We start from the raw sequence: 56,818 nt of genomic DNA, 5'->3' as shown, positions 1-56,818 counted from the left end.
CGGCGCCGGTCGAGTGCGAGGCTCGCGATGCCGGCGCGTCCGGCGGCTTGCGCTGATACGCGAAGCCGTTCGCTCGCGCGGCGCAACGCGCGGTGCGTACAATGCGGGATTACTTATCTGGCAGAGGCCTGACGTATGGCGATGAAAAAGACCGACCTTGAGAAGAACAAGGCACTCAAGCTGAACAATGCAATGAAGCAGTCCACCGCCGAGCGTTTCGGCAAGGCTTCGGCGGCCGAGCCGAAACTGGATCGCCGGGAGCAGCGCAAGCTGGATCAGGCGCAAGGTCTTGTCGCGTTTGCATGCAAGCTGAACGGCGAACTGGTTGCCGAGCTCAAGGAGCGCGCCGCCACGCATCCGGAAGGCATGACGGGGCTGCTGAACGAAGTGATCAAACGCGGACTGGCGGGCTGAGCGCAGCCGGCGCGCCAGGCAATGTTGCTGAAGTGGTGCCGGGACGTCGCCTCAAATGTCGCTGAAACGCGGTGAGGAACGCGGCCGGAATACAAAAAGGCCAGAGCACGCGCTCTGGCCTTTTTGCTTGCGACGCCTGCATCGAATCCGCATCACATGCGCCGTACCGGCAAGCGCATGCAACGGCGAAGCGACTCGCCTGACAAGCACCTGCTTAGTTCTGAGCGCCCTTGTCGTTCGTGCCGGATGCCGACGCTGCCGCAGCAACCGGAGCGCGCTTGCCGTGCGACTTCAGCTTCTTCACGTGATGCTTCTTCGGCGCGCTAGCTGCAGCGGCCGGAGCGGCTGCGTCCGATGCTTGTGCGAAAGCTTGAACCGAGACCAGCGCGATGGATGCAGCTGCGAGCGAGACGATAACTTTTTTCATGTGTTGTTCCCCAAACCTCAACGACTGAGTCAGTGTGAATGAAATAGCTGCACGGTGAAGCAGGCACGGTCGCAGGAGCCTTACCGCGCCCGCCGAAGAGTATTACCTGGCGTCAGCGGTTTGTCATGCGCAAAACAGGATATGTATTTTCCGGGAGACAGCTTGCTTTCGAGACGCTTTCACTCATAAACGCCTGATGCCGGGGACATGGCCTGGCCCGCGTCAAATCAGGTTGCGCAGCAGGCTCGCGGTTTCGAGCAGCGTCGGCAGAACGCGGTGCAGCGCGGCGTTCGCAGACTCCTGGCCGATCGGCATGCTCACGCTAATCGCCGCGACAACTGTTCCATGCCGGTCGCGCAATGGCACCGCGACGCCGCGCACACCGAGTTCGAGTTGCTGGTCAGTGACGACATAACCGTTGCGTCGAATTTCACCGAGCACTTCGCGCAGCCGTTCGACTGTGGAGTAGGTGTGCGGTGTGAACACTTTGATCGGATACGACGCGAGCCATTGCTCGATATTGTCCGGAGCCTGGAACGCCAGCAAAACCAATCCCGCCGACGATAAAGGCGCCGGCGCGCGCGAACCGAGCACGAAGCCAACCGCCATAGCGCGGTTCACACCGTTGCGGGCCACGTAGACCACATCGTGTTCGTCGAGAATCGCGACGAGCGCCGTTTCCTGAAGCGTCGCCGTAATGCGTTGCAGGAACGGCTGCACCGTGCGCGGCAAGCGCGCCGAGTCGAGATAGGACTGCCCTAGCCGCAACACGCGCGGCGCGAGCCAGAAGAGCTTGCCATCTGTATCCACGTAGCCGAGCTCACGCAGCGTCAGCAGATAGCGGCGCGCCGCCGTGCGCGACAGACCGGCGCGTCCGGCCACTGCGGTCGGCGTCATGCGCGCGTGCTCTTCGTCGAATGCCTCGATGATCGCCAACGCCTTCGCGGCGCCGGCGATCCAGTCTTTGTCGTCCATCGGGTTGCCTGGGATTGGGCCGGCGAATGCAGGCGCTGTTGCGCACCCTAGCGCCGGCTCTGCCGGCTCTGCCGAAGCTGCCGAAGCTGCTAGCGGGCCATGCGCGATTGTGCACGAAGCGGCCCGGGTTTCGCGCGATTGGCGCGATTGGCGCGATTGGCGCGATTGGCGCGCGTGGAGGCAGCGTTTCAGGCGCGGGTTCGGTTGGCAGTCGCTGAAAATCGGCTAACTTCTTCGCCCGGAAACGCGCTCGGTAAGGTGCTGTCGATGCGCGGAGCGGCCGCCGTCAAGCGGCTCGTGGATGCACATACAAGTGCCGCGCGTCCGCAGTGGGCGGGAACACACACCAGCAGCCGTCGTCGTGACGGAAGAAGAAAAGCGCGCGCGAACCGGATTCAGCCGATGTCTCTACGCGCACGTAACGCCGGCCGCCGATCCGCGTACGGCTGAATTCGGTCACGTGGACAGCCGCCGAAGACGCCGGCGCCAGCCACTTCTCGACGAGGAAACGCAACGACTGTTCGCTTGCGGCCCTCATGATCCACTCCGCACCGGCTTGTTGTCGCGCACTTCGCGCGTCGTATCAGTGTCCTGGTCGTTTTCGTGACTTTCGTCCGGGCCTGCGCCGCGCTCGGCCGACGCAAGCGCCATTTCCCGATTGGTGGCTGACGCTCGCAACGTGCTGCAATGGGCAGCATGCCTGATATCGGAGAGAAGACGAACCAACTGTCGTGCTGTTCTGCGTTTCATTCCATACCCCCGCACTGCACCAATAACTTCAGAAAACCCTTTAACTCTATGCCTGGATCGGGCATCGCCGAACCTGTTTTGACTAAATAGCAACGGTTGCGCTTGCAAAAAGAGACACGCAATCTTCGTACCGTCCGCCCCCTTAACTTGCGCCCGACGCCCTACACGGTCTGTACGCTTGCGAGCCATGACCGACCGAAAAACGCTGCCACGCGGGGCGGGCAAGGGGCGCGCCGGTTCAATGCCAGTTATCCACACTGGCCTTTGCATAACGTTGGGATAGCGCATGGAACAGCCTGTGCGCCAAAACTTGATAAGACGAGGCGAGCGTCGTAGTTGGGGAAAGTTATCCCAAGCTCGTCGTTTCTCTGCAGCCCTGTCCCGCACGGTTATCGGATTCCCACTACCTTGAAGTAACGGAAGAATCGGTGGTTATCCACAGACCGGGCTTACCCTTGTTAACTACTACTACGTATGTATACGTGTGAAGTAAACAACATAGGACAGGTCCGCCTGCACGCTGATTTTGCGGGCTCGGCGCGCGTCGATTAGCTACACGCCTCAAAGCGTCGCCAACGCTCAGCGCAAGGTGCCGCCTTCGCTCGCGGGTTGCACGGAAGCGGCCTTGCCGATCAAGTCCGGCATTTCGGGTGCAGGAACAGGCGCTGTGGTCTCGACGGGCACCGGCAGCAAGCGCGTCTCGATGCGGTCGTTGACGACCGGCTGAGTGCGCACAACGGTTTGCAAGTAGTGATCGACGAGACCAAAGAAGCGGTCGTAGAACTTGCCCGACGGAATTGTCTCACTGGAAATCTTCACCATTGCGTCGCTGTTCGAGCGGATCGGCAGCGACAGCGAACCGAGCACGCTCAGTCCGACACTCGCCGACGTATCGCTCTTCTTCAACGCGAAGCCGTTCTGCACGGCGTTCACATAGACGATGCTGCTACTGCTTGCCTCTTCGCCCGGCGTACACACCACATGAAATTCGACAACCACATGGGTATCGCCGGTGGGCTGGAAATTCTTGGTTCCGTCGACCGTATCGTTGCGGGTCATCGTCGTCAGATAGCCTTGACTCAGCAAGGCGCGACGCGCGGCCTCGCAACTGTCGGTCACGCTCGAGTTGAAATTGCGTGCATAAGGGCTCGCGCCCGTTTCGAACAACTCCTGCTGGAATTTGGGCTTCGGCGCGCTGCTGCAAGCGGCGAGCATGATCAGGCCGCACAGCGAGGCCGCGGTGGTCTTGAAAAACGAGGTGGACATGGTCAATCTGGAACGCTGCGTAAATGCGAATGAAACCGCGAAGGAAATGCATTGTAGAGCGGTTGTCGCAAGTGCGTAAAAAAGGTGCAGCGAAGCGCACGCGCGCGACTTTCACCGTCTTTCACGATGGACTTAGGGAAATTGCAGGCCGTGCCTCGCTCGACGGGGCTGCGGCACGGAAAGGCAGAGAGAGCCGGCGTTCAGTTCGACGTCGCAGGAAGCCCTGCCGACGCTATCGCGCGGTTTGGGCCGCGCCGACGGTATTCGTCGAAGGCACAGTGAACGCGTTGCTCCAGTTGCCGGACGGCGCGCATCGGACGGCCGCGCCAGCACTGCACGAACCGGTTTGCGCGTTGACATCTTGGGCCGAGTCTTGCGGTGTGGCCACGTCGGCAAAATCGCCCGCGCGCAAGCTGACCTTCTGCGCGTATGCTTGCGAGCCGCCGTAGCTTTTGAGCGCCGCATTCATATCGCCGTTGGCCGAGCGCATGTAGCCATACAGAATTGCGGAGCCAACCTCGATATTGGCGGTCGGTTCGGTGAGATCCTTCACGTTTCTCAACAGCCCGCGATGGGCGCTCGGCACCACTTGCATCAGGCCCGTCGCGCCATTGGCACCCTTGGCTTTTTCCTTGAAGCGCGATTCGATCGAGATAATGGCCAGGAGCAGCGCTGGCGGCAGCGAATATTTAGATGCGGCGGATTGAACTGCGTCCGATATTTTTTCCGCCTTCTCTTTCGCGAGGCCGAATTTCTTCGTCAGATACACCGACATGCGGTCACCGTTTTCCTCAGCCATCGCCGATTGGGCGAGGCCGAGGGAAAGCAGGATCAAGCAAAGTAACCGGCTCATGGCATAAGTCTGAGGAAAAAGTCTGCGCATTATAACGCTGCCTTAAAAACAGGCATTTGAATCGGTCTAGCATGGATCAGGGAGTGGAAGCCTTGGCGGAGCCTTAACCTGCGGGGGCCGCAGCCATGCCGAGCTAGTTGAACGCCGATTTTCGTTGCGCAGGCATTGATCCGTTAGTCGCGAACACGCGGCTATGCGCCGCTCGCCGCAATCGGTGTCGCGCGCGACCACCCAGCTTCCGGGGATTTGAGACAATGACGGTCACCGGCGAACATCCGTCCGCGACAATCGCAGGTTTATCGAACACGAGATGTCCTCAGCATGAGCAAGACCGCATTCATTCCCAGCGTCCCCGCAGCGTCAGAGGACGATTTCGAAATCTCGACGACGTCCAGGCTCGCCGGCTATCGACGATTCTTCGGCGTATTGAAGGTGGTCCGAACCACCGACGGCCGTGTGCTGTTCCCGTTCGATGGCGCCCCTGAGCTTGGTCCGTATCCCACGAAACTGGAGGCGGTCGCAGCGGCGCAGGTCTATGGCGAGCACATCGCGACGTGCGACCTAGCCCGACCGGAGTTGTGAGCGCGAGCGGTATGAGTGAGGAGTCTGGCAGGCGACCATCAACGGCTGAGTCGGCATAAACAAAAAAGCGCCGGCTAGAGAACCGGCGCTTTCGTTTGATGCACTAGGTGAATCGGCAACAGCAGCAGCAAAGCCCAACAACGCCCTCCTCACTCCACCGTCACCGACTTCGCCAGATTGCGCGGCTTATCCACGTCCGTACCCCGCGCGCACGCCGTGTGATACGCCAGCAACTGCAGCGGCACCACGTGCAGAATCGGCGACAACAGACCGTAGTGCTCCGGCATCCGGATCACGTGCAGACCTTCGTCGTTGACAATCTTCGTGTCCGCATCGGCGAAAACATACAACTGGCCGCCGCGCGCACGCACCTCCTGGATGTTCGACTTGAGCTTCTCCAGCAATGCGTCGTTCGGCGCAACCGTCACGACCGGCATTGCCTCGGTGACCAGCGCAAGCGGCCCGTGCTTCAGTTCGCCAGCAGGGTAGGCCTCGGCGTGAATGTAGGAAATTTCCTTCAGCTTCAACGCACCTTCAAGCGCAATCGGATAATGCATGCCGCGGCCCAGGAACAACGCATGTTCCTTTCGCGAGAACTCTTCCGACCACGCGATGATCTGCGGCTCCAGCGCCAGCACGCTGTTCAACGCGGCGGGCAGATGGCGGAGTTGCCGCAGGTATTCGGCTTCCTGCTCCGCGCTCACACGCCCGCGCAGTTTCGCGAGCGTCACGGCCAGTACGAACAGCGCAACGAGCTGCGTCGTGAACGCCTTCGTCGACGCAACGCCGATCTCGCGGCCCGCGTGCGTGAGGAACGCCAATTCTGTCTGCCGCACCATCGCGCTCGTGCCGACGTTGCACACAGCGAGCGTATGCCGATGCCCAAGCGCCTGCGCATGTTTGAGCGCCGCAAGCGTGTCCGCCGTTTCACCCGACTGCGAAATCACCACGACGAGCGACCTGGGATTCGGCACCGACTCGCGATAGCGATACTCGCTAGCAATTTCCACCTGCGTCGGAATCTTTGCAATGGACTCGAGCCAGTACTTCGCGGTGAGCCCCGAGTAGTAGCTCGTGCCGCACGCGAGGATCAGCAGATTGTCGATATCCGCGAATACGCCGTCGGCGCCCTCGCCGAACAGCGAGGCATCGAACGAATCCGCTTGAGGAATCGTGTCGGAGATCGCGCGCGGCTGCTCGAAAATTTCCTTCTGCATGAAATGGCGATACGGACCGAGCTCCACCGCGCCACCGTATGCCGCCACCTGACGCACTTCGCGCTTCGCTTCCTCGCCGTCGCGGTCGGCAATACGCACGCCCTCGAGCGTGAGCTCGCACACGTCGCCTTCTTCCAGAAAGATGAAGCGCTCGGTACTGCCCGCGAGCGCAAGCGCGTCGGACGCAAGGAAGTTCTCGCCGTCGCCAAGCCCCACGACGAGCGGCGAACCCTGCCGCGCGCCGACGACCGTATGCGGCTGGTCTTTATGGAGCACAGCGATCGCATAGGCGCCGTGCAGTTGCGCGACCGCCTCGCGCACAGTCGCAAACAGATCGCCGCGATACAGGCTGTGGATCAAATGAGCGATAACCTCCGTGTCGGTCTGCGAGACGAACGTGTATCCCTTGCCACGCAACATCTCGCGCAGCGTTTCGTAGTTTTCGATGATTCCGTTGTGTACCAACGCGAGCGCATCTTTCGAAAAGATCGGGTGAGCGTTGTCGGTGACTGGCGCGCCATGCGTGGCCCAGCGTGTATGCGCAATACCGGTGATGCCGCCGAGGTGGCTGTCGCGCACCTGATCGTCGAGATCGGCGACGCGCGCCACGCTCCGCGCACGCGCCGGACCGCCCTCGCCTAGCACGGCGACGCCGCACGAGTCGTAGCCGCGATATTCGAGGCGCCGCAGTCCTTCGATCAGGACGGGGACGATATTACGTTGCGCTGCCGCGCCAACAATGCCGCACATGGTCTGTTCCTTTGTCAGTTCTGGAGTATTGCGGGCGCATTGGGGCGCCCGCAGCTTTCCATCAACTCTTCTTTTTGGCCGGGCGTACGTAGCCCGTCTTGCTCGTTTGCGTTTTGTCGTTCAGGACCAGCGCGTCTGCTTCGACGTCCTTCCAGACGGTCGTGCCCGCCGCGATCGTCGCGCCCCGCTTAACGCGCACGGGCGCAACCAGTTGCGTGTCGGAACCGACGAACACATCGTCTTCAATGATGGTGCGGAATTTGTTCGCGCCGTCGTAATTGCACGTGATGGTGCCTGCGCCGATGTTCACGCGTGCGCCGATATCCGAGTCGCCGATATACGTGAGGTGGTTCGCTTTCGAGCCGCGGCCCAGCACCGCATTCTTCACCTCGACGAAGTTGCCGACATGCGATTCGTCGTGCAACGACGCGCCCGTACGCAACCGCGCATAAGGCCCGAGCACGACATTCGCGCCGACTTCCGCGCCTTCGATATGCGTGAACGCATCGACCCGCGTACCCGCGCCGATGGTCGCGTTGCGGATCACGCAGTTCGGACCGATCGTCACGTTATCGGCCAGTGTGACGCGGCCCTCGAACACACAATTCACGTCGATCGACACGTCGCGGCCGCATTCGAGCGTGCCGCGCACGTCCACGCGCGCCGGATCGGCAAGCGTCACGCCGGAAACCAGCAGCACGTCAGCCACATTGCGCTGATGAATCCGCTCGAGCTCGGCAAGCTGTTGCTTGCTGTTGACGCCGAGCGTTTCCCATTCATCTTGCGGCTGCGTGGTGACGACTTCGAGGCCCGCTTCGATCGCCATTTCGACTGCGTCGGTCAGATAGAACTCACCTTGCGCATTGTCGTTCTTCAGCGCGGCGAGCCAGCCCGAAAGCCGCTCGGTGGGCGCAACGATAATGCCGGTGTTGATCTCGGCAATCTTGAGCTGCTCGGCGTTGGCGTCCTTCTGTTCGACGATGCGCGACACCTTGCCTTGCGGATCGCGCACGATGCGCCCATAGCCGCTCGGGTCCGCAAGCGTCACGGTCAGCACGCCATAACCGCCTTGACCGGCGCGCTCGACGAGCGCCTGCAATGTGCTTGCGCGCGTGAGCGGCACGTCGCCATAAAGCACGAGCGTGGGCGCAGACGGATCGAGAAGCGGCAGAGCCTGCTGCACCGCGTGGCCCGTGCCGAGCTGTTGTTGCTGGACAGCGAACTGCACGTCGGGCGCGGCGACGGCTTCGCGGACCGCTTCCGCGCCGTGACCGATCACCACGACGAGCCGCGTTGGCTTCAACGTGCGGGCAGTGTCGATGACATGAGCGAGAAGCGGCCGGCCAGCCAGGGGATGGAGCACCTTGGGAAGCGCGGACCGCATGCGCTTACCGGTGCCTGCCGCCAAAATCACAATGTTCATGGCGTCGGCAAATAGACGAGTTTGGAGCCGACGATTCTATCACGCACCCTCTTGCGAAAATGGCCGCGAAAGCGGCCACATTGCAAGGGAAAGTAAGACGTGAGGCGCCTTTTTCGCAGACTTTCCCGTCACAGGTCGTCGAACTGGACGATTGAGATCGGCCGCGCTGCGCCAAGCGGCGCGCCGACATCGGCATCGGTCGAACACGGTTCTTCGTCAAATGCGATGTCGCCTTGCGGGTCGGCCTCGCCGGTGGCGCGCAGACCGGCGAACGGAAACAGCTTGTGATCCATCAGGTGCGACGGGACCACGTTCGACAACGCGTTGAACATATTCTCGATGCGACCCGGGAAGCGCTTCTCCCAGTCGCGAATCAACGCCTTCATTTCGGCACGCTTCAGATTCGGTTGGCTGCCGCACAGATTGCACGGAATGATCGGGAATTCACGCAACTCCGCGTACTTTTCCAGATCGGTTTCCTTCACGTAGGCGAGCGGGCGGATCACGATGTTCTTGCCATCGTCCGATTGCAGCTTGGGCGGCATGCCCTTCAGCTTGCCGCCGTAGAACATGTTGAGCAGCAGCGTTTGCAGAATGTCGTCGCGATGATGGCCGAGCGCAATCTTGGTCGCGCCGAGTTCGCCCGCCACGCGGTACAGAATGCCGCGCCGCAACCGTGAGCACAGCGAGCAGGTCGTCTTGCCCTCCGGCACCAGCCGCTTGACGATGCTGTACGTATCCTGATTCTCGATGTGAAACGGAATGTCCAGTTGCTTCAGATACTCGGGCAGCACGTGCTCGGGGAAACCGGGCTGCTTCTGATCGAGATTCACTGCCACGATGTCGAAGTTGATCGGCGCGCGCTCGCGCAGCCGCATCAACACGTCGAGCATTGCGTAACTATCTTTGCCGCCCGACAGGCACACCATCACCTTGTCGCCGTCCTCGATCATGTTGAAGTCGCCGATCGCCTCGCCAACCTGGCGCGCAAGCCGCTTGAACAGCTTGTTGTTCTCGTACGCTTCCTTCTGCTCGCGGCGCGTGAGCGGCGACTTCTGGCGGGCGGCGGTTGTGCTGTCGTTCAGGATTTCCGGAGCGTTCATGGCTCAATCCTCTTTGATACGGAAAACTTCGACGCCCACCGCGTCGCAGTCGGGATAAACATCCGGCTTTTCGGTCGACACGCGTGCGGCCCGCACGTGCGGGTGCTCGAGCATCGTCTTCACGAGATCGTCGCACAGCGTTTCCTGCAAGTGAATATGGCCTTGCTCGACGCGACGCGAAATGGTCGAACGCATGAAGTCGTAGTCGACCACTTCATTCAACCTGTCCTGCACCGGAGTGGAAAGCGCGAGCGGCACGAACAGTTCGACGTTGATCACCACGCGCTGTTCGCCGCGCTTTTCGAAGTCGTGCACGCCGATGTTGATGTGCACTTCGTAATTGCGCAGAAAAAGCCGGCGGCAATCGGCGAGCCGGGGATGCGAAAGAGCGGCAAACATGTTCGTTCCAGTCGAAAAAAGCGTGCGGGGCACGCAAAGGGGCGCAAGTTGTGCTTCAAGCGTCCGTCAAAAACCCGTCAAAAACCGGTTAAAAACATTACGTCGCGCGGCAGCGGCACGAGGTGCTGTCCGCCGTCGACCACCAGCGTCGTTCCGGTGACGCCGGTTGCGTCCGCGAGATACAGCGCGGCGGCGACGATATCCTCCGGCCGCGACGCGCGGCCCAAAGGCGTAACCCGATGAGCGGCCGCGAAACTCTCCGCGGTCTGATCGGCGGATTGCATCGTAAGCCCTGGCGCGAGCCCGACCACGCGCACTTTCGGCGCCAACGCCTGCGCGAGCGCAACCGTGGCTGTCTGCAACGCGGCTTTCGACAGCGTATACGACAGGTAATCCGGGTTCATGTTGTACAGCTTCTGGTCCAGCACATTGATCACCACGCTGCGCTGCGTCTCGTCGACTAGCGCGGCTTGTGGCGTCGCCTCGTACAGCATGCGTGCGAGCACGAGCGGCGCGCCGAGGTTCACCGCGGTCAGCTTGAGCAGAAGGTCGTAGCCCACGTTGCGTGCCGTGTCTTCCTCGAAGCGCGACGCATTGTTGACGATGCACGCCGGCCGGCCGAGCGCCGCCGTACACGCCGGCAATAAGGCCGCGACTTGGGCCTCGTCGCCCAGCTCGGCGTGCAAGGCCACCGCCCGGCGGCCCATGCCGGCGATTTCCCTGACCACTTCGTCCGCTTCTTCGCGCGATGCGCCGTAGTGAACGGCCACGTCCCAGCCACGCGCGGCAAAGCCAAGCGCGAGCGAGCGTCCGATGCGGAGCGCGGCGCCGGTAATCAGCACCACACGTGGCGTTTCAGGCGCGCGGGCCGCGGCGGTGTCCAGAGAAGCGGTCATTTACAATGCGGGGATGAATCCGAAAGCTCACCAACCCGATAGTTTACCTGCTCCCGGCCCGAGCGCGCTCGCGCAGTCCGAAGCGCTTGTGGCGCTGATTCGCGCGGAGCTCGAAGACGCCGGCGGCTGGCTGCCGTTCGACCGCTACATGGAGCGCGCGCTGTACGCGCCCGGACTCGGCTATTACAGCGGCGGCGCACGCAAATTCGGGCTGCGCGGCGACGACGGCAGCGACTTCGTCACGGCGCCCGAACTATCGCCGCTATTCGCGGCGACGCTCGCGCGGCCCATCGCCGAAGCGTTGAAGGCGAGCGGCACGCGCGACGTGATGGAGTTCGGCGCCGGCACTGGCAAACTGGCGGCCGGTTTGCTCAACGCGCTGGCCGCACTCGGCGCCGAGTTCGACAGCTATTCGATCGTCGATCTGTCGGGCGAATTGCGCGAGCGTCAGCGCGAAACTGTCGAAGCGGCGGCGCCTACGCTCGCCGGCAAAGTGCGCTGGCTCGACGCATTGCCGGAGCGCTTCGAAGGCGTGGTGATCGGCAATGAAGTGCTGGACGCAATGCCCGTGCGCCTTTTTGCTTCCGTCGACGGCGCCTGGCGGGAACGCGGCGTTACATGGCGCGACGCATGGTTCGCATTCGAAGACCGTCCGCTGTCCGCATCGGCATCCGCATCCGCACTGGCCGATATGGCATTGCTGTCCGAAATCGATACGACCGGCGGCGATTACCTCGCCGAAACGCACGACGCCGCGCGCGCCTTCACGCGCACCATCTGCACGATGCTCGCACGCGGCGCGGCGTTTTTCATCGACTATGGTTTCCCGCGTCACGAGTACTACCATGCGCAGCGCGCGCAAGGCACGCTGATGTGCCATTACCGGCATCGCGCGCATGGCGATCCGTTTGCCTATCCGGGCTTGCAGGACATCACCGCGCACGTGGAATTCACCGGCATCGCTGAAGCGGGCGTCGAGACGGGCGCGGATCTGCTGGGCTTCACGTCGCAAGCCCGCTTCCTGCTGAACGCGGGCATTACCGACGCGCTATCCGAAATCGATCCCGCCGACACGGCGCGCTTTCTGCCTGCGGCAAATGCGGTGCAGAAGTTACTGTCGGAAGCCGAGATGGGCGAGCTATTCAAGGTGATCGCGTTCTCGCGCGGCCTGGAAGACACGCTCCAGGCGTTTTCCAGCGGCGACCGGTCGCACACGCTGTAATGCCGGAGTATTCGCGATGATCCGATGGCTGTTGACTACTTTCGTTGCGCTGGCGGTGCTGTCGGCTTGCTGGCCGTGGCTTCGAAAGCTCGGCATCGGACGAATGCCCGGCGACGTCAGCGTGCGTCTGTTCGGACGCGAATACCACTTTCCGTTCATGTCGACGTTGTTGCTGTCGATGCTGCTGTCGTTTATCGCAAGGCTTCTGTAGAGGCCGCCTTGCGGTTCACGGCGACGGTGGCAGTTTCAGAAAGGCTACGCGCGCACCGCCGCCCTACCCCTGCTTCACCGATTCGAGCGCTGCGGCCACGGCCCGCACGCGCTCTTCATGCACGGCTTCCTTGATGCCGGCCGGCGCATCGGCGAGCCGCTTCGCGACGGCGCCCGCATCCACGCCTCGCGCCGCGACGAGCGCGACTCTCAAGCGCTCCGCCTGCCGATACTCTCGCGCTTCAAAGCCGAGCCGGCCGCGCGCGTCCGCTTCGCACGCCTGCAACGCTTCCGCAAAACGCGACGGCTTGCGAATCGCGTCGCTGCGCTCCAGCAGCCTCACGAGCGCAGCCGCACCCATTTCCATCACGCGATGAATGTTGCCGTGCTCGCGCGCCACCAGCACCGCGAGGTCGCGACACTCGTTCGGCACGCGCAGCCTCTCGCACAAGGGCTTGAGCAAGTCCACGCTACGTCCTTCGTGGCCGATATGCCGCGGCAGAATGTGTTCGGGCGTGGTGGCTTTGCCGAGGTCGTGCGTCAGCGCGGCGAAGCGCACCGGTAGTGCGTAGCCCTGCTGCGCCGCGTGGTCGAGCACCATCATTACGTGCACGCCGGTATCGACCTCGGGGTGATAATCGGCGCGTTGTGGCACGCCGAACAACGCGTCGATTTCCGGCAGAATCCGCGCCAATGCGCCGCAATCGCGCAGTACCTCGAACATGCGCGACGGCTTCTTCTCCATCAGCCCGCGCGATACCTCCTGCCACACGCGCTCGGCAACCAGCGCATCCACTTCGCCTTCGGCCACCATCTTGCGCATCAACGCGAGCGTCTCAGGCGCGACCGTGAAATCGGCGAAACGCGCGGCGAAGCGTGCGATGCGCAAGATGCGCACCGGATCTTCGAGAAACGCGTCGCTGACATGGCAGAACAGCTTCGCCTGCAAATCGCGCTGACCGCCGAACGGATCGATAACCGGGCCGGTCAGTTCACCGTCGGGTCGCACCTCACGCGCCATTGCATTGATCGTGAGATCGCGGCGCGCGAGGTCTTCCTCCAGCGTCACGTCCGGCGCGTAGAAAAACTGGAAACCGTGATACCCCGCCGCCGTTTTCCGCTCGGTGCGCGCGAGCGCGTACTCCTCATGCGTCTGCGGATGCAGGAACACGGGGAAGTCCTTGCCCACCGGACGATAGCCCTGCGCAACCATCTGCTCGGGTGTCGCGCCGACCACCACATAATCGCGATCCTGCACCGGCACGCCCAGCAATTCGTCGCGAATCGCGCCGCCTACCGCGTAGATATTCATGGGCATTGGTCTAGATACGCAATGGCGTGCGTCTCGCCGAGCGCGGCGTCGATCCAGGCTTTCACGGCGGGCACGCCCATGACCCGGCGAACATACGCCGACGACGTCTCTGCAAGCGCCGGTTGCCACGTGTTGAAACGCATGGCCACTGGCGCGTACATGGCGTCTGCAATGCTGAACTCGCCGAACAGGAAAGGACCGCCGTATGTGTCCAGACAGTTGCGCCAGATCGCCTCGATACGCGCGATGTCGGTCAGCACGCCGGGCGTTGCGTTCTTGCCGGGGAACGACGCGCGAATGTTCATCCACATATTCGAGCGCAAGTCGCCGAAGCCCGAATGCATTTCCGCGCTCACGCTGCGCGCATGAGCACGCGCCGCCGCGTCGCGCGGCCACAGCGCGTGCTGAGGGAAGCGCTCGGCCAGCGTCTCGGCGATTGCCAGCGAATCCCAGATGGCGACGCCCGTGTCGTCGATCAGACAGGGCACCTTGCCCGGGCCGTTCGGCGCGTGAGCGAGCACGGCAGCGTTGGTGCCGGGCTGGTTGAGATGGATCAGGACTTCGTCGAACGCAATGCCGAAATGCTTGAGCAGCAGCCACGGACGCATCGACCAGGACGAATAGTTCTTGTCACCAATAAGCAGCTTCATGCGGGTTCGTATGAGGAAGAGGAAGGGAAGGGTTCAGCGCCCCGCGCTCGCGCGGAACGTATCGAAACGCGAACGTGCCGACGCCCCGGTTAGATAGACAGGCGCGATCGTTTCGATGCTGGCCGGCTCGATGCCAAGCTCGGGCGCAAGCGGCCGGCTCAACACGTTGTCGACTTTCATCGAATCCAGATTGTCGCGCGTGATGACCGGTTCGCCGGGCGCCATCTCGAAGGTCATTGCCTGCAAGCGCGCGAACGCTTCGGGCAGACGAATGATGCTCGCGTGCCGGCCGATCACATCGCCGCAATATTTGACGAGGTCTTCGAGCGTGTAGATGCTCGGCCCGCCAAGCTCGTAGGTCTTGCCGCTGGCCGCATCGAGATCGAGCACGTTGACGATCGCCTTCGCGACATCGCCGACGTAGACCGGCTGGAATTTCGCGTCCGGCATCGCAAGCGGGATCATCGGAAAAATGCGCTGCAAGAATGCGAACTTGTTAAGGAATTCGTCTTCCGGACCGAATACGACGGATGGCCGAAAAACTGTCCACGCGAGATTCGCCGCGTGCACCGCTTTCTCGCCGTCGCCCTTCGAGCGCGCGTACATGCTCGGGCCATTCGAGTCGGCGCCAAGGGCGCTCAGATGAATCAGCCGATGCACGCCCTTGCCCTCGCAAGCAGCGACGATCCGCGTTGGCAGTTCGACGTGCGCGCGTGCGAATTCCGGACCGTACGGCGTCCGGCGTTTGCCGTGCAGCGTGCCGACGAGATTGATCACGCAGTCTGTACCTTCGACAAAGCGCGCGAGTTGAACCGGATCGAACACATCGGTTTCGATCACGTCGATAGGAAGCAGTGTGAGATGGCGCGCGTTGTAGCGGCGCCGCGTGGCAATGCGCACGTCTTTGCCCATCTCAACGAGGGCGTTGACGAGATGGCTACCGATAAAACCGGAACCGCCGATGATCGCAATGGCTTTGTGTCGCATTTTCGACTCCCTGGTGGAAGCCGCGGCAACGGCTGGCGTGGCGCACCGCTGCCTCGAAGTGAGACAGCGGCGGCACGGCGCTTACGGTGCGATGTAACCCAGACGCGCCTTCAGCGATTGCGGACGGCCTTCGAACAATGCCGCGTAGTAGACCGTGTTGGACAGCACATTCTTCACGTAGTCGCGCGTTTCCTGGAAAGGAATCGCCTCGGCGAAGATCGCGCCTTCGACCGGATGCTGCAACGTCTGCCGCCAGTTGCGCGGACGGCCTGGCCCGGCGTTGTAACCCGCGGTGGCCAGCACGGCGGACCCGTCGAACTGATTGTAGATCATCGACAAGTAGTTCGTGCCGAGCAGGATGTTGGTGTTGATGTCGTTCATTTGCGCACGCGAAATCGGGCCGAGGCCAATCTTTTTGGCGACCAGTTGCGCAGTGCCCGGCATCAACTGCATCAGGCCGCTCGCGCCCACTTCCGAGCGTGCATTCATGATGAAGCGCGATTCCTGGCGAATCAGCCCGTAGGCCCATTCGACATCCAGCCCGTTCGACTGCGCATCGCGCTCGACGATGTCACGGAACGGCGACAGATAACGCAGCGAAAAATCGTGTTCCGTTTTCGTGCGGTCAGCCGTGTTGACGGCTCGGTCGTACAACTCGATACGGCGCGCGTATTCTGCGGCCGCGAGCAACTGACGGTCGCTCATGGTGCGCAGCGGCCAGTTCCATTCGCGATTGCCCTCGAGCCGCAGATTCAGCGCGTAGAAGCGCTGCGCCAGGTCGAAGCCCGGCGTATTGCCGGCCTGCTGCACTTCGGAATCGGTGACCGCGGTTTTCGGCGGCACGACGATCTTCTGCCCGAGTTCTTCAGCCGCCAGTTGGCCATAGAAGTTATAGCCCTGCGAGATGGACTCGAATTCCTGGTTGGCCGTGGTCGTGTCGCCCGCCTGCTTGAGCGCGCGCGCATGCCAATAGACCCACGACGGCTGATTGCGCAGCGCCACCGGCATCTGCTCGATCGACCAGCGCACCATGTTCCAGTCTCCCGCCAGCAGCGCGGTGCGCGTGCGCCATTCGTAGGCGGGGTTCGAGAGCGGCGCATTCGCCGACAACCTGTACCAGTCGGCGGCGCTCGGCATCTGCTTCGCGGCCGCTTGATACGCAATCGTGCCCCAGCCGATCGCGCGCTCCGGCGAATTCAGCGAAGGCGCGACGGACGCGAAAGTGGCCGCGGCCATAGCCGGATCGTTGCGGGCCATGCGTGTGATTGCGAGCAACGCGAGTTGATGCGATTGCAGATCGGGACCGACGCCGCGCGCGAGCAACAGCGGCGGCGTACTCGTGGCCTGCCCGAACAGCACCGGATCGGGCGCCTGGCTGCCGAGCGCGTCGACGAGCTTGCTGCCGGTATTCGTGTAGTTCTGTTCGTACGCGAGACGGATCTGTTGCCAGATGTCGTCGGTGCTGAACTGCTTGTTGACGCCGAGCACGGTAATCAGATCGACGCAACCGTCGCCGTACCATTTCGGATCGACGAGCAGCGCGCGCGCCGCGTCCGCGACATTCTCGCCGCGCGATGCACGCGATTCGAGCGCATAGCACTTGACCTGCGTATCGTCGTTCAACACGAAGCGCGCATATTGCTCGTCGAAGTTGCGCCAGTCGTGACGCGTGCCGAGCACCGTGAGGTAGTCGTTGCGCATGCGGTCGGCAATCGCCTGGCCGTCGTACTTCTGCAGGAACGCGAGCACCGGCGCATCAGGCGCGTCGACGCGCGCATGGCCGCTCGAATCGAAGAGTTGCGGCTTGATCTGGAAGTACTCCAGATACGAAGGCGCCGGATAACTCGGGATCATGCTCGCCAGCTGCGCTGCACGCGCAGCGTCGTTATTGCGGGCGGCCTCGCGCAACTGGACGAAGATCTGATCGTCGTTCGTAAGCTGCGAAATGGGAAGGGGCTTGACGGCTGACGCCGTGCTGCATGCGACAAGCGCTGCTGCGGCAAGCGCCAGACCGGCCGCGCGATATACTCGATAAAGACTTTTTGACATCGTTGTTTCTGGAGCGCGAATTGAACCCAAGCATAGCATGCAACCCTCAGGCGGAATCGAAAAAGGCGCTGCGTCGAATGCTATTGGAAGCGAGGCTACAAGCGGCTTCCGAGCCCACGAACAATGCCGCGCTCGGGCGCCGCATTCTCGATGCGCTCAAGCATTTCGACGCGAAAAGCGTGGGGTTCTACTGGCCGCTGGCGGGCGAATTCGATGCACGCGCAGCGATCTCGATCTGGCTCACCGGCAGTTCGCAGCGCGAAGCAAGTTTGCCCATCATCAAGGAGCGCGGGCTGCCGCTCGAGTTTCACGCATGGTCGCCGGATACGCCGATGAAGACGGGCCATCACAGGATCGCGGAGCCTACAACGGAACGCGTGGTGATTCCCGAGCTACTGCTTGTGCCCTGCGTGGGTTTCGATGCCGATGGCTACCGGCTCGGTTACGGTGGCGGCTACTACGACCGTACGCTCGCCGGCTGGCCGGGCGCGAGCAAACCGGTCACGGTGGGTATCGCGTATGAAGCCTGCCGCACGCCGGCATTGGAGCGTGAACCCCACGACATTCCGCTCGACATGATCGTCACCGAGACGGGCCTTCATGCGCGAGCTGTGGGCTAGATGCGTCTAATGCGCGATCAGCGCGGCGCCGCTTAGCGCGGCGTGCGCCGCCGGCGAGCGAGGGCTTGCATGCGCCCATTAAGCTCGTTGGATCCACGTGCGGACCCGCAACTCAGCGCCTCACATTCATAGCGACGCCGCTGCTCGCGCGGCCGTGTCGTACATCCCGGACGCATTGCGCATCAATTGGGCAGCGTCGCCGATCTGCTCGTTGGTGAGACCACTTTCCTTCAACGTCGAGATGAGGCAACTCTCGCGCACCTCGCGATACTTCAGGCACAGCGCGCGGCCCGCCTCGGTCGCCGAAAAGAACACTTCCTTGCCGGTCTTTTCGCTTTTTACATACCCTCTAGCTACGAGCTTCTTCAACGCATAGGTCGCGACGTGCGTGTCTTCGATATTGAGCACGAAGCAGATGTCGGCCAGCTTCTTGCGGCGCTCGCGATGACTCACGTGATGAAGCAAAGAGACTTCGATGGCGGTCATGTCCTTTTCCCCGGCAGCCGACATGCAGCGCACCATCCATCGGTTGAATGCGTTGCCGGCCATGATGAGCGCGTACTCGAGCTCTGATAGTTCCGCGCTCGTGTCGGATACGAGATGTTCCGACGAGACGATCTTGGTGGGATGCCGCGACATGTGAATTTCTCAGCAAACAGGAAGGAAGGTGTCGGGAGTGTACGACGAGCGGCCCCTTGCCGACGAGCCTGGCGAAAACTCTTATTGATAATTTGTCGATATTTTATTGACAATGTACGCTTCACACATCGCGTAAGCCGTCCACCGTTGTTCCGGGCGGCACGCAGTGCGGAACTCTTCGACTTCTTCGGGCCTTCAAGCCATGAGCCAACCCAAAATTTTTCCGCTCGGCGACGCCGCGCTGGTCTGCGAGGCGCCCCCGCCCGCAACGCTGGACTGCCAGCGCCGCGTGTGGGCGGCGGCCGCACTCGCGCGTGACTGGCCGCATGTGCTGGAGGTTGTGCCGGGCATGAACAATCTGACGCTCGTGTTCGACCCCGTCGAAGCCGACCGCGACGAACTGACAAGCCGCTTGCAAGAAGCCTGGCACGCGGCCAGCGAAGCGCCTGCGGCGGGCCGCGAAGTCGAAATCCCGGTTCAGTACGGCGGTGAGTTCGGCCCCGACCTGGGTGCAGTGGCGAACCACACAGGCTTGAGCGCGCGTGAGGTGATCGAGCGTCATTCGGGCGGCGAGTACGTGGTCTTTTTCCTCGGCTTTCAGCCTGGCTTCGCGTATATGGGAGGGCTTCAAGAGGCGCTCCATACACCGCGCCGCGCGTCGCCGAGGCTCGAAGTGCCGGCGGGTTCGGTCGGCATCGGCGGAGAACAGACGGGCATCTACCCGGCTACGTCGCCCGGCGGCTGGCAGCTGATCGGCCGCACGGAACTGCCGCTGTTCGATCCGACGCGCCGCCCGCCCTCCTTGTTGCAGCCGGGCGACCGCGTGCGTTTCACCATCGCGGGGATACACGCATGATCGACGTGATTCGCGCAGGTCTTTTGACCACGATTCAGGATCTCGGCCGTCACGGCCACCGGCACCTCGGCGTCGCGATGGGCGGGGCGCTCGACCGTCTGTCGCTCGAAGTCGGCAACCGGCTGGTGGGCAACCGGCCGGATGCCGCGGGTCTCGAAGTCACCTTCGGCCCCACTGTGCTGCGCTTTTTGCGCGCGACGCGGGTGGCCATCACCGGCACCGAGTTCGGCGCGACGCTCGACGGCAAGCCGGTCTACTCATGGTGGAGCCTGCCGGTGAAGGCCGGCCAGGAGCTCGTGCTGAATGCAGCGAAGCGCGGCATGCGCGGCTACGTGTGCATCGCGGGAGGCATCGACGTGTTGCCGATGCTCGGCTCGCGCAGCACCGACCTCGCCGGCCGCTTCGGCGGACTCGGCGGCCGGGCGCTGCGCGACGGCGACCGTCTGCCGGTCGGCGCGCCGCCGCAGCGCGGCCACGCCGGCTTCTCGGCCGAGGCGCCGGAATTCGGCGTGAAGGCGCCCGCGTGGTGCAAGTTCGTGCTCGTCGACGAACCACTGCGGCGCGGCCGTCATCCGAGCGGCGTGCCTTGGGCGGTGCCGATTCGCGTGCTGCGCGGCCCCGAGTACGACAGTTTCACGGAAGAAGCACACGAGTCGTTCTGGTCCGACGAGTGGCTCGTCACGCCGAACAGCAACCGCATGGGTTACCGGCTCGCCGGCAGCGAACTGAAACGCAAGGAGAAAGCCGATCTGCTGTCGCACGCGGTGCTGCCCGGCACGATTCAGGTGCCGCCGAACGGCCAGCCTATCGTGCTAATGAGCGATGCGCAGACCACCGGCGGCTACCCGAAGATCGGCGCGGTGATTCAGGCGGACTTGTGGAAGCTCGCGCAGGTACGCCTGAACGCGGCCGTGCGCTTCATCCCGACGACACCTTACGAGGCGCGCCAGGCTTTGCTGGAAGAGCGCACCTATTTGCGGCAAATCGACGCCGCCATTGCAATGCATGAAGAACGCTGCGCGCGGCAGATGGTCGCCACAGCGTTGTGACAATGGCCGCCCCCACCTAGCGCGTCGCGCCAGGCCGCGAGCGGGCAGAAAATTGGGGCGGCCCAGCGTTTTGTTGAGCGTAGAGGAACATCATGGAAATCGATTTGAACGCCGATCTGGGCGAAGGCTGCGGCTTCGACGAGGCGCTGCTCGACCTCGTCAGCTCCGCGAATATCGCGTGCGGCTGGCACGCGGGCGGCGCCAACGCGATGCGTGACTGCGTGCGTTGGGCGGTGCAGAAAGGCGTGTCGATTGGGGCGCATCCGAGCTTCAACGATCCGGAGAATTTCGGCCGCAAGGAGATGGACCTACCGGCGAACGAGATTTACGCGGGCGTGCTGTATCAGCTCGGCGCGCTGTCGGCAATCGCGCAGGCCGAGGGCGGACGCATCGCGCATGTCAAACCGCATGGCGCGCTGTACAACCAGGCCGCGCGCGATCCGAAGATCGCGGACGCGATCGTGTCGGCCGTGCACGATTTCGATCCGTCGGTGGCGGTGTTCGCGCTCGCCAATAGCGGGCTCGTGACGGCCGCGCGCAACGCGGGGCTGACCGCCATCGAAGAAGTATTCGCCGATCGCGGCTATCGCGCCGACGGCTCGCTCGTGCCGCGCAAGGAACCCGGCGCGCTGCTCGACGATGAAAACGAAGTACTCGAACGCACGCTTGCGATGGTGCGCGAGCAGCGGGTGCGCGCCGTCGACGGTCAATGGGTGCCGCTCCATGCGCAGACCATTTGCCTGCACGGCGACGGCCCGCATGCACTCGCGTTCGCGCGGCGTATCCGCAGCGCGCTGGAGCAGGCCGGCATCGACGTGCATGCGGCCGGCGCCGCAAGCGTCTGAAGGCACGCGCCGCCGCATCCCCCGTTATGCCCTGAACGCCCTGAACGCCCCGCTCGACGCGGGGCGTTCGCCAGGTGCGAGGCGCTTCACCGTACTTTGCAGTATCCGCAGTCGATTCATCGCAGTGAATGCCGTTGCAGTTTGCAGTTCGCAGTTGCAGTGCGTAGCAACGCGGCCATCAAGAGCCGCGGCAACAAGACGGCGCGCGGATCGCCACGCGCCGGCCCATGTTAGCCGTCACAAGCGGCGACGTTGAAACCTGTTTGGAGATCCAGATGCAGACAACAGTCAGTCTATGGCCGCTCATCGGCGTGGCCGTCATCATCGTTGGCTTTTTATTACGGTTCAATCCGATGCTGATCGTGGCGGTGGCCGCGATCATCACCGGCTTCGCCGCGCACTTCCCGCCCGAAAAAATCCTCGCCGAGATCGGCACCGGCTTCATCAAGACGCGCAACATCCCGTTGATCATTCTTCTGCCGCTCGCGGTAATCGGCCTGCTTGAACGGCATGGCCTGCGCGAGCGCGCGCAGACGTGGATCAGCGGCATCAGGGCCGCTACGGCCGGGCGCCTGTTGATCGTCTATCTGCTCGTGCGCGAACTCACCGCGGCCGTCGGCCTGACCGGGCTCGGCGGGCATCCGCAGATGGTGCGTCCGCTCATCGCGCCGATGGCCGAAGGCGCGACCGAAACGCGCTTCGGCAAGATCAGCGACGCGGTGCGCTTCAAGCTGCGCGCATTCTCGGCGGCAACGGATAACGTGGGCCTCTTTTTCGGCGAAGACATTTTCGTTGCATTCGGTGCGATCGTGCTGATGACCACTTTCCTGAAGGAAGCGGGCATTGTCGTCGAGCCGATTCACGTCGCCGTCTGGGGCATTCCCACTGCGATCTGCGCGTTCCTCATTCACGGCTTCCGCCTGTATCTGCTCGACCGCAAGCTCGACCGCGAATTGCGCGGCAACGCGAAAGCGGGCAACGCCGCCGTAACCCCGACGCCATCCGCCGCAGGAGACAAAGCATGACGCTCACGATTACCTATCTGTTCTGGTTGCTGGGCGTGGTGCTGCTGATCGTCGGCGGCATGATCGTCACCGATAAGAAACACCCGCGCCGTTTGACGGCCGGCGGCTTCTGGATTATCTACGCGCTGATCTTTCTGATCGGCGACAAGCTGCCGCCCGCCGTGGTCGGAGTCGCCGTGATCGTGATGGCGCTGATTGCCGGTTTCGGCGGCGTCACCGCAGGCAAGCCGAACGTGCTGTCGCTCGAAGCGCGCAAGGCGAGCGCCGCACGCCTTCGCAACAAGCTGTTCGTGCCCGCCTTGACGATTCCCGTGATCACCGTGATCGTCACGTTGTCAGCGAGCCACCTGGTATTCGGCGGCCTGCCGCTGATCGAAAAGGCCAACGTCACGTTGATCGGCTTCGGCATCGGCTGCGTAATCGCGCTCGCCATTGCCTGCGTGCTGACTCGCGACACCGTAGGCCAGTCGATGAAGGAAACGCGCCGTCTCGTCGACGCGCTCTCGTGGGCCGCCGTGCTGCCACAGATGCTCGGCATGCTCGGTCTCGTGTTTTCCGATGCGGGCGTCGGCAAAGCCGTGGCTCACGTGACGACGGCGTATATCAGCCTCGACTACCGCTTTATCGCGGTGGCCGTGTACTGCATCGGCATGGCGCTGTTCACGATGGTGATGGGCAACGGCTTCGCCGCGTTTCCGGTGATGACGGGCGGCGTCGGCGTGCCGATCCTGGTCGGCGTGTTCCACGGCAATCCGGCCGTGATGGTGGCAATCGGCATGTTCTCCGGCTACTGCGGCACGCTGATGACGCCGATGGCCGCGAACTTCAATATGGTGCCGGCGGCATTGCTCGAACTGCCGGATAAGAACGCGGTGATCAAGGTGCAGATACCGACCGCGCTGACCTTGCTGGTGGTGAACATCTTCCTGTTGAATTTCCTGATGTTCATGTAGAACGGTTCACGCAGAAAAAGCAGCAATTTCCGATGTGCCGCGCGACGTTTCCACGGCACATCGGCGAAGCACCTCAAACATGAAAAGCCTGCAAGGGAAATAGGATGCGTCCGATCGCCGGTCCATGGCACCGACCATAAGATGCTGGCGATCTCCCTTTCACGCGCGCCGGCGCGTGCAGCGTGCGCCGCCGGGCCCTTTCCGCAGGTTTTCATGGAACGTCAATCCCCGCGCACCGGCGCGCGTACCGCGCCGCCGTCCTCATCCAACGTCGTCGCGCTCGTCGAGGCCGCGCTCGACGCGCATCAGGCCGGCCGGCTCGACACGGCTGATTCGATCTACCGCGAAATCCTGGCGCTCGATCCGGCGAATTCGCAGGCTCTGCATTACTTCGGGGTACTGCACTATCAGCGCGGGCAACACGCGGACGCCGCCGCACTGATGAGCCACGCGCTCAAATACGATCGTCACGACGCCGCCTGCTGGAGCAACCGGGGCCTCGCCGCCGCCGCGCTCGGCCATCTCGACGAAGCCACCATCTGTTATGACCAGGCGCTACAGCTACAACCGGATTTCGCCGACGCGCGCAATAACTTCGGCGTCGCTTTGCAGGCGCAAGGCGCATTGAACGAGGCCGTCGAGCAATATCGGCTGGCGATCGCGGCCAACCCCGCACTGGTCGGCGCCCATCTGAATCTTGGCACGGTACTCGGCAAGCTGGGCCGTTTCGCGGAAGCGCTCGCGTGCTATCGCGACGCCTTGCAGGTCGATCCGGGCTCAGCGGAAGCGCACTTCAACTCGGGCAATGCGCACAACGCACACGGCGAGCACGAGGCGGCCATCGCCAGTTTCGAGCGCGCGCTCGCGCTGCGTCACGACTACGCAGAGGCGCACATCAATCTGGGCAGCGCGATCGGCAAGCGCGGCGACTATGCGGGCGCCGAGTCGCATTACCGGCGCGCGGTTGCGATCACGCCGAATCCGACCAACCTCGTGTGCCTCGGCGGTTCGCTCGGCGCGCAAGGACGGCTCGACGAAGAGGAGACGTTCTATCGCGAGGCATTGACGCGCGATCCGCACTACGCCGACGCGCATCAGAATCTTGCGTGGCTGCTGCTCAAGCGCGGCGACTTCAAACAGGGTTGGGCCGAGTTTGCGCTGCGCTGGCGCAAGAGCGATTACGAAGCGCTCGCGCTTCCCGGCGTGGCCGAATGGCGCGGCGAACCGCTCGATGGGCGTCGTTTGCTGATCGTCGGCGAGCAGGGTTTCGGCGATCACTTCCAGTTCCTGCGCTATGCGCAGATGCTGCACGAACGCGGCGCCACAGTGGATATCTGCGTGCGCGAGCCGTTGCTGCCGTTGGCCGGACGCGTGCCGGGCGTGCATCGCGCGTTCAGCGGCAAGCCGGAAGGCGAATACGACTTCTGGGTACCGATGATGAGCGTGCCCTCATGTGTCGGCACGGAGCTGTCCACCATTCCGGCCGACGTGCCGTATCTGTTCGCGGACGAAGCGAAAGTCAAAGCCTGGCACAAGAGACTGATAAAAACCGGCGCTGCGAACCGCAAAGCCGGCCTCGCATGGGCGGGCAGTCCGACGTTCGGCAACGACCGCTATCGGTCGATGGTGCTATCCGAACTGCACGCGCTCGCAGGCGTTGCGAAAGTGAGCTGGTATCCGTTGCAGAAGGGCCCGGCGCATGCGCAACTCGCAGATGCACCGCACGCATTTCGTGCACACGATTTCAGCGGCGAGCTGAACGACTTCGAGGACACCGCCGCACTGATCATGAACCTCGATCTGGTGATCGCTGTCGATACGGGCGTCGCGCATCTGGCCGGCGCGCTCGGCAAGCCGGTGTGGCTGCTGCTGCCCGCTAATTCGGATTGGCGCTGGCTCGAAGCGCGCAGCGATTCGCCGTGGTATCCGGGCATGCGGCTGTTCCGGCAGAAGGTGCTGGGCGACTGGGCAGGAGTGGTGACGGAAGTGATGCAAGCTTTGCAACAGAGAAAACTCTGACTAAGCACCGCGTTGTGCGGCCTTTGACGAACTTTCGCGCGCGCAGGCACGCCGGATCAAAAGGCTGCGCGACCGCGCCGAGCCTCACCCCGCCTCCACCACAAACCCATGCTGCCGCAAAAGCTGCAAAACGCCTTTGCGGCCACCGAGATGCAACGCGCCAATCGCCACGAACACCGGCTTATTCGGCCCGGCGATCAGCAGCATCCGCGAGACGAAGCGCCGGTTCCGCTCGTAGACGATCCGGTTGTCGATCGAGTTGGACACGCGCTTGTCGCGCGCCAGCTTTTCGGTTTTCGCGGCCTCCCACGCGGCGATCGCATCGGCATCGCCCACGCGCCACAGGCGGTGCAAGGTCCGCACATCCTCGACGTTTTGCGCGGGCGTCTGCATCAGATCCTGCGCGAGCATTTCGCGTTGCTGCGCAAGCGAGAGCCCTGTGAAGGCGCGCATCTGCTGGGCAAGCGTTTCAAGCCCGACAATTTTGCCCCGCGTGCGCAAATAAACGTTTTGCAATTGCGCTTCGGTGCCGTACTCGGTCTGCAAGCCGGCGCTGAGCGAATCGTACGTTTCGACCAGCAGCGAGGCGAGCCACGGCCGCATCTTCTTGATCTCATCCAGCGCTGCGGGATTGCCGCGCAGACGAAACGCGAGCTTGCGCCACAGCGGCTCGGGCAAGAGGCCAGGCAGACAGTCGCGGCGGCATACGCCGTACTTCGAGACATCGTCTTGCGAGACCAGTAGCTCGTCCGGCGAGAGTTCCAGCGCGAGAGTCGGCGACGCCGCCAACGCCCCCATGATCGGCGGACGAAATGGCTGAGCCGGCGGGTAATCGGCGGGATCGCCGACGTGCAGCGTGCCCAGCACGTAGATGGTGGTCGTGCCGCGCGTCGCGACATAGAACGGCATACGCGCCGGTTGCAGACGCACCGGGCCGCTCGCTGTCGTGCCAGGCGTGGCGGGCGGCGGATTGAAGCCCGGCAGCGCGGCGCGTGGCTGAGCCGGCGCGTGCGGCACCGGCAATGCCGGACGCGCACCTTGCGCGGTTGAATTGACGCCAGCAGCAGGTGTATTGGCCGCGGCGCCGGCGGCATGCGCGATGCCGACTAGTCCCGCGGACAAATACAAAACGGAACAAACGCCGACGAGCGCGGCACCGGTCAGTGCGCGCGCCCGCAAGCGTCGCGTGAAGGCAGCGCGGCGGCCGCCATCACGCGAGCGGCGCGCAAGACGACGCGCCGCCAGCGCATCAGGCATCCACGTCCCCCACCTCCTCGGCGCGGTGACACGACACCTGACGGCCATCCACTTCACGCAGCTTCGGCTCCTCGCTGCGGCAACGGTCGATCACGTACGGGCAGCGCAGATGGAACGTGCAGCCCGACGGCGGATTCAGCGGCGACGGCATTTCACCTTGCAGCTTGATCTTGATGGTGCGATCCGCCTCGAAGATGGACGGCGTCGCCGACATCAACGCGCGCGTATACGGATGCCGCGGCTTCGAGAAAATCCGCTGCTTGTCGCCGAGTTCCGCGATGCCGCCGAAGTACATCACCATCACATCGTCGGCGATATGCTCGACGACCGAGAGGTTGTGCGAGATGAACACGTAGCTCGTCTTGAACTGCTCCTGCAGATCCATGAACAGGTTCAGGATCTGCGCCTGGATCGACACGTCCAGCGCGGACACAGGTTCATCCGCAACGACAATCTGCGGATCGAGAATCATCGCGCGCGCAATCGCCACGCGCTGACGCTGACCGCCCGAGAACATATGCGGATAGCGCTTTGCGTGCTCGGGACGCAGGCCGACCGTGCGCATCATCTGCGCGATGCGTTCGGCGCGCTGCGTCGCAGTCAGTTGCGAGTTGATCGCGAGCGGTTCGCCGAGCGTCTGCTCGACGGTCTTGCGCGGATTGAGCGACGCAAACGGGTTCTGAAACACCATCTGCACGCGCCGCCGCAGCGCCGCGATTTTCGCGTGATCGGCACCGGCCACATCTTCACCGTCGATCAGCAAGCGGCCCGCGCTGGGCGACTCGATCATGGTGAGCTGACGTGCGAGCGTCGACTTGCCGCAGCCGGATTCGCCGACCACGGCGAGCGTCTTGCCGCGTTCGAGTGCAAAGGACACACCGTTGAGCGCCTTCACCGTGCCCGTGGCGAACATGCCGCGTTTCACCGTGTAGTAACGCGCGAGCTTGTCGGCGACCAACACGTGATCGCCCGCATGGTCCGACTGGCGCCGCGTTTCGAGTACTGCGTTCATCGTGCGCCTCCATGAGTGTGAACGTTCGCGTCGCCGGCGAGGTTCAGCGGTTTGATGCAGCGCACGCGCGCCACGTCGGCGTGGCCTTGCATGGGCGCGAGCGCGGGCCGTCCCTTGTTGCAGTCGTCCACCATGTACTTGCAGCGCGGCGCGAAAAGACATCCTTTCGGACGATCGTCACGCCCCGGCACCATGCCCGGCAATGCAGCGAGCCGCACGGCGCCCACGTTATGCTCGGGAATCGCGGCCAGCAACGCTTCCGTGTACGGATGATGCGGCGCGGCGAAGATGTCCGGCACCTTGTTCGTTTCGATCACTTCTCCAGCGTACATGACCGCGACGCGCTGCGCGACCTCAGACACCACCGCGAGATCGTGCGAGATCAACACGAGCGCCATGCCGCGCTCTTTCTGCAAGCGCATCAGCAGTTCCATGATCTGCGCCTGGATCGTCACGTCGAGCGCGGTGGTCGGTTCGTCGGCGATCAGCAGTTTCGGGTTGCAGGCAATGGCCATTGCGATCATCACGCGCTGGTTCATGCCGCCCGACATCTGATGCGGAAACGAGCCGATGCGGCCTTTCGGATCGGGAATGCCGACCTGGTCGAGCAGTTCGAGCGCGCGTTTGTCGAGCGCGCTGCCGCGCAGGCCTTCGTGCAGCTTCAGCACTTCCTTGATCTGATAGCCGACCGTGTAGCTCGGATTCAGACTGGTCAGCGCGTCCTGAAACACCATCGCGATGTCTTTGCCGATGATCTTGCGGCGTTCCTTCGCCGATGCTTTCAGCAGATCGTGGCCGCTGAACGTGATTTCGTCGGCCGTGACCTTGCCGGGCGCGTCGATGAGGCCCATCAGCGCCATCATCGTCACGCTCTTGCCCGAGCCCGATTCGCCGACGACGCCGAGCACTTCGCCCGGCGCAACATCGAGGTTGATCCGGTCGACAGCGGGCAGTCCGTTGAAGTTCACCGCCAGATTGCGGATGGTCAGTAGGTTATTGCTCATTTATGCCATCCGTTTGAGTTTCGGATCGAGTGCGTCGCGCAGCCCGTCGCCGAGCAGATTGATGGCAAGCACCGAGACCAGGATGGACAAACCGGGCATGGTGACGATCCACCATGCGCTGTCGATGTAATCGCGCGCCGAGGCCAGCATCGCGCCCCACTCAGCCGACGGCGGTTGGACGCCGAGGCCGAGGAAACCGAGCGCGGCCGCATCGAGAATCGCCGACGAGAAACCGAGCGTGGCTTGCACGATCAGCGGCGCGGTGCAGTTTGGCAGCACTTGCGAGAACATCAGGCGCAACGTGCCGGCGCCCGCGACCCGCGAAGCCGTCACGTATTCCTTCTGCAACTCGCCTTGGGCCGACGCGCGCGTCAAACGCACGTAACCCGGCAGCGCGACGATTGCGATTGCCAGCATCGTATTGACGAGACCCGGACCGATGATCGCGACGACCGCCACCGCGAGCAGCAGCGACGGCAGCGCGAGCAGCACGTCCATGATGCGCATGATCGGCGTGTCGGCCCACTTCTCGAAGAATGCCGCGATGAGCCCGAGCACGATGCCCGGAATCAGCGCGAGCACCACCGAGACGAAGCCGATCCAGAACGATAGGCGCGCGCCGTACATCAGACGCGAGAGGATGTCGCGGCCGGCTTCATCGGTGCCGAGAACGAAGCGCCAGTTGCCGCCTTCGAGCCACGCGGGCGGAATCTTCACGAAGTCGCGGTACTGCTCGATCGGACTATGCGGCGCGATGAGCGGCGCGAAAATCGCCACGACGATCAGCAGCAATACGACGATGCCGGCGCCGACCGCGCCACGGTTACGCGAAAAGTTCGCCCAGAATTCGCGGGCGGCGATAGCGCGGCCGCTGGGCGGCGTGACTGCTGTGGGGACTGTGTTTTGTATGTCTGCCATCGTCATGCCTCCGGCCGAGCCGCCTCAAGGGAGGCACGCGCCCCTTCGGGGGGCAGCGAACGTAAGTGAGCGTGGGGGTTCATGTCCTTACCTCGTATGGCGAATGCGCGGGTTGAGCACGCCGTATAACAGATCGACGACGAGGTTCACGATAATCACCAACGTGGCGATCATCAGAATACCGCCCTGCACCACCGGATAATCGCGTCGTCCGATCGCGTCGATCAGCCACTTGCCGATACCCGGCCACGAAAAAAGCGTCTCCGTCAGCACCGCGCCCGCGAGCAACGTGCCGATCTGCAAACCGATCACCGTCACGACCGGAATCAGCGCATTGCGCAATGCATGCACGACGATCACACGCCCCGGCGACAGACCCTTGGCGCGCGCCGTGCGAATGTAGTCCTCACGCAGCACTTCGAGCATCGACGAACGCGTCATGCGCGCGACGACCGCGAGCGGAATCGTGCCGAGCACAATCGCCGGCAGAATGAGATGGCTCAGTGCAGACTTGAACGCGCCTTCGTCGGTGGACATCATTGCGTCGATCAGCATGAAGCCGGTCACGTGCGGAATGTCGTATTCCACCGCAATGCGGCCCGACACCGGCGTCCAGCCGAGCTTGACCGAGAACACCATGATGAGGATCAAGCCCCACCAGAAGATCGGCATCGAATAGCCGGTCAGCGCCGTGCCCATCACACCGTGATCGACCGCCGTGCCGCGCCTGAGCGCCGCGAACACGCCCGCCGGCAGGCCGACGATCAACGCAAATAGCATCGCGCAAATCGACAGTTCCACGGTGGCGGGGAAGCGGGCGAGAAATTCGCCCATGACGCTGGTGTTGGTGATGATGGAGGTGCCGAGGTCGCCATGCACCGCGCGGCCAATGTAATGGACGTACTGCATCGGCAAAGGTTCGTCGAGTCCTAGCCGGTGCATAGCTGCGGCATGCATCGCCGGATCGACGCCGCGCTCGCCCATCATCACTTCGATGGGGTCGCCCGGTATCAGGTGAATCAGCGCGAATGCAAGGATCGTGATGCCGATGAACGTCGGTATCACCATGCCTATGCGGCGCAAAACAAAGCGGAACATGGTTCGTCCCTATGGTCTTGATGAAGAAAAAACGCAACCGGCGACGAGGGCTCGTGACCCCGGTCGCCGGACCATTTCGACCAGTTTTCTAACCGTGCGAAAAGCGTACTGCGCGAATTTACGACTTGCCTGACGCAATATCGGGCGCCTTACTTGACGCTGACGCCGTCGAAGCGAGCATAGCCGAGCGGCTCGATACGCATGTCGACCACCTTCTTGCTGACAGGCTGGTAGACCGTCGAATGAGCGATCGGCGAGAACGGCAGTTGCTGCGCGAAGATCTGTTGCGCCTGCATGTATGCCGTGGTGCGCGCGCCCTGGTCGGACGTCGAGCGGCCTTTCTGGATCAGATCGTCAAACGGCTTGTAGCACCACTTCGAGAAGTTGTTGCCATTCACCGCCTCGCAGCCGAGCAGCGTGCCGAGCCAGTTGTCCGGATCGCCATTGTCGCCGGTCCAGCCGATCAGCATCGTGTCGTCCTCGCCTGCGTGGGCGCGCTTGATGTACTCACCCCATTCGTACGTGACGATCTTCGCCTTCACGCCGATCTTGGCCCAGTCGGCCTGGATCATTTCCGCCATGAGGCGCGCGTTCGGGTTGTATGCGCGTTGCACTGGCATTGCCCACAGCGTGATGTCGAAGCCGTTCGGATAGCCGGCCTTGGCGAGCAGCGCCTTGGCTTTATCGGTGCTGTACGACGCGCTCTTCAGGTTCTTGTCATACGACCATTGCGTCGGCGGCATCGGGTTCGTGGCGGCCTGGCCCGCGCCCTGGTACACCGAGTCGATGATCGCCTTCTTGTTGATCGCCATGTCGAGCGCCTGACGCACTTCGACCTTGTCCACCGGCTTATGCGTCACGTTGTACGCGAGATAACCCAGGTTGAAGCCGGGCTGCGACGGCATGGCGAGATTCGATTCGGCCTTCAGCGGCGCGATGTCGGCCGGACGCGGATAGCTCATCACCTGGCATTCGTCACGCTTTAACTTCTGTACGCGTACGCCGGCGTCCGGAGTAATCGAGAAGATCAGCTTCGAAACCTTGACCGCGTTCGGCTTCCAGTAATCGGGATTGCCGTCGAAACGGATGGTCGCGTCTTTCGTATAGCTGCGGAAGATGAACGGACCCGTGCCGACCGGGAACTGGTTGATGTCGGCGGCCTTGCCCGCCTTCAGCAACTGATCGCCATATTCAGCCGACAGGATCGACGCGTACTCCATTGCCATGTTTTGGATGAACGGCGCGTTGACTTCCTTCAGCGTGAACTTGACCGTGTACGGGTCGACCTTTTCGACCTTCGTGATCAGCTTGTCGAGACCCATGTCCGTGAAGTACGGGAACTGCACCGGGTAGGCCTTGCGGAACGGCTGATTCGTGTCGAGCATGCGCTCGAACGTGAAGACGACGTCGTCCGCATTGAATTCGCGCGTCGGCTTGAAGAACGACGTGGTCTGGAACTTCACGCCATGACGCAGATGGAACGTGTACGTCTTGCCGTCAGCGGAGACATCCCACTTTTCCGCGAGGCCCGGCTCGACCTTGGTGCCGCCGCGCTCGAACTCGACGAGGCGGTTATAGACGGTGAACGTATTGGCCGTGAAATCGGTGCCCGTGGTGTATTGGGCCGGATCGAAACCCGCGGGGCTGCCTTCTGAGCAGTAAACGAGTGTCTTGTTCGGTATCTCGGCGCGCGCGCTGTTCGCGCCCACCAGCGATGCCGCTGCAGCTGCGACGAGCGTCGTAACACGCGCGGCGCGCAACAGGTTGTTTTGCTTCATGTTTCCTCCAGGTTCGGGGCTGGCTGACGCCAGCGTAGCGCGATATTACTGAGCTTTCCCCGGTGTCACAAGCGGAGGAAATTATCGGCGACGCCGCCGCCGGCGCGCCTGCACGGGCAGTTCGGCGTTCGGCCTGCCGATCGGTCCGGCGCGAAATCAAACCCGGCGCGCATAAGCTGCACGACGCAAGCGCAGCGGATATCAGGCGGGTTCTTTCGAAAGTCTTTCAGAGCGGGGCATTCAGGCGATTCGCTTTGAATTGACGGAACCAGCTTTGGTGGGGGGCCTAGGGCAACAAAGAAGAAACGGCTCACCAGGCCCGCCGCGCCTGCTTCGCGCGGCGTCCTGGCAAGCACGAGCGGAAGCTGGATCTTCAGCCAGCAACAACGTAGTTCAGCCGCCCAACCGCTCGCAAATCGCCCGGGTCGCCGCAGCGCCGTTAAGCGTATAGAAGTGCAAACCAGGCACCTTCGCGTCGACCAGACGCTTGCATAGGTCCGTCACCACGTCGAGCCCGAACGCGCGGATCGACTCGCGGTCGTCGCCGAAACTCTCCAGCCGGCGCGCGATCCAGCGCGGCACTTCCGCGCCGCACATCTCCGAAAAGCGCATCAGTTGCGAGAAGTTCGTGATCGGCATGATGCCCGGCACGATCGGCACGTCCACGCCGAGCTTCCTGGCATCGTCGACGAAACGGAAGTACGCGTCCGCATTGAAGAAGTACTGCGTGATCGCGGAATTGGCGCCGGCCTTTACCTTGCGGGCAAAGTTTTCCAGATCGTGACGCGGCGAGCGCGACTGCGGGTGATACTCCGGATAGCCCGCCACCTCGATCCAGAACCAGTCGCCGAACTCGGCACGGATAAAGCTCACCAGTTCCGACGCATAACGCAACTCGCCGACTTCGCCCATACCGGACGGCAGATCGCCACGCAGCGCGACGATATGGCGAATGCCATGCGCGCGGTACTCGTTGAGAATCGCGCGAAGGCTCTCTTTTGACGAGCCGATGCACGACAGATGCGGCGCCGCCTCGAGCCCCTCCTTCGCCATATCGACGACGGTATCGAGCGTGCCCTGTTGCGTCGAGCCTCCCGCGCCAAACGTGACAGACACGAATTTGGGCTTGAGCAAAGCGAGTTGCGCACGCGTGGCGCGCAGCTTGTCGACGCCTTCCTGCGTTTTCGGCGGGAAGAATTCGAATGAAAGTTCGATCGGGTTCATGGTTCAGTATGTCAACCGAGACTGCGGTTGCCGAAAATAAGCGCGGACAGCAGCCACGAAACGATGCTGTACAGAATCGAGCCGAAGAACGCCGACCAGAACCCCGACACTTCGAAACCCTTCAGCAGCGACGCGCACAGCCAGAAGCAGAGCGCATTAACCACCAGAATGAAGAGCCCGAGCGTGACAATCGTGACAGGCAGCGTCAACAGGATCAGCACGGGTCGCAGCACCGTGTTGATCAGTCCGAGCACGACCGCGACGATCAATGCCGTGCCGAAGCTGCGGATATGAATCGACGGAACGAGGTAGGTGATGATCAGGAGCGCGAGCGCATTGATCAGCCAGGTCAGCAGCACGGTCATGTAAAGCTCCTTGCAGGCAGGATGTCCGTTGAACGAAAGGAGGCGGGCATGGCGAGCAAAGCGGCGCTTGCGCGCCGCCCCGTCGTCACACCACCATGCTTCGAGGACACCCTCGCGCTTGGCGCGCAAAGGGCGTCCTGCCACGCATGCGCTTAGTAGCGGTAGTGGTTCGGCTTGAACGGACCGTTCTTGTCGACGCCGATGTAGCCCGCTTGCGCGTCCGACAGCACGGTCAGGTTCGCGCCGATACGCGCCAGATGCAGACGCGCAACCTTCTCGTCCAGATGCTTTGGCAGCACGTACACGCGGTTCTCGTACTTCGCGCCTTGCGTGAACAGTTCGATCTGCGCAAGCGTCTGGTTCGTGAACGAGTTCGACATCACGAACGACGGGTGACCCGTCGCGCAGCCCAGGTTCACGAGACGGCCTTCGGCCAGCAGAATCACGCGCTTGCCGTCCGGGAAAATGATGTGGTCGACTTGCGGCTTGATGTTGTCCCACTGGTATTGGCGCGTCGACGCCACGTCGATTTCCGAATCGAAGTGACCGATGTTGCAGACGATCGCGTTGTGGCGCATCGCCTTCATGTGATCGTGGTTGATCACGTGGTAATTGCCGGTTGCCGTCACGAAGATGTCGGCCTTGTCAGCCGCGTATTCCATCGTCACGACGCGGTAGCCTTCCATCGCAGCCTGCAATGCGCAGATGGGATCGATTTCCGTGACCCACACTGTCGCGCCCAGACCGCGCAGCGATTGCGCGCAGCCTTTGCCCACGTCGCCGTAACCTGCAATCACCGCGATCTTGCCCGCGATCATCACGTCGGTCGCGCGCTTGATGCCGTCGACGAGCGACTCGCGGCAGCCATACAGGTTGTCGAACTTCGACTTGGTGACCGAGTCGTTGACGTTGATGGCCGGGAACGGCAGGCGGCCTTCCTTTTCCATCTGATACAGACGATGCACGCCGGTCGTAGTTTCTTCCGTCACGCCCTTGATATGCGCGAGACGCGTGGAGTACCACGTCGGGTCGGCATCGAGGTGACGCTCGATCGACTTGTACAGCGCGACTTCTTCCTCGTTGGTCGGCTTGGCGATCACCGAGCGGTCTTTCTCAGCTTTCGAGCCGAGGATCAGCAGCAACGTCGCGTCGCCGCCGTCGTCGAGAATCATGTTGGCGAACTCGCCGTTCGGCCATTCGAAAATGCGGTGCGAGAACTCCCAGTATTCGTCGAGCGACTCGCCCTTGAACGCGAACACCGGCGTGCCGGCCTTGGCGATAGCGGCGGCCGCGTGATCCTGCGTCGAGAAGATGTTGCACGAAGCCCAGCGCACGTCCGCGCCGAGCGCGGTCAGCGTTTCGATCAGCACGCCGGTCTGGATCGTCATGTGCAGCGAACCTGCGATGCGCGCGCCCTTCAGCGGCTGCTGCGCCTTGTACTCGTCACGCGTTTGCATGAGACCGGGCATTTCCGTCTCTGCAATGGTGAGTTCCTTGCGGCCCCAGTCGGCAAGCGACATGTCGGCAACGATGTAGTCCTGGGAAGCTTGGGAATCGATAACTGCGGCGTTCATCACGCCCTCCTTTCTAAGTAGTGACTAGAAATTTGACGTGAGCGCGGTTCGATGCGGTGGATGGGAAAGCGCTATGCGCATCCTGGCCCTCCGATTGAAGCCTCCGAGCCTGGCGGGCGGCCGGCGAATATGCTGATTCGCGGTACCCGTCGCAACGCTCCTCGAAGACGAACGGCGATTGTAGCAAATCGAGATGGCTTCCGGGCGCGCGATGGGTTTGCGGCGGCGTACGGCGCGGCTTGTTGGACTTGCTTGTCGGAGGCTTCTGTCGGGCCTTCCGGATGACTCATGCCGCAGCCGCGCCGCCCACCGCTTGCGCGGGAGCTTCCGCGGTCATCTGCGCGTTGTGCAACTGGATGACGCCCGCAATCGCCCTATCGAGGAACTGCCGGGAAAAGCGGAAAGCATCGTCGACGTCGGCGGGATCCGGCGTCAGCCAGCCGAATGCAATGCGGAAATAGCGTTCCGCATGAATGCCCGGGTGGTAATGCATGCGCACGCGCTTCGCGTCCGCCAGCCGCGGATTGCCGAAAAGCTCGCGCAGCGCCCACGAGAACGCGCCGTCTTCGCCGCCGATACGGCGAAAGGTTTCGTCCATCGGAAAGCCGCCGAGCGCCCCGTACACCGCCCGCCGCACGACGAGACTGCTCGGCACCGTATTGCTGAGCGTCTCGGCATGGTGCGCGAAGTCCGGGTGGCTGGTGATCTCGATCGGGAAATCGACGTATTCGACGTCGAGCCGCACCGACACCTGCTTCGGGTTTTGCGCGAGGAATGCGCTTGTCGCTGCCAACGCGCCTGGCTGGTATTCATCGTCGGCGTCGAGGAAGGCGAGCAGATCGTGCGACGCGTGCAGCGCGCCCCAATTGCGCGCCTGCGCTGCGCCGCCATTGCAGGGCATGCGCAGCAGACCGATGCGGGAGTCCGAGCGCGCGTATTGAAAGACGAGATCGGCGGAGGTATCGGTCGAACCATCATCCACGACGATGATCTGCGCCGCCTCCGGCTGAAGTCGGCAGCTTTCGAGCGCGCGAGCGAGTGTCGAGGCGCCGTTGTAGCAGGGAACAACAATGCAGATGGCAGAAGTTGGCGTCATGAGGGTAGGCGGCGGCAGGCGCGGCAAAAACTGACGATGGTAGCGCGCGAGACAGAACACTGATCTCAATATATAGGGCGCGGTTTGCGCGGAGTCCAAAAGCCGCCTCGTCGCCCTCGTCGCCCTCGTCGCCCTCGTCGCCCTCGTCGCCCTCGTCGCCTCGTCGCCATAAATAGCATGACTTACAATCGGCCGATTCATTCCAATATGGAATCTGGAGCCGATCGTGGAACTGCGTGCGCTGCGCTATTTCGTCGAAGTCGTTCGTCAGCAGAGCTTCACTGTCGCCGCCGAGCAGATGTTCGTCACCCAACCGACCATCAGCAAGATGGTGAAGTCGCTCGAAGACGAGATCGGCTCGCCACTGCTGCTGCGCGACGGCCGCCAGATGGTGCTGACCGACGCGGGCCGCATCGTCTATCAACGCGGGCAAGAGGTGCTCGCCGCGCACGCGCAGTTGCAAGCCGAACTGAACGACCTCGGCACGCTTGGTCAGGGCGAGCTCACCATCGGTATTCCGCCGATGGGCGGCTCGCTCTTTACGCCCGCCATCGCGACGTTCCGCCAGCGCTATCCGAAGATCGAACTCAAGCTGTTCGAGCAGGGCTCGCGCGCGATCGAGACCGCGCTGATCAACGGTGAACTGGAACTCGGGGGCGTGCTCCAGCCGGTGGATCCCGAAAATATCGACGTGCTGCCGATCACTCGCCAGTTGCTCTGGCTCGTCGCGCGCACCGGCTCGCGCTGGGACGAGCTTCGCGAAGTGCCGCTCGCCCAGCTCGCCAACGAGCCGTTCGTGTTCTACGGCGAAAGCCTCGCGCTCAATGACGTCGTGCTCAGCGCCTGCCGCGCGGCGGGATTCGCGCCGACTATCGTCGGGCGCAGCGGGCATTGGGATTTCATGGCGGCGCTCGTGCTTGCCGGCGTCGGCATCGCGCTGCTGCCCGCGCCCTATTGCCGGCGGCTCGATGCCGCGCAGTTCACCTGCCGGCCGGTGGTCGAGCCGGAGATTCCCTGGGAAATGGCGATTGGCTGGCGCCGCGACGGCTACCTGTCGCATGCCGCGCGCGCGTGGCTCGACGTGGCCCGCGAGACGCTGCCCGGCCGGGCTGGCGACGACCTGATGCTCGGCCTGACGGGCATCGCAGCGCCGCTCAACATACCGCGGCCGGAATGACAACATGCCGCCCGGCGACCCGGACGGCATGTTTTTCCCACGCGCAGGAACAACGGCCCTACTGCTGCGTGATGAACTCGATCCGGCGATTGGCGAAGCGGCCGCTCATCGTGTCGTTGCTTGCAACAGGATGTGCCTGGCCATAGCCCTGGGCGCTCAGCGAGTCCGCTGGAACACCCATTCCGACAAGGTACGAACGAACCGCCTGGGCGCGCTGCTTCGACAGTTGCAGGTTAGCCTGCTCGCCGCCCACGTTATCCGAGTATCCCGCCACTTCGAGCTTCACCGTGCGCCCGTTGCGCGCACACGCGTTCAGCACGCGCGCCGACTGGTTCAGGTCTTCCACTGCCGATGTCGGCACATGCGCGCTCGCGCTCGTGAAATTGATCACCTGCAGGTTCAGCACCTTGGCGACATCGGCTGCGGCGCAAGTAGCGTTGGGCGCGAGTAGCCCCTGGATCGCACTGCGAAAATTTGCGGTTGCCTGCTGGAGTGCGCTCTGCACGTCGAATGTGCCGATCTCGTAGGACGGACCGAACAGCGATTTCAGCGTGTTCAGCCAGCCGAGCTTTGCATTGGCGGCGGCGCCGCTCAGGTCGACATGTGCGCCGTCCAATCTGAGTTCCGCGCCCGGCACGCTCATCAGCGGGACCAGGCCGTCGAGGCTGGCGAGCCAGCCGGCCGGCTTCGTAGCTGGATCGACGGCAATATTCGCGGCGTAGTGGTACTGGCCGAGGCGCTTCGTCAGTTCATCGATCAGCCGAGTTTTTTCGGCTTCGCTGCCGACCGTCGCGGTGAGTGTCGGCTTGCCGCTTTCACCGACGATAAAAGCAAGCTGACTGTCTTTCGTCGGGGCGGCGGCCACGCCTGGCTGACGTGCGAGACTAGTGGTGCTGGTAGCGCTATTAGCGCTTGGGGTGCTTGCGGCATTTCCGGCACTTGCGGCGCTTACGGCGCTTGCGGCGCTCACACCGCTCGCCGAAGAAGGAACCGGAGCAGGAGCAGAAGAAGCTAACGAAGCCGAAGAAGGAACCGGAGCCGACGCCCCAGCCGCCAGCGCCGAACTCGCCGCATCAAGGCCGGCCACCACTCGCGCTGCAGTGGATGCTGCGGCATTGCTCGCCGCAGCAACTGCGGTGAGTTCACTTGACGCCTCGACCGGCGCCGATGCCGCCTGCGCGGCGACACCATGTTCAGCACCTTGGCTGGCCGCCCGGTCTCCGCCCCATAGCCCGCGCGGGAAGCCGCCCGGAAACAGATACACGAGCAGCATCGCGGCCGCGATGATCGCCAGCAGCGGCCACCACAGCCACGCGTGCGAGCGGCGTTTTTCGCGGACCACCGCGTCAGCCGGTACCTGGACCGCGGCAGTGACTTCGGGTGTGGGCGTTGCCGTTGGCGTGGGTTGCTCGATATGTGCCGACACGGCCTTCAGCTGCGCGAGCACGCTGCCGGCGAAAGCACCAACGCCGCCCAAGCCGAGCGCCGCAAGCAGGCGGTCGTTCAGATACGGTGCGATGAGCGGCATCTGGTGGCTCAACAGCGCCGGCAATTGAGCGACGCTGCCCTGGCTCCCGAGCAGTTGCTGTTTCAGCACGCCCACCATGGTTGCGCCGACAATGCCCGTGATCGCATGCGTAGCGTGCGCCGGCACGCCGGTTTGCGCGGCGAGTTCGTCGCTGAGCGATTCGGCGCGACGGTCCAGCGAACGTTCGAGCAAACCGCGCCCTGCGCCTTCCAGTTCGCTGACGCCGCCGGTACTCGCTGTCAGATACGGCAACTGCTCAGCGATTCTCGCGTTGACATCGGGCGAGGTGACGGTGGCGAACAGCGAGCGTGCGCCTTCGAGCGTGGCAGCCTTTTGCATCAAACCGGCGAGCAGCGCGGGCGCTGCCGCGCTCATCACCGAGCGCGCCGCCTCGGGCGGCAAGCCGATGCGCGCTCCCAACTGCCCGACCACTTCGTCCGTCAACGCGGATTGAATTGCGTGAATCAAATCGATGCTCATGCCTTCGCTTCCTTGAGTTCCCGGATTCGCCACCTGACGCGCCCGCACTTTGCGCGGCGATTATAGGCAGCGGGAGATCTCATAAACCGAATGGCACAATTTATGACGATTTAGACGACGTTCGGCCAACTTATCTCTATTTGAGGTCGAAAAGCCGTCGCTTTGCCTTCGGCCAAGGCAACGCCCAGCCGTGCTTTCAAGCGGCATTGGCCGCGGGCGCCACGGTTATCGCCGCCTCTGCCGACGCCACGCCATGCGGCTCGCGACGGGCCGCCGCGATCAGTTCAGCCGCGCGTTCGCCGATCATCACCGTCGGCGAATTCGTATTGCCGCCGATCAGCGTCGGCATCACCGATGCATCGACGATCCGTAGTCCCGTGACGCCTCGCACGCGCAATTGCGGATCGACAACGGAATCTGGGTCGCCGCCCATCCGGCAGGTCGCGACCGGGTGATAAATCGTGTCGGCATGCCGGGCGATGGTCTCGCGCAATTGCGCATCCGTCTGGCCCGGCCGCGTATATAGCTCACGACCTCCGTGCAGCGCGAGCGATGGCGCGTCGAGAATGCGCCGCGCCATGCGCACGCCTTCCACTAGCAGGTCGAGGTCGCGCGAATCGCTGAAAAAACGCGGATCTATCACCGGCGCGGCACGCGCATCGGCGCTGGCGAGCGTTACGCTGCCGCGGCTAAAGGGCCGCAGCACGCACACATGCAGCGAATAGCCGTGACCCCAATGCATATGACGGTTGTGGTCGTCGACGAGCGCCGCGCAGAAATGCAATTGCAGGTCGGGCCGCTCGAGCGTCGGCCTGCTTTTCAGAAAGCCGCCCGCCTCCGCCACATTGCTCGACAACATGCCGCGTCCGTGGCGCATGAAGGTCACGAACTGCGGCACCATTCGCGCGATGCCGCGCACCGAAAAGCCCGTCGGCTCGATCGACGACACGCGCTTGTTGATCGTGAAATCGACGTGGTCGATCAGGTTCTGTCCGACTTGTGGCGCGTCGTGCAATACGTCGATGCCGTGCGCTTGCAGATGCGCGGCCGGCCCGATTCCGGAGCACATCAGCAGTTGCGGCGAGTTGAAGGCGCCCGCTGCCAGTACGACTTCGGCGCGCGCTATCAGCGTCTCGCGACGGCCGCCGCGCACGATCTCGACGCCGCTCGCGCGCTTTTGCTCAAAGACGACGCGCAGTACGGTGGCATCCGCGATCGTATGGAGATTGGCGCGCTCGCGGTCGTAGATATAAGCGCGCGCGACGCTGCAACGCCGTCCATCGCGCTGTGTGACCTGGTAGAAGCCGATGCCTTCCTGGTCGGCGCCGTTGAAGTCGTCGTTCGGCTTGTAGCCCGCTTCGAGCGCCGCCTGCACGAAACGCCTGGAAAACGGATTGCGGTAGCGCAGATCCGACACGGTGAGCGGACCCCAGTCGCCGTGCCAAGCGCCGGCGCCGCGCTCATTGCTCTCTGCGCGGCGGAAATACGGCAGCACGTCGCGCCAGGACCAGCCGTCGCAGCCCAGTTGCGCCCATTCGTCGTAATCGAGCGGATGGCCGCGCGTGTAGATCATTGCGTTGATCGCGCTAGATCCGCCGAAACCGCGCCCGCGCGGCTGATAGCCCCGGCGGCCGGCCAGGCCGGGTTGCGGCGTGGTCAGATAGCCGTAATTGGTTTTGAGCTTGTTCGGCACCACTGCCGCGACGCCCACCGGCATATTGACGAACAGGTTGCGGTTCGTGTGCGGCCCGGCTTCGATGAGAGCAATCGTCGCGTCGGGACAGTTGTCCGCGAGACGGCTCGCGAGCGCGCAACCGCCCGAGCCCGCGCCTACGATGATGTAGTCGTATTCCATCGCTCCTCCTGATAGGCCGCGTTGCTCGCGGACCTTGTCTCGTGCACACTTGTCTACGTGTGTTTCCCCGGCATTGTAGGGAGCGTTCGGATGCTGCGGCGGCTTCGCGTCAGAGCGATTACTCTAAACGCAAGCGCCCTCGCGACCCTATGATGAAAGACCCGCGCGCGCCCGCCGGACGGCCGTGAGCGGCATTCAAACACCGCCAGCGCGCGATGCGCTCTCGATACGCGGCAGACAGACAGCGATCAAACGGCGCAGCGCGATTCGCGCCGCAGAGCCGGCCGCAAAGCTCGAGCGCTGAGCAGGCTACAAGAGACGGCAAGAGGCTAGAAGAGACCGCAGACGGTCCACGAACGCGCCACACGCAGGGCACCCACCGCGCGATGAAACATGCCGGCGAACCGCCGGTTGAACCCGCGGCAAACGGAGACAGCAGATGCAACGCCATAGCTTCGGTCAGACTCACGAAGTCACCAATCAGGCGCCGCCGCTCGCGGACTACAACCTTTTTTCCAGCGACCTCGCGCTCTCAGCCGCGCTCGACCGCGACGGCGCCGCATGGCATCGCGATGCATTGCTGCGGCACGGCGCGGCGCTCACCACGCCCGATACGCTCGCGCTCGCCGAGCTCGCCAACCGCCACGCGCCCGAACTCGTCACGCACAGCCCGCGCGGCGAGCGGATCGACGCGCTGGAGTTTCATCCCGCGTGGCACGAGTTGCTATCGCTGCTGCGTCGCGAGGGGCTGCACGCGTTGCCGTTTTCGAATCCGCAGCCCGGCGCGATGGCCGCGCGCTGCGCCGGTTATTTTCTGCATGCGCAGATCGAATCCGGCTCGCTGTGCCCGCTGACGATGACCTTCGCCAGCATTCCGGTATTGCAGCGCGAACCTCAATTGTTCGGGACGCTGCGCGACAAACTCTATGCACGCGAGCACGATCCACGCGACGTGCCGCTCACGCAAAAAATTTCCGCGATGATCGGCATGGGCATGACCGAAAAGCAAGGCGGCTCGGATGTGCGCAGCAATCAGACCCAAGCGCGTGCGATCGCCGCCGGCGGCCGCGGCGGCGCCTACGAACTGGTTGGCCATAAATGGTTTTTCTCGGCGCCGCAATGCGACGCACATCTCGTACTCGCACGCACTCACGATCACGCCGGCCTCTCCTGCTTCTTCGTGCCGCGCTTTGCGCCCGACGGCAGCAAGAACGCAGTGCAGATCCAGCGTCTGAAAGACAAGCTCGGCAACCGCTCGAACGCCAGCAGCGAAGTCGAATTTCTCGACGCGTTCGGCATCATGATCGGCGACGAAGGACGCGGCGTGCCGACGATCATCGAAATGGCGAATTACACGCGGCTCGATTGCGTGATCGGCAGCGCGGCGCTGATGCGAGCGGCGCTCGTGCAGGCCATCCATCATGCGCGCCATCGCAGCGCGTTCGGCCGGCATCTGGCCGATCAACCGTTGATGCGCAATGTGCTCGCCGACCTCGCGCTGGAGTCGGAAGCGGCCACCGTGCTGTTCATGCGGCTCGCGCACGCGTTCGAGCAATCCGCCGATGCACAGCCGACGACATCCGCCGCGAACTCGCCGGTTGCATCCGCCGAGCGTGCATGGCGGCGCATCGTCACGCCAGCGGCGAAATACTGGGTCTGCAAGCGCACGCTCGAATTCACCGGCGAGGCGATGGAAGTCTGGGGCGGCAACGGTTATGTCGAGACCGGTCCGATGGCGCGCTTCTATCGCGAAGCTCCCGTCAACTCGATTTGGGAAGGTTCGGGCAACGTGATGTGTCTCGACGTGCTGCGCGCGATGGAGCGCGAACCGGAAGCGGCGCAAGCGCTCTTCGCCCAATGGCAAGCGGATGCGGCCGCGCATCCGGCATTGAGCGCTGCGCTTGGCAAGCTGGCCGTGGCGCTCAATGGTCCCGCCGAACATCGCGAAGGCTCGGCGCGGCGTATCGCGCAACAGATCGTACTGATTGCGCAGGCCACGCTGCTCATCAAGCATGCGCCTGCCGTTGTCGCCGAGGCATTCATTGCCACACGTCTCACCAGCGGCTGCGGCGAAAGCGGCCGCGTCTACGGGACGTTGGCTGCCACGTTCGATCATGCGGCGATTGTCGAGCGGGCTTTTCCAGGCTGAAGTCGCAAACCGCAGCAGGACGCAACGTCTGCCGGAGCTTCTGAGATTTTTTGCGATGCACCTGGCGCGGTAAGCAACGGCAAATGCGCCGGAACGACACCTATAAGCGCGGCGCGACCGCGCATCTTTCATCAGGGAGTGGTGAACAATGAAGAACGATCTGCCCGACGTCGCCGCGCTGGAGGCGCTGCTTCGCGATCAACGTCACGCGTATTTGCGCGCGCCGTATCCGTCATGGGAAACGCGCGCGGCGCATCTGAAGGCACTGCGCAAAGTCCTGCTCGACAACCGCGACGCGCTCGCCGATGCAATGAGTGCCGACTTCGGCAATCGCGCGAAGCAGGAAGTGCTGCTCGCGGAATTCCTGCTCGTGAAGGAAGAAATCGACGCCGCGCTGCGGCACGGCAAACGGTGGATGAAAGCGCAGCGCCGCAGCACCAACAAATGGCTGCTGCCGGCTCGCGCGAAGGTGGTGCCGCAGCCGCTCGGCGTGATCGGCGTCATCGTGCCGTGGAATTATCCGGTGCTGCTCGCCGCCGGGCCGCTCATCAGCGCGCTGACCGCCGGCAATCGGGCGATCGTCAAGATGTCCGAACTGACGCCGTGCACCTCGGCGTTGTTCGAGCAGTTGATCGGCGAAACCTTTGCACGCGATCACGTCGCTGTCGTGAACGGCGACGCAGGCCTCGCCGCTGCGTTCAGCGCGCAGCCCTTCGATCATCTGCTCTTCACCGGCTCGACGAAGATCGGCCATGAAGTGATGCGCGCCGCCGCCGAGCATCTGACGCCGGTCACGCTGGAGCTCGGCGGCAAGTCGCCAGCGATCATCGGCACCCATGCGCGTTTCGACAATGCCGTCGATAACCTCGTCGCCGGCAAGACGCTCAATGCCGGGCAAACCTGCATCGCGCCGGACTATGTGCTGGTGCCGCGCGGCAAGGAACAGGCGTTTGTCGAGCGGGCGCGCGCGCGGATGACGAAGATGTATCCCGGCTTCGCGCATAACCCGGATTACACGTCGATCATTTCGCCGCGCCACTTCGAGCGGCTGGAACGTCTCGCCGACGAAGCACAGGCCGCCGGCGCGCAACTGCATCCGCTGACCGACAGCGCGCCCGATCCGGCGAGCCGCCGCTACCCGCTAATCGCCGTCACCAACGCGCCCGACGATTGCGAACTGATGCAGGAAGAAATCTTCGGGCCGCTGCTGCCTATCGTGCCGTACGACACACTCGACGACGCCATCGCGTGGATCAACGCCCGGCCGCGCCCGCTTGCGCTTTACCTGTATGCGGACGACGCAGCCAGCATCGAACGGGTCACGCACGAAACCATTGCGGGCGGCATGGCGATCAACGAAACGCTGATGCATCTGGCGTGCGAAAGCCTGCCATTCGGTGGAGTCGGGGCAAGCGGAATGGGCGCGTATCACGGCTACGAAGGCTTCGTGACGTTTTCGAAGATGAAGCCCGTTCTGACGCAGGCGCGTCTGAACGCGCGTGCATGGATTTCGCCGCCGTATGGCAAGCGCGTCAACGCGTTGCTGAAACTGATGATGCGGTTTTGAGCGAGAACGGCTTGCGTAGCTGCGTGGGCGGCTGGTGCAGTCGCTCGTCGGGTAACGGATCGGATCGCTGTCAGGCCTGGGAAACGCGTCAACCGGCCGACTGCGCAGCGAGCGGGCCTGCCGGCTCAGTTGCCCGATCCGCTACCCAAGCTCGCTATCCAACCCCGCTGCGATACCTCACTCCTTACCGCTGGTCGCTCGACTCACACCGTTATCGTCCGGCGGCGCCGTTATCAAGGTCGACTGCGACCACGTCCGTGACGTCGTCCGTGCCGCGCAGGGCGCCGCCCGGTGCTGCCGGCGCCGGCTCGTGCTCCGCCCCGCTTTCCAGCCGATGCAGCCACGCGAGCAATTCGGCCACCGCCTGATAAAGCTGCGGTGGAATGCGCGCGTCGAGATCCACCTGCATCAGCAGCGAGACCATTTCGGGCGCTTCATGCACATAGAGACCGGCTTCCTTGGCACGCTGCACGATCATCTCGGCGAGCATGCCGTAGCCTTTGGCGATTATGCGCGGCGCCGCCTCGCCGCCCTGGGCGTCGTAGACGAGCGCAGCCGCGCTGCGGCGATGTTTGCGGCTCATCACATATCCCAGTCGAAGTCGTCGAGCGGCGCAGTGACGGGACGGGCCGCATTCGACGTGCGACGGCTTTTTCCGGCCGCAGCGCTTGCCGGCGGCGCCGAGGCCGCCGACGCTGCGGCATCCGCCCGACTCGCCGCCGAAGCCGACCGCGCATACGCCGACGCCGCGGCCTGAGCCGCAGCCGAGGCGCCTGCCGCGGCTGCACCCGTGGCTGGCGCGCCGCCGCCAATCTCGCGAATCGTCAAACCGTTCAGCTGGATACCCGCCGCCGCGAGCCGCTGGCGAAAACTTTCGCCCTGCGTCGCAAGACGCGCCGCGCCGCCGGGGCTCGCCTGCACACGCGCGACGAGGCGCATGCCGGTCAACGTCAATTCGGCGTCGACGGTGCCAAGCGTCGGCAGCGACAACGTGAGGCGCGTGCGCCACGGCTGATCGTCCTCGCTTGCCGTGCCGCCGCCGCTGCGTTCCCACTCGTCGCCTTCCTGCTCGATGGTCCAGTCGAGCTTCGCGCCGGGCCACGCTTCGCCGGTCCAGCGAAACTGACCGGTCGCGAGCAGATCGAGCTGCTGACGCACGAGCGGCACGGTCGCGGGATGAACCGCGGCCGCCTGCGCATTCTGCGACGACCCGCCGTCAACCGACGGCGAGGCCGCGTTATGCAAACCTGTATGGGAAGGCTGACCGTTCAGGTCGGAGAGGGAACTCGCGAGCACTTCACCGGCGACGAAGCGCGCGGCCTGCACCGTGTCGATCGACGGCATCGCGCGGCCGGCGGTATTGGCCGCGCCCGGATTCGCCGCATTCGCGTTGCCGGCATCGGCCGCGCCGGACGATCCCGACGCGCCCTGCGGCGCCGCGCCCACGCCTTGCTTCCCGGCGGCCTGCGCAGGCGACGCCTCGCTGCCATCGCCAGCCCAGTTCAGCGGCAATTGCGCGGCGGCGGCCACGAGCTTGTTCTGCGCTTCGCCGGCGAGCGTCTCGGGCGCGCGCTGGCCGCTCAGCCATTGCGCGAGATGCGCTTCGTAGAAGAGACCGCTGTCGCCGACCGTCCGCGCGAGCGCAGCCGCGAGCGCCGCGACGGGCACCTGGGCCGCCGCGACATTCGCGGTGGCCGCAGAAGCTGCGGCACTGGAAGCGGGATTGGGAGCAGCGGGCGCGTCGAAGAGCGGCAAAGCGCCCACCTCGACGTCGAGCGCGGGAGCGGCGGGCCAGATCGGCGTCTGGCCGACGATCGCGGGCGTCGCCTCGCCGCCCGAGCGCACGATCGCGTTGAGCGCGAGCGCGACCGCGGACAGAGCGGTCTGCGCCGAAGGCTGCGGCACAGACGGCGCGACCGGTGCGGCAGTGGCCGGCGCGGTCTCTACATCCGCCGCGCCCGTCTGGGTGGTGGCGGCGCTGCCAGGGGCAATGTTGAGCAGGCTGTCGACGCGGGTCGCGAGCAGCGATGCGAGGGCCGTGTCGATTCCGTTCATGCCGATTCCTTGGTCACATTGGCGGCAGCGCGCTCAGTTCATGCGGTCAGACGGCTTGCGGCCACCGTTAGCGCGCCCCGTACAGTTCCTTCAGCAGCCGCGACGGCCGGCCGCCGAACAACGCCGACAGCTTGGCGAGGCTCGGATTGGCCAGGTCGCGAATCGCGGCGTCGTCGGCGAGGATTTGCCGGATCAGCGCGTACTTGCGCAAGCGTTCCGTCTCATCGAGCTTGACGCCGGTTTCCGCGTCTTTCAACGCGTCCACGAGCAGCCGGTACTCATCCTGCAAGTGGACCAGATCGTTCCACAAGGCGCGTCGGGCAGCCATCAGCATGCGGCAGGACAACGCTGCAATGGCCTCGTAGCGGGCAAAGTATTCTGCGTTCGATGTCATCTCATGCTTTCCGCGACCGGCTGGGCAGCCACCCGCGTTATCTCCGGGGCAATCCCGATCCATGCCTCTTCGAGCGTCGCCAGCAGACCGTCGACTTCGACCAGCATCGCCTCGCTCTCTTTTATGTTGGCTTCGAGCAGCCGGCGCGACATGTAGCTATATAGCGCGTTCAGCCGCTCCGCAATCTCGCCGCCCACCTCAAGGTTGAGCGACTGTTGCAGCCCGCTTTCGACGATCTGAATCGCCTTGCCGATCGCCTCTCCACGACCGGACACATTGCCCTGCTGCACATGCATCCGCGCTTGCGCGATTGCCTGTCGGGCCCCCTGATACAACATCACGATCAGACGATGCGGACTCGCGCCCATCACCCCTGTCTCGACGCCCACGCGTGCGTACGCATTGGCTCCAGAGTGTCCTGGGGAAAACATCGGCGCTCCTCCTCGATTGCAACTGCGGTTGGTCGTGGCAGCCCATCGCGATGCGTTTGCGCACCCCGATTCATGCCTGTATCTGGTTATCGGATACGCAGCGAAAAAGCTTTAGGCCAGTGTAAGGAGGATTAAGGGGCCAGGCTGCGCAAGCCCGTCGGGGCAGCGCGGCGTGCGTCATGCGGGCAGTTGCAGCCGGGCGGGCGGAACATTCTTGCCGCCGCGGCCGCAGACTCGTTCAGACCTGCATCTGCATGATGTCGTTGTAGGCGGACACCAGCTTGTTACGCACTTGCAGGCCGAACTGGAAGCCCACGTTCGCCTTCTGCATGTCGACCATCACGTCGTTCAGCGACACATTCGACGCGCCAAGCTCGAATGCCTGCGATTCGCCGATCGCCTTGGTCTGATCGCCGCTGATCTTGTCCAACGAAGCCTTCAGTGCCGACGCAAAACCGCCGGCCGTAGCCGCGCCGGACGCACCTGCAGCCGTTGCGCCGGTCGCGGCGGTGCTGCCGCCGGCCGCCTGCGCCGCCATCGACTGCAACTGTTGCAGCGCCGACGAAATCGCGTTCACGGGCAAAGTCATTGTTCTCTCCAGTAATGACGAGCGGCACGACCAAACCGTACCGATCTGAACGAAAGCATAGCAGTGAGCATGACGGGAAAGCCCCGAAACTAGGGGGGAAACCCGGCTCTATTCAAGCAATCGGGCGGGGCTGCCGTGCGGATAATTTCAGTCGTGAAAGTCTCTGTCCATACTCCCGCCGACCCTCGGTGCGGTTGAGCGGCAGAACGCAAAAGGCATCCCGGAGAAACCCGACGCATGGATTCGTCAGCCAACTCTTTGATCAACCCCGACGCCCGCATGGGCCTCGCCGGCGCGCAGCCCGGCGCGGCGGCGGCGGGCACCGGCCAGCCCGGCGCAAGCGCGGACCTGGGCGGCCTCGGTGGCGGCCTCGGCGGCAATTTCGGCCAGCGCCTGTCGGGGCTCGCGCAAATGCGCGGCAACCCGCGCGCCCCGCTGATCTTCGCAGTGGCGTTGCTGGTCGCCGTGGTGGCAGGTCTGTTCCTGTGGTCGCGCGCGCCGGACTACAAGGTGCTCTACAGCAATCTGTCCGACCGCGACGGCGGCGCCATCATCACCGCGCTCCAGCAGGCCAATATTCCCTACAAGTTTTCGGAGACGGGCGGTGCGATCCTCGTGCCGGCCGAGCAGGTGCATGAAATGCGGCTGCGCCTCGCGTCCCAAGGGCTGCCGAAGAGCGGCTCGGTCGGCTTCGAGTTGATGGACAACCAGAAGTTCGGCATCAGCCAGTTCGCCGAGCAGATCAACTATCAGCGCGCGCTGGAAGGCGAACTGGAGCGCACGATCGAGTCGATTTCCTCGGTCAAGTCAGCTCGCGTGCATCTGGCGATTCCGAAGCCGTCCGTGTTCGTGCGCGACAAGGAAGCGCCGTCGGCTTCAGTGCTCGTCAATCTCTATCCGGGCCGCGCGCTCGACGAAGGCCAGGTGCTGGCGATCACGCATATGGTGTCGTCGGCGGTGCCGGAAATGCCGGTCAAGGGCGTGACCATTCTCGACCAGGACGGCAACCTGTTGACGCAACCGTCGGTTGGCGGCGGGCTTGACGCGTCGCAACTGAAATATCGCCAGCAGATCGAGCGCAGCACGCAGCAGCGCATCGACGCGATCCTCGCGCCGCTTTTCGGCGCCGGCAACGCGCATTCGCAGGTGAGCGCCGACATCGACTTCTCGCACAGCGAACAGACTTCGGAAAACTACGGCCCGAACGGCAACCCGCAGCAGGCGGCGATCCGCAGCCAGCAATCGAGCACCGCGACCGAAATGTCGCAAGGCGGCGCCTCGGGCGTGCCGGGCGCGCTGTCGAACCAGCCGCCGCAGCCGGCGTCCGCGCCGATCAACGCGCCCAATGGCGCGAGCGGCGGCGTGACGACAACGCCGGTCAGCGACCGTAAGGACATGACGACGAACTACGAGCTCGACAAGACCGTGCGTCACCTCGAGCGACCGATGGGCGGCATCAAGCGTCTGTCGGTGGCGGTGGTCGTCAACTATCTGCGCGTGGTCGACGGCAAGGGACACGCCACGATGCAGCCGGTCACCGCCGACAAGCTCGCGCAGGTCAACCAGCTCGTGAAGGACGCGATGGGCTTCGACTCGCAGCGCGGCGACTCGGTCAACGTGGTCAACAGTCCGTTCACCAGCGAACTCGATCCGAGCGCGGATCTGCCGTGGTGGCGTACGCCGGACATGCTGGCGCTCTACAAGCAGATCGCGACGTATCTCGGCATCGGCGCGGTGGCTCTGTTCCTGTACTTCGTGATGGTGAAACCGGCGCTGCGCCGCGCCTTCCCGCCGCCGGAACCGGTCGCCGCCGCAGCGTTGCCGTCGCCGGACGAGCCGATCCTGCTCGACGGCATCCCGGTTGCGGAACGCGCCAACGGCAACGTCGAAATGGACGCAGGCGACAGCGAGATGCTGGCGCTTGAAAACGCGAAACACAAATATGAGCGGAACCTGGAGTTCGCGCGCAGCATCGCGCGCCAGGATCCGAAGATCGTTGCAACTGTCGTCAAAAATTGGGTGACCGATGAGCGCTGAAGGCGTAATGAAGAGCGCGCTTCTGCTGATGTCGATCGGCGAGGAAGAAGCCGCGCAGGTGTTCAAGTTTCTCGGACCGCGCGAAGTCCAGAAGATCGGCGTCGCAATGGCCGCCATGAAGGCCGTGACGCGCGAGGAGATCGACGTCGTGCTGCACGAGTTCGTGCGCGAGGCGGAAAAGCACACCGGCATGTCGCTGGACTCCAACGAGTACATCCGTTCCGTGCTGACCAAGGCACTCGGCGACGACAAGGCCGGCGCGATCATCGACCGGATTCTGCAAGGCAGCGATACCAGCGGTATCGAGGGTCTCAAGTGGATGGATTCGCCGGCTGTCGCGGAACTGATCAAGAACGAGCACCCGCAGATCATCGCGACGATTCTGGTTCACCTCGACCGCGATCAGGCGTCGGAAATCGTTGCGTGCTTCTCCGACCGTCTGCGTAACGACGTGCTGTTGCGGATTGCGACGCTCGACGGCATTCAGCCGGCCGCGCTGCGCGAACTCGACGATGTGCTGACCGGCCTCCTGTCGGGCAGCGACAACCTGAAGCGCAGCCCGATGGGCGGTATTCGCACGGCGGCGGAAATTCTCAACTTCATGTCGAGCAACCACGAGGAAGGCGTCATCGAGAACGTTCGCCAGTACGACGCGGAGCTCGCGCAAAAGATCGTCGATCAGATGTTCGTGTTCGAGAACCTGCTCGACCTCGAAGACCGCGCGATCCAGTTGCTGCTGAAGGAAGTCGAATCCGAGGCACTGATCATTTCGCTGAAGGGCGCGGCGCCCGCACTGCGTCAGAAGTTCCTGTCGAACATGTCGCAGCGTGCCGCCGAATTGCTCGCCGAAGACCTCGACGCGCGCGGCCCGGTTCGTGTCTCCGAAGTGGAAACGCAACAGCGCCGCATCCTGCAGATCGTGCGCAACCTGGCGGAAAGCGGCCAGATCGTGATTGGCGGCAAGGCGGAAGATGCATATGTCTAATCGCAACTCCACGGCAAAGGAAAGCCTCTCGGCCTACCAGCGCTGGGAGATGGCCTCGTTCGATCCGGTGCCGCCCGCGCCGCCCACGTCCGAAATCGACGAAGGGGCACTCGAAGCCGAACTCGAACGTCTGCGCGAAGCCGCGCACGCGCAGGGCATCGCGTCCGGCCACGTGGCCGGTCAGGCACTCGGCTATCAGGCGGGTTACGAGCAAGGTCACGCGCAAGGCTTCGAACAGGGCAAGAGCGAAGCGCGCGAGGAAGCCGCGCGACTCGCCGCGCTCGCCGAAACCTTCAAGGCCGCGCTCGACGGCGCGCAAGGCGCCATTTCGGAGACGCTGGTTGCGCTCGCACTCGACATCGCGCAACAGGTCGTGCGCCAGCACGTGCAGCACGACCCGACCGCGCTGATCGCCGCCGCGCGCGAAGTGCTCGCTGTCGAGCCCGCGCTCACAGGCGCGCCCGCGCTGATCGTGAGCCCCGCCGATCTGCCGGTGGTCGAAGCCTATCTGATGGAAGAACTGCAAACGCGCGGCTGGACCGTGCGCACCGATCCGGCAGTGGAGCGCGGCGGCTGCCGCGCGCAAGCCGGCAGCGGCGAAGTGGACGCCGGCATCGATACCCGCTGGGAACGCGTTGCCGCGGCACTCGGCAAAGTGAGTACATGGTGAAGCCGACGCTCGAGGAAATCCGCGCAAGCGATCTGACGCCGCTCGAACGCGAGCTGGCGCTGGCGTCGTTCGGCGCCGAGGCGCTCGCGGACGCGCCGTTCGCGGATGCGATTTCAATCGACGCGACCGCGGCTGACGCAACTCACGCTCATCCGGTGACGGGCGCGGCCGCGAGCCGCGAATCGGCACCGGCTGCGGGCGCCGGCTCCTCGGGCGCTGGTACGGCTGCCGGTTCGCGCGCCGCCGCGAAGGCAGCAAGCGCCGCAGCCCCTGCGTACGATCCCGCGCTTGACAGCAATCCGCACATGCAAGCCTGGCGCGGCCGGCTCGACGCACTGCGCGCGCGTAACGCGATCGCCAAGCCGATGCGTGCCTGCGGACGTCTGACGCGCGCCGCCGGTCTCGTGCTCGAAGCGGTTGGATTGCGCCTTTCGGTGGGCGCGGAAGTGATGATCGAGCTGCCGCCTGGCAGTTCGCTGCCGATGGCCGAAGCCGAGGTTGTCGGCTTCTCCGGTGACAAACTATTTCTGATGCCGACTACGGAAGTGATCGGCCTGCTGCCCGGCGCGCGCGTCTATCCGCTCGAAAGCGCGCCGATCGCCGATCCGATGGCGGGCGCGAAGCGTCTGCCGGTGGGCTGGGAACTGCTCGGTCGCGTGCTCGACGCGTCGGGCCGTCCGCTCGACGGACTCGGCCCGCTCGGCGCGCACGCAGATGCGCCGCTGTCCGCGCCGGTCATCAATCCGCTGAATCGCGAGCCGATTCACAAGGTGCTCGACGTCGGCGTGCGCGCGATCAACGCGCTGCTGACGGTGGGACGCGGCCAGCGCATGGGCCTCTTCGCCGGTTCGGGCGTCGGTAAGTCGGTGCTGCTCGGCACGATGGCGCGCTATACCAGCGCCGAAGTGATCGTGATCGGGCTGATCGGCGAACGTGGCCGCGAAGTGAAGGAATTCATCGAACAGATTCTTGGCGAGGAAGGACTCGCGCGCTCGGTCGTGATCGCCGCGCCCGCCGACGTCTCGCCGCTTTTGCGGATGCAGGCGGCCTCGTATTCGACCTCACTCGCCGAATATTTCCGCGATCAAGGCAAGCACGTGTTGCTGCTGATGGATTCGCTGACCCGTTACGCGATGGCCCAGCGCGAAATCGCGCTGGCCGTCGGCGAGCCGCCCGCCACCAAAGGTTATCCGCCTTCGGTGTTCGCGAAGCTGCCGGCGCTCGTCGAACGTACCGGCAACGGCCCGGCGGGCGGCGGCTCGATCACCGCGTTCTATACGGTGCTGACCGAAGGCGACGACCAGCAGGACCCGATTGCCGACTCCGCGCGCGCGATTCTCGACGGTCATATCGTGCTGTCGCGCTCGCTTGCCGAGGCCGGCCACTATCCGGCCATCGACATCGAAGCGTCGATTAGCCGGGCAATGACCGCGCTGATCGACGATAACCATCTGGACAAAACGCGTATGTTCAAGCAGATGCTGTCGCGCTATCAGCGCAACCGCGATCTGATCAACGTGGGCGCTTATTCGAGCGGGCGCGACGCGTTGCTCGACCGCGCCATCGCGCTGTATCCACGGATGGAAGCCTTCCTGCAGCAAGGCTTTCGCGAATGCGCGAACTTTGAACCGAGTATCGAGATGCTGGACGCGCTGTTTGCCCAAGGAGCCTGACGATGGCGAAACACTTTCCGATCAAGACGTTGATTGGACTCGCGCAGGACGATGTCGATGCCGCCGCGCAACGTCTTGGCCGCGCGCAACGGGAGCGCAATGACGTGGAAGCGCAACTCCAGTCGCTCGTGCAGTACCGCGACGAATACCACGCGCGTTTCACGGCGACCGCCCAGGCGGGCATGCCCGCCGGCAATATGCGCAATTTTCAGGCGTTTATCGATACGCTCGACGCCGCCATCGAACAGCAGCGCAACCTGCTTGTGACGGCCAATGCGCGAGTCGAGGCGGCCAAGCCCGACTGGCAGCGTCAGAAGCAGAAGCTCGGCTCGTATGAAGTGCTGCAAGCGCGCGGCGAAGCGGCCGAAGCCAAAACCGTGGCGCGGCGCGATCAGCGCGACGCCGACGAACACGCTGCACGAATTCTGAGGATGCGCGCCGAAGGCGCCTGACGCCTGCGCCGCCCTCGACTGACTGAACACCGCACCCTTTGACGGATTGACAGGACACTTATGTCGCTTCTTTCACAGATCGGCTCGCTGCTGGGTTCTGCCGGCAGCGCCTCCAACAACGGTTCCAGCAGCGCGGCGGCTCTCGCCGCCGCAAGCGCGAAGCCGTTCTCGCAAACCTTGCAGCAGAGCATCAGCCTGCAGAACAGTGCGGCTGCAGGTGCAGCGGCGAGCTTCAACGCGAGCGCAAACCAGGCGGCCGCGGCGCCGACGCCGTCGCCCGCGGATGCGTCGCAGGCGTCGTCGTCGAGCGTGCACGACGCGCCCCCGCCGGATGATTCCACAACGCAGAGCGCCGACGACAAGAGCAGCGACAAGGACAGCACCGCGACCGATGCAGCGTCGTCGGCTGCGCAGGCGGACAAGTCGCAACAGGCATCGACAGACAAGACCAAGGCCACGCCGCCAAAGTCGGGCAACGCGGCCAACTCGGCGAGCAGCAGCGACGCCAGCGCTGCGGCAGCCGCCGCAGCCGCACAGGCGCAAGCGCAAGCCGATGCGAACGCTGCCGCCGATCCGGCTGGCGCGAACCTCGCCGCATCGACGGATGCCGACGCAACCGCGGCCGGCGCGGCCACCGACGGCACCACGGTCGTCGTACCCGGCAGGAAAGCGCCGACCGATCCGAAATCGCTGCAAGACTCGCTACAGGCGGCGCTGGCAGCGCTGGCGAACGGCCAGGCCGTGATCCCATCGCAGGCGTTGGCGAGCGGCGCGGCCGCGGCCGCGGCGGCAAACGGTCTGGCGAGCGCGAACGCGTCGTTGAACGATACCAATAGCAAGGCGCTGGAAGCCGGTCTCTCCGGCGGCGGCAAGGGCTCGACAGCGGCACGCGGCGCATCGACGGCGACGGCGGCAGTAGCCGATCCGACGGCGGCTGCTTCGGCGGCTGCGGCGGGCGCCTTGACATCGGCGGGCGCAGTGGGCGCGCAGGCGGACGACCCGGCGTCGTTCAAGAACGCAGCCGACGCGGCGACCGCTGCGCTGGCCGCGACCCAGGCAGCGGCGGCGAGCGCCGCCAGCACGACGGCCGCGGCGCAGACGACGGGCAACGCGAGCGCGGCGGCAGCAGCCAATGCGCTGGGGCCGCAAGTGGGCACGACCGACTGGGAGGAAGCGCTGAGCCAGAAGGTGGTGTTCCTGTCGAATGCGCATTCGCAAAGCGCCGAGCTGACATTGAATCCGAAGGATCTCGGGCCGCTCCAGGTTGTGCTTCAGGTTGCGGATAACCATGCACATGCGTTGTTTGTTTCGCAGCACCAGCAGGTGCGGGAGGCCGTCGAGGCGGCTCTGCCCAAACTGCGCGAGGCGATGGAAGCGAACGGCATCGGGCTCGGCAGTGCGAGCGTGAGCGATGGATTCGGGCGCCAGGGCGGGCAGCAGCAGAATGCCGGTTCGGGGAGGTCTGGGGGCCGCTCCGCGGCTGAGGGAGAGGTTTTTGGTGGTGGGGGCGGCTCTGGCGCTGTGATCGGTGTCGAGGATGTTGGTGTGCGGCGGAGTGTGGGGTTGGTTGATACTTTTGCCTGATGGCGGTTTTTGCCTTTGGCTGGGTTTTGGTTTTTTTTGGTCTTTTGGTCTTTGGCCTTTCCTTGAATTCCTGGTGGTCTATTGGTGTTGCCCCTGTGCGGGGCGGCACTTACTTTCTTTGCCGCCGCAAAGAAAGATAAGCAAAGAAAGCGGCTCACACCGCTAGCTCATAGGTGGATCCCACGGCTTGGAACGGGTAGTGGTACATCTGGAATCCGTGCTCTCGCACATTCGGCGCCTGTGACAAGGGAGTCATACTTCCCGCCTCGCACCTACGTGCTCGTCGGAATGGCCCGCTTAACACCGCCCTCCTGCGTTCGGCGGGGGAGCCATCGGCGACCGCTGCGGCGCGCGCAGCGCCGCCGGAAGAATGAC

53 protein-coding genes and 1 riboswitch (1 of these 54 cut by a window edge) are annotated in these 56,818 nt (G+C 63.9%); of the genes, 21 read left to right on the top strand and 32 right to left on the bottom strand.

The window, feature by feature from the left end:
- Window positions 1–56: the 3' end of a Mut7-C RNAse domain-containing protein gene (locus tag F759_RS0123700; protein WP_027802048.1), read on the top strand. It extends 730 nt beyond the left edge of the window; the window shows 56 of its 786 coding nt (coding positions 731–786); its start codon lies beyond the left edge, outside the window; it ends in the stop codon at window positions 54–56.
- A 79-nt stretch (window positions 57–135) separates the two neighbouring features.
- Window positions 136–414 (top strand): hypothetical protein, encoded by a 279-nt coding sequence (locus tag F759_RS0123695; protein WP_027802047.1) that lies wholly within the window; start codon window positions 136–138, stop codon window positions 412–414.
- Between the two features lie 214 nt (window positions 415–628).
- Here F759_RS0123695 and F759_RS0123690 read toward each other — a convergent pair whose 3' ends face one another.
- From F759_RS0123690 to F759_RS0123660, 5 genes are all read right to left on the bottom strand, one after another.
- Window positions 629–841, bottom strand: coding sequence for a hypothetical protein (locus F759_RS0123690; protein ID WP_027802046.1), 213 nt, complete (start codon window positions 839–841; stop codon window positions 629–631).
- Window positions 842–1,063: 222 nt separating this feature from the next.
- Entirely contained in the window at window positions 1,064–1,816 is a 753-nt protein-coding gene (locus tag F759_RS0123685) for an IclR family transcriptional regulator domain-containing protein (RefSeq protein ID WP_027802045.1), read from the bottom strand.
- A gap of 286 nt (window positions 1,817–2,102) precedes the next feature.
- Window positions 2,103–2,354 (bottom strand): hypothetical protein, encoded by a 252-nt coding sequence (locus F759_RS0123675; RefSeq protein ID WP_027802043.1) that lies wholly within the window; start codon window positions 2,352–2,354, stop codon window positions 2,103–2,105.
- A 791-nt stretch (window positions 2,355–3,145) separates the two neighbouring features.
- Window positions 3,146–3,832 carry a DUF2242 domain-containing protein gene (locus tag F759_RS0123665; RefSeq protein WP_027802042.1) on the bottom strand — a complete coding sequence of 229 codons (687 nt, stop codon included), beginning with the start codon at window positions 3,830–3,832 and terminating at the stop codon, window positions 3,146–3,148.
- A gap of 232 nt (window positions 3,833–4,064) precedes the next feature.
- Complete coding sequence (locus F759_RS0123660) at window positions 4,065–4,667, bottom strand: lytic transglycosylase domain-containing protein (protein ID WP_407668547.1); 603 nt, start codon at window positions 4,665–4,667, stop codon at window positions 4,065–4,067.
- Between the two features lie 339 nt (window positions 4,668–5,006).
- On the opposite strand from F759_RS0123660, the gene F759_RS0123655 reads away from it, so the two are divergent.
- A complete protein-coding gene (locus F759_RS0123655) occupies window positions 5,007–5,267 on the top strand; it encodes a DUF6723 family protein (protein ID WP_027802040.1) in 261 nt (86 codons plus the stop codon).
- Window positions 5,268–5,416: 149 nt separating this feature from the next.
- Here F759_RS0123655 and glmS read toward each other — a convergent pair whose 3' ends face one another.
- The 5 genes from glmS to F759_RS0123630 all read right to left on the bottom strand — a co-directional run bounded on the left by glmS (window position 5,417) and on the right by F759_RS0123630 (window position 11,055).
- Window positions 5,417–7,234, bottom strand: a complete 1,818-nt coding sequence (gene glmS, locus F759_RS0123650) for a glutamine--fructose-6-phosphate transaminase (isomerizing) (protein WP_027802039.1) — start codon at window positions 7,232–7,234, stop codon at window positions 5,417–5,419.
- 61 nt (window positions 7,235–7,295) lie between these two features.
- The gene (glmU, locus tag F759_RS0123645; protein ID WP_027802038.1) at window positions 7,296–8,657 is read right to left on the bottom strand and encodes a bifunctional UDP-N-acetylglucosamine diphosphorylase/glucosamine-1-phosphate N-acetyltransferase GlmU; all 1,362 of its coding nucleotides are present in this window, start codon (window positions 8,655–8,657) and stop codon (window positions 7,296–7,298) included.
- 128 nt (window positions 8,658–8,785) lie between these two features.
- Window positions 8,786–9,760, bottom strand: a complete 975-nt coding sequence (ttcA, locus tag F759_RS0123640; RefSeq protein ID WP_027802037.1) for a tRNA 2-thiocytidine(32) synthetase TtcA — start codon at window positions 9,758–9,760, stop codon at window positions 8,786–8,788.
- A gap of 3 nt (window positions 9,761–9,763) precedes the next feature.
- Window positions 9,764–10,159 carry a dihydroneopterin aldolase gene (locus F759_RS0123635; RefSeq protein ID WP_027802036.1) on the bottom strand — a complete coding sequence of 132 codons (396 nt, stop codon included), beginning with the start codon at window positions 10,157–10,159 and terminating at the stop codon, window positions 9,764–9,766.
- A gap of 77 nt (window positions 10,160–10,236) precedes the next feature.
- On the bottom strand, window positions 10,237–11,055 hold the full coding sequence (locus F759_RS0123630) for an SDR family oxidoreductase (RefSeq protein WP_027802035.1): 819 nt from the start codon (window positions 11,053–11,055) through the stop codon (window positions 10,237–10,239).
- 13 nt (window positions 11,056–11,068) lie between these two features.
- Here F759_RS0123630 and F759_RS0123625 point away from each other — a divergent pair, with 13 nt between their 5' ends.
- Together F759_RS0123625 and F759_RS0123620 are read left to right on the top strand one after the other, a co-directional pair.
- Window positions 11,069–12,277 carry a class I SAM-dependent methyltransferase gene (locus F759_RS0123625; RefSeq protein WP_027802034.1) on the top strand — a complete coding sequence of 403 codons (1,209 nt, stop codon included), beginning with the start codon at window positions 11,069–11,071 and terminating at the stop codon, window positions 12,275–12,277.
- A 16-nt stretch (window positions 12,278–12,293) separates the two neighbouring features.
- On the top strand, window positions 12,294–12,488 hold the full coding sequence (locus F759_RS0123620) for a DUF2905 domain-containing protein (protein WP_027802033.1): 195 nt from the start codon (window positions 12,294–12,296) through the stop codon (window positions 12,486–12,488).
- A 63-nt stretch (window positions 12,489–12,551) separates the two neighbouring features.
- Here F759_RS0123620 and F759_RS0123615 read toward each other — a convergent pair whose 3' ends face one another.
- The 4 genes from F759_RS0123615 to F759_RS0123600 all read right to left on the bottom strand — a co-directional run bounded on the left by F759_RS0123615 (window position 12,552) and on the right by F759_RS0123600 (window position 17,485).
- Window positions 12,552–13,799, bottom strand: a complete 1,248-nt coding sequence (locus F759_RS0123615) for a multifunctional CCA addition/repair protein (RefSeq protein WP_027802032.1) — start codon at window positions 13,797–13,799, stop codon at window positions 12,552–12,554.
- Window positions 13,796–14,449: a glutathione S-transferase family protein gene (locus F759_RS0123610; RefSeq protein ID WP_027802031.1), complete on the bottom strand. Its 654-nt coding sequence runs from the start codon at window positions 14,447–14,449 to the stop codon at window positions 13,796–13,798. The genes F759_RS0123615 and F759_RS0123610 overlap by 4 nt, the downstream gene beginning before the upstream one ends.
- 33 nt (window positions 14,450–14,482) lie before the next feature.
- Entirely contained in the window at window positions 14,483–15,436 is a 954-nt protein-coding gene (locus F759_RS0123605) for a complex I NDUFA9 subunit family protein (protein WP_027802030.1), read from the bottom strand.
- Between the two features lie 81 nt (window positions 15,437–15,517).
- The gene (locus F759_RS0123600; RefSeq protein ID WP_027802029.1) at window positions 15,518–17,485 is read right to left on the bottom strand and encodes a lytic transglycosylase domain-containing protein; all 1,968 of its coding nucleotides are present in this window, start codon (window positions 17,483–17,485) and stop codon (window positions 15,518–15,520) included.
- A 77-nt stretch (window positions 17,486–17,562) separates the two neighbouring features.
- On the opposite strand from F759_RS0123600, the gene F759_RS0123595 reads away from it, so the two are divergent.
- Window positions 17,563–18,105: a 5-formyltetrahydrofolate cyclo-ligase gene (locus F759_RS0123595; protein ID WP_027802028.1), complete on the top strand. Its 543-nt coding sequence runs from the start codon at window positions 17,563–17,565 to the stop codon at window positions 18,103–18,105.
- Between the two features lie 126 nt (window positions 18,106–18,231).
- On the opposite strand, the gene F759_RS0123590 is transcribed toward F759_RS0123595, so the two are convergent.
- Window positions 18,232–18,744 (bottom strand): winged helix DNA-binding protein, encoded by a 513-nt coding sequence (locus F759_RS0123590; RefSeq protein WP_027777014.1) that lies wholly within the window; start codon window positions 18,742–18,744, stop codon window positions 18,232–18,234.
- A 202-nt stretch (window positions 18,745–18,946) separates the two neighbouring features.
- On the opposite strand from F759_RS0123590, the gene pxpB reads away from it, so the two are divergent.
- The 6 genes from pxpB (at window position 18,947) to F759_RS0123560 (ending at window position 25,491) form a co-directional block, all read left to right on the top strand.
- Window positions 18,947–19,600 (top strand): 5-oxoprolinase subunit PxpB, encoded by a 654-nt coding sequence (gene pxpB / locus F759_RS0123585; RefSeq protein ID WP_027802027.1) that lies wholly within the window; start codon window positions 18,947–18,949, stop codon window positions 19,598–19,600.
- The gene (locus tag F759_RS0123580) at window positions 19,597–20,649 is read left to right on the top strand and encodes a 5-oxoprolinase subunit C family protein (RefSeq protein WP_027802026.1); all 1,053 of its coding nucleotides are present in this window, start codon (window positions 19,597–19,599) and stop codon (window positions 20,647–20,649) included. The genes pxpB and F759_RS0123580 overlap by 4 nt, the downstream gene beginning before the upstream one ends.
- Window positions 20,650–20,741: 92 nt before the next feature.
- A complete protein-coding gene (gene pxpA / locus F759_RS0123575) occupies window positions 20,742–21,494 on the top strand; it encodes a 5-oxoprolinase subunit PxpA (RefSeq protein ID WP_027802025.1) in 753 nt (250 codons plus the stop codon).
- Between the two features lie 275 nt (window positions 21,495–21,769).
- Window positions 21,770–22,519: a DUF969 domain-containing protein gene (locus F759_RS0123570; protein ID WP_027802024.1), complete on the top strand. Its 750-nt coding sequence runs from the start codon at window positions 21,770–21,772 to the stop codon at window positions 22,517–22,519.
- Window positions 22,516–23,472 (top strand): DUF979 domain-containing protein, encoded by a 957-nt coding sequence (locus F759_RS0123565; RefSeq protein WP_027802023.1) that lies wholly within the window; start codon window positions 22,516–22,518, stop codon window positions 23,470–23,472. The genes F759_RS0123570 and F759_RS0123565 overlap by 4 nt, the downstream gene beginning before the upstream one ends.
- Before the next feature lie 213 nt (window positions 23,473–23,685).
- Entirely contained in the window at window positions 23,686–25,491 is a 1,806-nt protein-coding gene (locus tag F759_RS0123560) for a tetratricopeptide repeat protein (protein WP_027802022.1), read from the top strand.
- 84 nt (window positions 25,492–25,575) lie between these two features.
- Here F759_RS0123560 and F759_RS0123555 read toward each other — a convergent pair whose 3' ends face one another.
- The 10 genes from F759_RS0123555 to F759_RS0123510 form a co-directional block, all read right to left on the bottom strand.
- Window positions 25,576–26,748, bottom strand: a complete 1,173-nt coding sequence (locus F759_RS0123555; protein WP_027802021.1) for a TraB/GumN family protein — start codon at window positions 26,746–26,748, stop codon at window positions 25,576–25,578.
- Entirely contained in the window at window positions 26,741–27,760 is a 1,020-nt protein-coding gene (locus F759_RS0123550) for a peptide ABC transporter ATP-binding protein (protein WP_027802020.1), read from the bottom strand. Before F759_RS0123550 ends, F759_RS0123555 begins: the two co-directional genes overlap by 8 nt.
- Window positions 27,757–28,764, bottom strand: coding sequence for an ABC transporter ATP-binding protein (locus tag F759_RS0123545; RefSeq protein ID WP_027802019.1), 1,008 nt, complete (start codon window positions 28,762–28,764; stop codon window positions 27,757–27,759). The genes F759_RS0123550 and F759_RS0123545 overlap by 4 nt, the downstream gene beginning before the upstream one ends.
- Complete coding sequence (locus F759_RS0123540) at window positions 28,765–29,682, bottom strand: ABC transporter permease subunit (protein WP_027802018.1); 918 nt, start codon at window positions 29,680–29,682, stop codon at window positions 28,765–28,767.
- Between the two features lie 87 nt (window positions 29,683–29,769).
- Complete coding sequence (locus F759_RS0123535) at window positions 29,770–30,780, bottom strand: ABC transporter permease subunit (protein WP_027802017.1); 1,011 nt, start codon at window positions 30,778–30,780, stop codon at window positions 29,770–29,772.
- A 149-nt stretch (window positions 30,781–30,929) separates the two neighbouring features.
- Entirely contained in the window at window positions 30,930–32,558 is a 1,629-nt protein-coding gene (locus F759_RS0123530; protein ID WP_027802016.1) for an ABC transporter substrate-binding protein, read from the bottom strand.
- Between the two features lie 393 nt (window positions 32,559–32,951).
- Window positions 32,952–33,782, bottom strand: a complete 831-nt coding sequence (gene metF, locus F759_RS0123525) for a methylenetetrahydrofolate reductase [NAD(P)H] (RefSeq protein ID WP_027802015.1) — start codon at window positions 33,780–33,782, stop codon at window positions 32,952–32,954.
- An 11-nt stretch (window positions 33,783–33,793) separates the two neighbouring features.
- Window positions 33,794–34,147 (bottom strand): phage holin family protein, encoded by a 354-nt coding sequence (locus F759_RS0123520; RefSeq protein ID WP_006052549.1) that lies wholly within the window; start codon window positions 34,145–34,147, stop codon window positions 33,794–33,796.
- 152 nt (window positions 34,148–34,299) lie between these two features.
- The gene (gene ahcY, locus F759_RS0123515; protein WP_027802014.1) at window positions 34,300–35,721 is read right to left on the bottom strand and encodes an adenosylhomocysteinase; all 1,422 of its coding nucleotides are present in this window, start codon (window positions 35,719–35,721) and stop codon (window positions 34,300–34,302) included.
- Between the two features lie 32 nt (window positions 35,722–35,753).
- A riboswitch (S-adenosyl-L-homocysteine riboswitch) is annotated at window positions 35,754–35,890 on the bottom strand.
- A gap of 117 nt (window positions 35,891–36,007) precedes the next feature.
- Entirely contained in the window at window positions 36,008–36,817 is an 810-nt protein-coding gene (locus F759_RS0123510; protein WP_027802013.1) for a glycosyltransferase family 2 protein, read from the bottom strand.
- A gap of 226 nt (window positions 36,818–37,043) precedes the next feature.
- Between F759_RS0123510 and F759_RS0123505 the strand changes: the two genes are divergently transcribed.
- Complete coding sequence (locus F759_RS0123505) at window positions 37,044–37,994, top strand: LysR family transcriptional regulator (protein WP_027802012.1); 951 nt, start codon at window positions 37,044–37,046, stop codon at window positions 37,992–37,994.
- 58 nt (window positions 37,995–38,052) lie between these two features.
- Here F759_RS0123505 and F759_RS0123500 read toward each other — a convergent pair whose 3' ends face one another.
- Complete coding sequence (locus F759_RS0123500) at window positions 38,053–40,002, bottom strand: OmpA family protein (protein WP_027802011.1); 1,950 nt, start codon at window positions 40,000–40,002, stop codon at window positions 38,053–38,055.
- Between the two features lie 196 nt (window positions 40,003–40,198).
- On the bottom strand, window positions 40,199–41,857 hold the full coding sequence (locus tag F759_RS0123495; RefSeq protein WP_027802010.1) for a GMC family oxidoreductase: 1,659 nt from the start codon (window positions 41,855–41,857) through the stop codon (window positions 40,199–40,201).
- Between the two features lie 439 nt (window positions 41,858–42,296).
- On the opposite strand from F759_RS0123495, the gene F759_RS0123490 reads away from it, so the two are divergent.
- On the top strand, window positions 42,297–44,006 hold the full coding sequence (locus tag F759_RS0123490) for an isovaleryl-CoA dehydrogenase (RefSeq protein WP_027802009.1): 1,710 nt from the start codon (window positions 42,297–42,299) through the stop codon (window positions 44,004–44,006).
- 148 nt (window positions 44,007–44,154) lie between these two features.
- Window positions 44,155–45,573, top strand: a complete 1,419-nt coding sequence (locus tag F759_RS0123485; RefSeq protein ID WP_027802008.1) for a coniferyl aldehyde dehydrogenase — start codon at window positions 44,155–44,157, stop codon at window positions 45,571–45,573.
- A gap of 211 nt (window positions 45,574–45,784) precedes the next feature.
- Here F759_RS0123485 and F759_RS0123480 read toward each other — a convergent pair whose 3' ends face one another.
- From F759_RS0123480 to fliE, 5 genes are all read right to left on the bottom strand, one after another.
- Entirely contained in the window at window positions 45,785–46,156 is a 372-nt protein-coding gene (locus F759_RS0123480) for an EscU/YscU/HrcU family type III secretion system export apparatus switch protein (RefSeq protein ID WP_027802007.1), read from the bottom strand.
- Window positions 46,156–47,628: a flagellar hook-length control protein FliK gene (gene fliK, locus F759_RS0123475; RefSeq protein WP_027802006.1), complete on the bottom strand. Its 1,473-nt coding sequence runs from the start codon at window positions 47,626–47,628 to the stop codon at window positions 46,156–46,158. Before fliK ends, F759_RS0123480 begins: the two co-directional genes overlap by 1 nt.
- Window positions 47,629–47,695: 67 nt before the next feature.
- Window positions 47,696–48,022 (bottom strand): flagellar protein FliT, encoded by a 327-nt coding sequence (locus F759_RS0123470; protein WP_027802005.1) that lies wholly within the window; start codon window positions 48,020–48,022, stop codon window positions 47,696–47,698.
- Window positions 48,019–48,453 (bottom strand): flagellar export chaperone FliS, encoded by a 435-nt coding sequence (gene fliS, locus F759_RS0123465; protein WP_027802004.1) that lies wholly within the window; start codon window positions 48,451–48,453, stop codon window positions 48,019–48,021. The genes F759_RS0123470 and fliS overlap by 4 nt, the downstream gene beginning before the upstream one ends.
- A gap of 238 nt (window positions 48,454–48,691) precedes the next feature.
- Complete coding sequence (gene fliE, locus F759_RS0123460; protein ID WP_027802003.1) at window positions 48,692–49,042, bottom strand: flagellar hook-basal body complex protein FliE; 351 nt, start codon at window positions 49,040–49,042, stop codon at window positions 48,692–48,694.
- 237 nt (window positions 49,043–49,279) lie between these two features.
- Here fliE and fliF point away from each other — a divergent pair, with 237 nt between their 5' ends.
- The 6 genes from fliF to F759_RS0123430 are packed head-to-tail and all read left to right on the top strand — an operon-like array spanning window position 49,280 to window position 56,443.
- Window positions 49,280–51,079 carry a flagellar basal-body MS-ring/collar protein FliF gene (fliF, locus tag F759_RS0123455; protein ID WP_027802002.1) on the top strand — a complete coding sequence of 600 codons (1,800 nt, stop codon included), beginning with the start codon at window positions 49,280–49,282 and terminating at the stop codon, window positions 51,077–51,079.
- A complete protein-coding gene (gene fliG / locus F759_RS0123450) occupies window positions 51,069–52,064 on the top strand; it encodes a flagellar motor switch protein FliG (protein WP_027802001.1) in 996 nt (331 codons plus the stop codon). Before fliF ends, fliG begins: the two co-directional genes overlap by 11 nt.
- On the top strand, window positions 52,051–52,734 hold the full coding sequence (gene fliH / locus F759_RS0123445; protein ID WP_027802000.1) for a flagellar assembly protein FliH: 684 nt from the start codon (window positions 52,051–52,053) through the stop codon (window positions 52,732–52,734). The genes fliG and fliH overlap by 14 nt, the downstream gene beginning before the upstream one ends.
- Window positions 52,728–54,407 (top strand): flagellar protein export ATPase FliI, encoded by a 1,680-nt coding sequence (gene fliI / locus F759_RS0123440; RefSeq protein WP_027801999.1) that lies wholly within the window; start codon window positions 52,728–52,730, stop codon window positions 54,405–54,407. The genes fliH and fliI overlap by 7 nt, the downstream gene beginning before the upstream one ends.
- Before the next feature lie 2 nt (window positions 54,408–54,409).
- On the top strand, window positions 54,410–54,859 hold the full coding sequence (gene fliJ, locus F759_RS0123435) for a flagellar export protein FliJ (RefSeq protein WP_020070765.1): 450 nt from the start codon (window positions 54,410–54,412) through the stop codon (window positions 54,857–54,859).
- 60 nt (window positions 54,860–54,919) lie between these two features.
- Complete coding sequence (locus tag F759_RS0123430) at window positions 54,920–56,443, top strand: flagellar hook-length control protein FliK (protein WP_027801998.1); 1,524 nt, start codon at window positions 54,920–54,922, stop codon at window positions 56,441–56,443.
- Window positions 56,444–56,818 lie beyond the last annotated feature (375 nt).

The organism is Paraburkholderia dilworthii, assembly GCF_000472525.1.
Lineage (GTDB): Bacteria > Pseudomonadota > Gammaproteobacteria > Burkholderiales > Burkholderiaceae > Paraburkholderia > Paraburkholderia dilworthii.
Note: the sequence above shows the minus strand (reverse complement) of the source record. Positions and strands in the feature narration are given on the sequence as shown.

Coding starts and splice junctions, on each gene's coding strand:
- glmU (WP_027802038.1), bottom strand. CDS start 8,657: ATGAACATTGTGATTTTGGCGGCAGGCACCGGTAAGCGCATGCGGTCC.
- F759_RS0123665 (WP_027802042.1), bottom strand. CDS start 3,832: ATGTCCACCTCGTTTTTCAAGACCACCGCGGCCTCGCTGTGCGGCCTG.
- F759_RS0123630 (WP_027802035.1), bottom strand. CDS start 11,055: ATGACCGCTTCTCTGGACACCGCCGCGGCCCGCGCGCCTGAAACGCCA.
- F759_RS0123635 (WP_027802036.1), bottom strand. CDS start 10,159: ATGTTTGCCGCTCTTTCGCATCCCCGGCTCGCCGATTGCCGCCGGCTT.
- F759_RS0123470 (WP_027802005.1), bottom strand. CDS start 48,022: ATGACATCGAACGCAGAATACTTTGCCCGCTACGAGGCCATTGCAGCG.
- ahcY (WP_027802014.1), bottom strand. CDS start 35,721: ATGAACGCCGCAGTTATCGATTCCCAAGCTTCCCAGGACTACATCGTT.
- F759_RS0123595 (WP_027802028.1), top strand. CDS start 17,563: ATGCTATTGGAAGCGAGGCTACAAGCGGCTTCCGAGCCCACGAACAAT.
- F759_RS0123610 (WP_027802031.1), bottom strand. CDS start 14,449: ATGAAGCTGCTTATTGGTGACAAGAACTATTCGTCCTGGTCGATGCGT.
- fliG (WP_027802001.1), top strand. CDS start 51,069: ATGAGCGCTGAAGGCGTAATGAAGAGCGCGCTTCTGCTGATGTCGATC.
- F759_RS0123520 (WP_006052549.1), bottom strand. CDS start 34,147: ATGACCGTGCTGCTGACCTGGCTGATCAATGCGCTCGCGCTCCTGATC.
- fliK (WP_027802006.1), bottom strand. CDS start 47,628: ATGAACGGAATCGACACGGCCCTCGCATCGCTGCTCGCGACCCGCGTC.
- F759_RS0123655 (WP_027802040.1), top strand. CDS start 5,007: ATGAGCAAGACCGCATTCATTCCCAGCGTCCCCGCAGCGTCAGAGGAC.
- F759_RS0123620 (WP_027802033.1), top strand. CDS start 12,294: ATGATCCGATGGCTGTTGACTACTTTCGTTGCGCTGGCGGTGCTGTCG.
- F759_RS0123510 (WP_027802013.1), bottom strand. CDS start 36,817: ATGACGCCAACTTCTGCCATCTGCATTGTTGTTCCCTGCTACAACGGC.
- F759_RS0123605 (WP_027802030.1), bottom strand. CDS start 15,436: ATGCGACACAAAGCCATTGCGATCATCGGCGGTTCCGGTTTTATCGGT.
- F759_RS0123540 (WP_027802018.1), bottom strand. CDS start 29,682: ATGGCAGACATACAAAACACAGTCCCCACAGCAGTCACGCCGCCCAGC.
- F759_RS0123565 (WP_027802023.1), top strand. CDS start 22,516: ATGACGCTCACGATTACCTATCTGTTCTGGTTGCTGGGCGTGGTGCTG.
- F759_RS0123490 (WP_027802009.1), top strand. CDS start 42,297: ATGCAACGCCATAGCTTCGGTCAGACTCACGAAGTCACCAATCAGGCG.
- F759_RS0123685 (WP_027802045.1), bottom strand. CDS start 1,816: ATGGACGACAAAGACTGGATCGCCGGCGCCGCGAAGGCGTTGGCGATC.
- F759_RS0123555 (WP_027802021.1), bottom strand. CDS start 26,748: ATGCCTGATGCGCTGGCGGCGCGTCGTCTTGCGCGCCGCTCGCGTGAT.
- F759_RS0123550 (WP_027802020.1), bottom strand. CDS start 27,760: ATGAACGCAGTACTCGAAACGCGGCGCCAGTCGGACCATGCGGGCGAT.
- F759_RS0123560 (WP_027802022.1), top strand. CDS start 23,686: ATGGAACGTCAATCCCCGCGCACCGGCGCGCGTACCGCGCCGCCGTCC.
- F759_RS0123615 (WP_027802032.1), bottom strand. CDS start 13,799: ATGAATATCTACGCGGTAGGCGGCGCGATTCGCGACGAATTGCTGGGC.
- F759_RS0123625 (WP_027802034.1), top strand. CDS start 11,069: ATGAATCCGAAAGCTCACCAACCCGATAGTTTACCTGCTCCCGGCCCG.
- metF (WP_027802015.1), bottom strand. CDS start 33,782: ATGAACCCGATCGAACTTTCATTCGAATTCTTCCCGCCGAAAACGCAG.
- pxpA (WP_027802025.1), top strand. CDS start 20,742: ATGGAAATCGATTTGAACGCCGATCTGGGCGAAGGCTGCGGCTTCGAC.
- glmS (WP_027802039.1), bottom strand. CDS start 7,234: ATGTGCGGCATTGTTGGCGCGGCAGCGCAACGTAATATCGTCCCCGTC.
- fliS (WP_027802004.1), bottom strand. CDS start 48,453: ATGTTTTCCCCAGGACACTCTGGAGCCAATGCGTACGCACGCGTGGGC.
- F759_RS0123480 (WP_027802007.1), bottom strand. CDS start 46,156: ATGAGCCGCAAACATCGCCGCAGCGCGGCTGCGCTCGTCTACGACGCC.
- F759_RS0123495 (WP_027802010.1), bottom strand. CDS start 41,857: ATGGAATACGACTACATCATCGTAGGCGCGGGCTCGGGCGGTTGCGCG.
- fliE (WP_027802003.1), bottom strand. CDS start 49,042: ATGACTTTGCCCGTGAACGCGATTTCGTCGGCGCTGCAACAGTTGCAG.
- F759_RS0123545 (WP_027802019.1), bottom strand. CDS start 28,764: ATGAGCAATAACCTACTGACCATCCGCAATCTGGCGGTGAACTTCAAC.
- F759_RS0123580 (WP_027802026.1), top strand. CDS start 19,597: ATGATCGACGTGATTCGCGCAGGTCTTTTGACCACGATTCAGGATCTC.
- F759_RS0123530 (WP_027802016.1), bottom strand. CDS start 32,558: ATGAAGCAAAACAACCTGTTGCGCGCCGCGCGTGTTACGACGCTCGTC.
- fliI (WP_027801999.1), top strand. CDS start 52,728: ATGGTGAAGCCGACGCTCGAGGAAATCCGCGCAAGCGATCTGACGCCG.
- F759_RS0123535 (WP_027802017.1), bottom strand. CDS start 30,780: ATGTTCCGCTTTGTTTTGCGCCGCATAGGCATGGTGATACCGACGTTC.
- fliF (WP_027802002.1), top strand. CDS start 49,280: ATGGATTCGTCAGCCAACTCTTTGATCAACCCCGACGCCCGCATGGGC.
- F759_RS0123430 (WP_027801998.1), top strand. CDS start 54,920: ATGTCGCTTCTTTCACAGATCGGCTCGCTGCTGGGTTCTGCCGGCAGC.
- F759_RS0123690 (WP_027802046.1), bottom strand. CDS start 841: ATGAAAAAAGTTATCGTCTCGCTCGCAGCTGCATCCATCGCGCTGGTC.
- fliJ (WP_020070765.1), top strand. CDS start 54,410: ATGGCGAAACACTTTCCGATCAAGACGTTGATTGGACTCGCGCAGGAC.
- F759_RS0123675 (WP_027802043.1), bottom strand. CDS start 2,354: ATGAGGGCCGCAAGCGAACAGTCGTTGCGTTTCCTCGTCGAGAAGTGG.
- F759_RS0123570 (WP_027802024.1), top strand. CDS start 21,770: ATGCAGACAACAGTCAGTCTATGGCCGCTCATCGGCGTGGCCGTCATC.
- F759_RS0123600 (WP_027802029.1), bottom strand. CDS start 17,485: ATGTCAAAAAGTCTTTATCGAGTATATCGCGCGGCCGGTCTGGCGCTT.
- pxpB (WP_027802027.1), top strand. CDS start 18,947: ATGAGCCAACCCAAAATTTTTCCGCTCGGCGACGCCGCGCTGGTCTGC.
- F759_RS0123500 (WP_027802011.1), bottom strand. CDS start 40,002: ATGAGCATCGATTTGATTCACGCAATTCAATCCGCGTTGACGGACGAA.
- F759_RS0123485 (WP_027802008.1), top strand. CDS start 44,155: ATGAAGAACGATCTGCCCGACGTCGCCGCGCTGGAGGCGCTGCTTCGC.
- ttcA (WP_027802037.1), bottom strand. CDS start 9,760: ATGAACGCTCCGGAAATCCTGAACGACAGCACAACCGCCGCCCGCCAG.
- F759_RS0123695 (WP_027802047.1), top strand. CDS start 136: ATGGCGATGAAAAAGACCGACCTTGAGAAGAACAAGGCACTCAAGCTG.
- F759_RS0123590 (WP_027777014.1), bottom strand. CDS start 18,744: ATGTCGCGGCATCCCACCAAGATCGTCTCGTCGGAACATCTCGTATCC.
- fliH (WP_027802000.1), top strand. CDS start 52,051: ATGCATATGTCTAATCGCAACTCCACGGCAAAGGAAAGCCTCTCGGCC.